Origin of the sequence: Ferrimicrobium sp. (genome assembly GCF_027319265.1) — a bacterium.
In the GTDB taxonomy this organism is placed as follows: domain Bacteria; phylum Actinomycetota; class Acidimicrobiia; order Acidimicrobiales; family Acidimicrobiaceae; genus Ferrimicrobium.
Genome location: NZ_DAHVNP010000014.1, coordinates 57672 through 115342 on the forward strand (window position 1 = coordinate 57672; position 57671 = coordinate 115342).

At 57.4% G+C, this 57671-nt stretch carries 52 protein-coding genes and 2 tRNA genes (2 of these 54 cut by a window edge); 15 read left to right on the forward strand and 39 right to left on the reverse strand.

Going from position 1 to position 57671, the window contains the following annotated elements:
• The 16 genes from rpmA to M7439_RS01540 all read right to left on the reverse strand — a co-directional run.
• Positions 1-77, reverse strand: the 5' portion of a protein-coding gene (rpmA, locus tag M7439_RS01465) for a 50S ribosomal protein L27 (RefSeq protein ID WP_298345745.1). The gene continues 190 nt to the left of window position 1, outside the view; 77 of the gene's 267 nt are visible here — the first part of the coding sequence; its start codon is at positions 75-77; its stop codon lies off the left edge, out of view.
• Positions 78-217: 140 nt separating this feature from the next.
• The gene (gene rplU / locus M7439_RS01470) at positions 218-529 is read right to left on the reverse strand and encodes a 50S ribosomal protein L21 (protein WP_298345742.1); all 312 of its coding nucleotides are present in this window, start codon (positions 527-529) and stop codon (positions 218-220) included.
• A gap of 19 nt (positions 530-548) precedes the next feature.
• The gene (locus tag M7439_RS01475) at positions 549-2108 is read right to left on the reverse strand and encodes an Rne/Rng family ribonuclease (RefSeq protein ID WP_298345739.1); all 1560 of its coding nucleotides are present in this window, start codon (positions 2106-2108) and stop codon (positions 549-551) included.
• A gap of 281 nt (positions 2109-2389) precedes the next feature.
• Positions 2390-4462 (reverse strand): penicillin-binding protein 2, encoded by a 2073-nt coding sequence (gene mrdA / locus M7439_RS01480; RefSeq protein ID WP_298345736.1) that lies wholly within the window; start codon positions 4460-4462, stop codon positions 2390-2392.
• A 2-nt stretch (positions 4463-4464) separates the two neighbouring features.
• Positions 4465-4980: a rod shape-determining protein MreD gene (gene mreD / locus M7439_RS01485; protein WP_298345733.1), complete on the reverse strand. Its 516-nt coding sequence runs from the start codon at positions 4978-4980 to the stop codon at positions 4465-4467.
• Entirely contained in the window at positions 4977-5810 is an 834-nt protein-coding gene (gene mreC, locus M7439_RS01490; RefSeq protein WP_298345730.1) for a rod shape-determining protein MreC, read from the reverse strand. Before mreC ends, mreD begins: the two co-directional genes overlap by 4 nt.
• Before the next feature lie 13 nt (positions 5811-5823).
• Entirely contained in the window at positions 5824-6855 is a 1032-nt protein-coding gene (locus M7439_RS01495) for a rod shape-determining protein (RefSeq protein ID WP_298334626.1), read from the reverse strand.
• Positions 6856-6881: 26 nt separating this feature from the next.
• Entirely contained in the window at positions 6882-7298 is a 417-nt protein-coding gene (gene ndk / locus M7439_RS01500) for a nucleoside-diphosphate kinase (protein WP_308464353.1), read from the reverse strand.
• 22 nt (positions 7299-7320) lie between these two features.
• Complete coding sequence (locus M7439_RS01505) at positions 7321-8604, reverse strand: folylpolyglutamate synthase/dihydrofolate synthase family protein (protein WP_298345724.1); 1284 nt, start codon at positions 8602-8604, stop codon at positions 7321-7323.
• On the reverse strand, positions 8605-9867 hold the full coding sequence (clpX, locus tag M7439_RS01510) for an ATP-dependent Clp protease ATP-binding subunit ClpX (RefSeq protein ID WP_298334620.1): 1263 nt from the start codon (positions 9865-9867) through the stop codon (positions 8605-8607).
• Between the two features lie 76 nt (positions 9868-9943).
• Entirely contained in the window at positions 9944-10552 is a 609-nt protein-coding gene (locus M7439_RS01515) for an ATP-dependent Clp protease proteolytic subunit (RefSeq protein WP_298345721.1), read from the reverse strand.
• An 80-nt stretch (positions 10553-10632) separates the two neighbouring features.
• Complete coding sequence (gene tig / locus M7439_RS01520) at positions 10633-12033, reverse strand: trigger factor (protein WP_298345718.1); 1401 nt, start codon at positions 12031-12033, stop codon at positions 10633-10635.
• A gap of 44 nt (positions 12034-12077) precedes the next feature.
• Positions 12078-12365, reverse strand: coding sequence for a metal-sensitive transcriptional regulator (locus tag M7439_RS01525; protein ID WP_298345715.1), 288 nt, complete (start codon positions 12363-12365; stop codon positions 12078-12080).
• A 415-nt stretch (positions 12366-12780) separates the two neighbouring features.
• Positions 12781-12854, reverse strand: a tRNA-Gly gene (locus tag M7439_RS01530).
• A gap of 22 nt (positions 12855-12876) precedes the next feature.
• Positions 12877-12950: transfer RNA gene (locus M7439_RS01535), tRNA-Pro, on the reverse strand.
• Positions 12951-12970: 20 nt separating this feature from the next.
• Positions 12971-13582 (reverse strand): DedA family protein, encoded by a 612-nt coding sequence (locus tag M7439_RS01540; RefSeq protein WP_298345712.1) that lies wholly within the window; start codon positions 13580-13582, stop codon positions 12971-12973.
• A 193-nt stretch (positions 13583-13775) separates the two neighbouring features.
• Between M7439_RS01540 and M7439_RS01545 the strand changes: the two genes are divergently transcribed.
• From M7439_RS01545 to M7439_RS01555, 3 genes are all read left to right on the forward strand, one after another.
• Positions 13776-14573 carry a PD-(D/E)XK nuclease family protein gene (locus tag M7439_RS01545; protein ID WP_308464350.1) on the forward strand — a complete coding sequence of 266 codons (798 nt, stop codon included), beginning with the start codon at positions 13776-13778 and terminating at the stop codon, positions 14571-14573.
• Positions 14570-15103: a phosphatase PAP2 family protein gene (locus M7439_RS01550; RefSeq protein WP_298345707.1), complete on the forward strand. Its 534-nt coding sequence runs from the start codon at positions 14570-14572 to the stop codon at positions 15101-15103. Before M7439_RS01545 ends, M7439_RS01550 begins: the two co-directional genes overlap by 4 nt.
• 107 nt (positions 15104-15210) lie before the next feature.
• Complete coding sequence (locus tag M7439_RS01555; RefSeq protein WP_298345704.1) at positions 15211-15807, forward strand: DsbA family protein; 597 nt, start codon at positions 15211-15213, stop codon at positions 15805-15807.
• 543 nt (positions 15808-16350) lie between these two features.
• Here M7439_RS01555 and M7439_RS01560 read toward each other — a convergent pair.
• Complete coding sequence (locus M7439_RS01560) at positions 16351-17388, reverse strand: hypothetical protein (protein ID WP_298345701.1); 1038 nt, start codon at positions 17386-17388, stop codon at positions 16351-16353.
• Positions 17389-17514: 126 nt separating this feature from the next.
• On the opposite strand from M7439_RS01560, the gene M7439_RS01565 reads away from it, so the two are divergent.
• Positions 17515-18558, forward strand: a complete 1044-nt coding sequence (locus M7439_RS01565; protein ID WP_298345698.1) for a GAF domain-containing sensor histidine kinase — start codon at positions 17515-17517, stop codon at positions 18556-18558.
• On the opposite strand, the gene zapE is transcribed toward M7439_RS01565, so the two are convergent.
• The 4 genes from zapE to M7439_RS01585 all read right to left on the reverse strand — a co-directional run bounded on the left by zapE (position 18517) and on the right by M7439_RS01585 (position 23056).
• The gene (zapE, locus tag M7439_RS01570; RefSeq protein ID WP_298345695.1) at positions 18517-19542 is read right to left on the reverse strand and encodes a cell division protein ZapE; all 1026 of its coding nucleotides are present in this window, start codon (positions 19540-19542) and stop codon (positions 18517-18519) included. The genes M7439_RS01565 and zapE overlap by 42 nt on opposite strands.
• Before the next feature lie 865 nt (positions 19543-20407).
• Positions 20408-21889 (reverse strand): ATP-binding protein, encoded by a 1482-nt coding sequence (locus tag M7439_RS01575; RefSeq protein ID WP_298345692.1) that lies wholly within the window; start codon positions 21887-21889, stop codon positions 20408-20410.
• 650 nt (positions 21890-22539) lie between these two features.
• Positions 22540-22860, reverse strand: a complete 321-nt coding sequence (locus M7439_RS01580) for an N-acetyltransferase (protein ID WP_298345687.1) — start codon at positions 22858-22860, stop codon at positions 22540-22542.
• Between the two features lie 52 nt (positions 22861-22912).
• Complete coding sequence (locus tag M7439_RS01585; RefSeq protein WP_298345682.1) at positions 22913-23056, reverse strand: hypothetical protein; 144 nt, start codon at positions 23054-23056, stop codon at positions 22913-22915.
• A 616-nt stretch (positions 23057-23672) separates the two neighbouring features.
• Here M7439_RS01585 and M7439_RS01590 point away from each other — a divergent pair.
• Both M7439_RS01590 and M7439_RS01595 read left to right on the forward strand, forming a co-directional pair.
• A complete protein-coding gene (locus M7439_RS01590) occupies positions 23673-24338 on the forward strand; it encodes a dihydrofolate reductase family protein (protein ID WP_298345681.1) in 666 nt (221 codons plus the stop codon).
• A gap of 9 nt (positions 24339-24347) precedes the next feature.
• Positions 24348-24863, forward strand: coding sequence for a hypothetical protein (locus M7439_RS01595; protein WP_298345678.1), 516 nt, complete (start codon positions 24348-24350; stop codon positions 24861-24863).
• Between the two features lie 69 nt (positions 24864-24932).
• Here M7439_RS01595 and M7439_RS01600 read toward each other — a convergent pair whose 3' ends face one another.
• Genes M7439_RS01600 through M7439_RS01625 form a run of 6 tightly spaced genes read right to left on the reverse strand, consistent with a single transcriptional unit; the run spans position 24933 to position 33310 of the window.
• Positions 24933-26300 (reverse strand): DUF5719 family protein, encoded by a 1368-nt coding sequence (locus M7439_RS01600; RefSeq protein ID WP_298345675.1) that lies wholly within the window; start codon positions 26298-26300, stop codon positions 24933-24935.
• A gap of 5 nt (positions 26301-26305) precedes the next feature.
• Positions 26306-29188: a glycosyltransferase gene (locus M7439_RS01605; RefSeq protein ID WP_298345672.1), complete on the reverse strand. Its 2883-nt coding sequence runs from the start codon at positions 29186-29188 to the stop codon at positions 26306-26308.
• Between the two features lie 13 nt (positions 29189-29201).
• A complete protein-coding gene (locus M7439_RS01610) occupies positions 29202-30113 on the reverse strand; it encodes a GDP-mannose 4,6-dehydratase (protein WP_298345670.1) in 912 nt (303 codons plus the stop codon).
• 7 nt (positions 30114-30120) lie between these two features.
• Positions 30121-31218 carry a glycosyltransferase family 1 protein gene (locus M7439_RS01615; protein WP_298345667.1) on the reverse strand — a complete coding sequence of 366 codons (1098 nt, stop codon included), beginning with the start codon at positions 31216-31218 and terminating at the stop codon, positions 30121-30123.
• On the reverse strand, positions 31215-32294 hold the full coding sequence (locus tag M7439_RS01620) for a glycosyltransferase family 1 protein (protein ID WP_298345664.1): 1080 nt from the start codon (positions 32292-32294) through the stop codon (positions 31215-31217). The genes M7439_RS01615 and M7439_RS01620 overlap by 4 nt, the downstream gene beginning before the upstream one ends.
• Positions 32291-33310, reverse strand: a complete 1020-nt coding sequence (locus M7439_RS01625) for a glycosyltransferase family 1 protein (protein WP_298345661.1) — start codon at positions 33308-33310, stop codon at positions 32291-32293. The genes M7439_RS01620 and M7439_RS01625 overlap by 4 nt, the downstream gene beginning before the upstream one ends.
• A gap of 310 nt (positions 33311-33620) precedes the next feature.
• On the opposite strand from M7439_RS01625, the gene cofD reads away from it, so the two are divergent.
• Both cofD and cofE read left to right on the forward strand, forming a co-directional pair.
• Complete coding sequence (cofD, locus tag M7439_RS01630) at positions 33621-34577, forward strand: 2-phospho-L-lactate transferase (RefSeq protein ID WP_298345658.1); 957 nt, start codon at positions 33621-33623, stop codon at positions 34575-34577.
• On the forward strand, positions 34574-35278 hold the full coding sequence (cofE, locus tag M7439_RS01635; protein WP_298345655.1) for a coenzyme F420-0:L-glutamate ligase: 705 nt from the start codon (positions 34574-34576) through the stop codon (positions 35276-35278). The genes cofD and cofE overlap by 4 nt, the downstream gene beginning before the upstream one ends.
• Here cofE and M7439_RS01640 read toward each other — a convergent pair.
• The 9 genes from M7439_RS01640 to M7439_RS01680 all read right to left on the reverse strand — a co-directional run bounded on the left by M7439_RS01640 (position 35275) and on the right by M7439_RS01680 (position 44274).
• Complete coding sequence (locus tag M7439_RS01640; protein ID WP_298345652.1) at positions 35275-36249, reverse strand: NAD-dependent epimerase/dehydratase family protein; 975 nt, start codon at positions 36247-36249, stop codon at positions 35275-35277. The genes cofE and M7439_RS01640 overlap by 4 nt on opposite strands.
• Positions 36250-37302 (reverse strand): NDP-sugar synthase, encoded by a 1053-nt coding sequence (locus M7439_RS01645; protein WP_298345649.1) that lies wholly within the window; start codon positions 37300-37302, stop codon positions 36250-36252.
• A gap of 11 nt (positions 37303-37313) precedes the next feature.
• Positions 37314-38030, reverse strand: a complete 717-nt coding sequence (locus M7439_RS01650) for a hypothetical protein (protein ID WP_298345647.1) — start codon at positions 38028-38030, stop codon at positions 37314-37316.
• Positions 38031-38198: 168 nt separating this feature from the next.
• Positions 38199-39050: a glycosyltransferase family 2 protein gene (locus M7439_RS01655; RefSeq protein ID WP_298345644.1), complete on the reverse strand. Its 852-nt coding sequence runs from the start codon at positions 39048-39050 to the stop codon at positions 38199-38201.
• On the reverse strand, positions 39047-39913 hold the full coding sequence (gene rfbD / locus M7439_RS01660; RefSeq protein WP_298345641.1) for a dTDP-4-dehydrorhamnose reductase: 867 nt from the start codon (positions 39911-39913) through the stop codon (positions 39047-39049). The genes M7439_RS01655 and rfbD overlap by 4 nt, the downstream gene beginning before the upstream one ends.
• Positions 39910-40923, reverse strand: coding sequence for a dTDP-glucose 4,6-dehydratase (gene rfbB / locus M7439_RS01665; protein WP_298349474.1), 1014 nt, complete (start codon positions 40921-40923; stop codon positions 39910-39912). The genes rfbD and rfbB overlap by 4 nt, the downstream gene beginning before the upstream one ends.
• A gap of 40 nt (positions 40924-40963) precedes the next feature.
• Complete coding sequence (locus M7439_RS01670; RefSeq protein ID WP_298345634.1) at positions 40964-42031, reverse strand: glucose-1-phosphate thymidylyltransferase; 1068 nt, start codon at positions 42029-42031, stop codon at positions 40964-40966.
• Between the two features lie 8 nt (positions 42032-42039).
• Positions 42040-43179 carry an acyl-CoA dehydrogenase family protein gene (locus M7439_RS01675; RefSeq protein ID WP_298345631.1) on the reverse strand — a complete coding sequence of 380 codons (1140 nt, stop codon included), beginning with the start codon at positions 43177-43179 and terminating at the stop codon, positions 42040-42042.
• Between the two features lie 327 nt (positions 43180-43506).
• Entirely contained in the window at positions 43507-44274 is a 768-nt protein-coding gene (locus M7439_RS01680) for a biotin--[acetyl-CoA-carboxylase] ligase (RefSeq protein ID WP_298345628.1), read from the reverse strand.
• Between the two features lie 103 nt (positions 44275-44377).
• Between M7439_RS01680 and M7439_RS01685 the strand changes: the two genes are divergently transcribed.
• The 6 genes from M7439_RS01685 (at position 44378) to M7439_RS01710 (ending at position 51435) form a co-directional block, all read left to right on the forward strand.
• Positions 44378-46147: a biotin carboxylase N-terminal domain-containing protein gene (locus M7439_RS01685; protein ID WP_298345625.1), complete on the forward strand. Its 1770-nt coding sequence runs from the start codon at positions 44378-44380 to the stop codon at positions 46145-46147.
• A 28-nt stretch (positions 46148-46175) separates the two neighbouring features.
• On the forward strand, positions 46176-47342 hold the full coding sequence (locus tag M7439_RS01690; RefSeq protein ID WP_298345622.1) for a M20 family metallopeptidase: 1167 nt from the start codon (positions 46176-46178) through the stop codon (positions 47340-47342).
• 36 nt (positions 47343-47378) lie between these two features.
• Positions 47379-47981 (forward strand): nitroreductase family protein, encoded by a 603-nt coding sequence (locus tag M7439_RS01695; RefSeq protein ID WP_298345619.1) that lies wholly within the window; start codon positions 47379-47381, stop codon positions 47979-47981.
• Between the two features lie 28 nt (positions 47982-48009).
• The gene (moeB, locus tag M7439_RS01700; protein ID WP_298345616.1) at positions 48010-49155 is read left to right on the forward strand and encodes a molybdopterin-synthase adenylyltransferase MoeB; all 1146 of its coding nucleotides are present in this window, start codon (positions 48010-48012) and stop codon (positions 49153-49155) included.
• Positions 49156-49228: 73 nt separating this feature from the next.
• Entirely contained in the window at positions 49229-50800 is a 1572-nt protein-coding gene (locus M7439_RS01705; RefSeq protein ID WP_298345614.1) for a methylmalonyl-CoA mutase, read from the forward strand.
• A gap of 53 nt (positions 50801-50853) precedes the next feature.
• The gene (locus M7439_RS01710; protein ID WP_298345611.1) at positions 50854-51435 is read left to right on the forward strand and encodes a hypothetical protein; all 582 of its coding nucleotides are present in this window, start codon (positions 50854-50856) and stop codon (positions 51433-51435) included.
• Here the strand turns inward: M7439_RS01710 and M7439_RS01715 are convergent.
• Together M7439_RS01715 and M7439_RS01720 are read right to left on the reverse strand one after the other, a co-directional pair.
• Positions 51404-52768 carry a leucyl aminopeptidase gene (locus M7439_RS01715; RefSeq protein WP_298345609.1) on the reverse strand — a complete coding sequence of 455 codons (1365 nt, stop codon included), beginning with the start codon at positions 52766-52768 and terminating at the stop codon, positions 51404-51406. The two genes, M7439_RS01710 and M7439_RS01715, sit on opposite strands and share 32 nt — an antisense overlap.
• A 50-nt stretch (positions 52769-52818) precedes the next feature.
• Positions 52819-53364 carry a cob(I)yrinic acid a,c-diamide adenosyltransferase gene (locus M7439_RS01720; RefSeq protein WP_298345606.1) on the reverse strand — a complete coding sequence of 182 codons (546 nt, stop codon included), beginning with the start codon at positions 53362-53364 and terminating at the stop codon, positions 52819-52821.
• Positions 53365-53412: 48 nt separating this feature from the next.
• Between M7439_RS01720 and metH the strand changes: the two genes are divergently transcribed.
• Entirely contained in the window at positions 53413-56874 is a 3462-nt protein-coding gene (metH, locus tag M7439_RS01725; RefSeq protein ID WP_298345603.1) for a methionine synthase, read from the forward strand.
• A gap of 114 nt (positions 56875-56988) precedes the next feature.
• Here metH and M7439_RS01730 read toward each other — a convergent pair whose 3' ends face one another.
• Positions 56989-57671, reverse strand: partial view of a Xaa-Pro peptidase family protein gene (locus M7439_RS01730; protein ID WP_298345600.1) — the 3' portion only. 442 nt of this gene lie beyond the right edge of the window; the window shows 683 of its 1125 coding nt (coding positions 443-1125); the start codon falls outside the window, past its right edge; the stop codon is at positions 56989-56991.

A 57671-nucleotide genomic window follows, 5' to 3' on the forward strand; every position in this document is an offset into this window, starting at 1 on the left:
TAGACCTTTATCCCCAATCGTTGGGCATTAGAGTCACGGCCGTTCTTAGTGGAACCACCACCCTTAGTCTTTGACATTATCTCCTCATTCTTTTTGTACTCACGCCTCTGTCACCCACATCAAAACCTTTACGGCCTGGCGACAGGACCTACTTTGGCGTCATGACCGCACGTCAGGGCGAACACTCCTCCGCAGTCGCTCAACTGAGCTCCGAGAGCTACCCGGCGACGATCGAGGTAATTCGCACTCGAGTGTACTTCTGGCGGTGACCAAAGTGCTTACGCTCGTTCGCCTTGGACTTGTAACGGAAACCAATAACCTTGGTCCCCTTTACCTCCTCGACGACCTCGCCGACTACCGATACACCGGCAAGCTCATCGGCACGAGCGAGCACTCGCTCATCGTCGACAAACAGTACTGGGCGCAGAGACACTTCGTCACCGGCAGGAACGTCAAGACGCTCCACCAGAACCGTCCGACCCTCAAAAACCTTGGCTTGCTTTGAGCCTACATCAACAACTGCATACATATCGGTACTAGTATACGTCCTACTGGGTGATCATCGGGTCGATGACATAGCCACTTCCGCCACAACTGGGGCAGACTTCTGACAGCGCCTCAACAAGTCCTTCCGCGATGCGGTGCCGGGTCATCTGCACGAGGCCCAGCTGCGACATCTCATACACATGGGTTTTGGTCTTATCGCGTGTCAGTGCGGCACGAAAAGCGCGCATGACATCCTCTCGGTTCTGGGCCTCGATCATATCGACGAAGTCGATAACGATGATACCCCCGATATCACGAAGCCTCAGTTGACGCGCAATCTCCTCCACCGCTTCGAGGTTGTTCTTATGGATCGTCTCCTCGAGCGAGACGGTACCAACGTTGCGAGAGGTGTTCACGTCGATCACCGTCAACGCCTCGGTTCGGTCGATCACAATCGACCCACCGGACGGGAGCCAGACCTTATGTTCAAGAACCTTCTGCAACTGCTCACGGACATGAAATTGATCAAAGATGGCCAACTTCTCTGTGGCAGGGTCGAAGTACTCCACCCGATCAGCCAACTCTGGAGAGATCGCCGCGACATATCCGGCAATCTCCTGGTAGAGGGCGAGGTCATCGATAGTGACCCCACGGAACTCCCGGTTGAACTCCTCCCGGATCACCCGTACTGCCGATGGTGGTTCACGGTAGAGGAGAGCGGGGGCATGTGCCGATTTAGTCATCTCCTCGATCTTTCTCCACGACTCCATCAAGCTATCGACATCGCGCTTGAGCTCTTCCTTCGTGGATCCCTCAGCAGCGGTACGCAGAATGACCCCAAAACCTTCAGGAGCAACATCATCGAGAATCCGTCGGAGACGACGACGCTCGTCATCAGGCAGCCGTTTCGAGATCCCAAAACTCCCACCGCCTGGCAGCAGAACGGCGAACCGTCCGGGTAGCGAGACCTCCTGGGTCAGGCGCGCACCTTTCTGTGCAATCGGATTCTTGACAACCTGGCAGATCACTACCTGCTTTGGTCGCAGCAGTTGTTCGATCCGGACGTTACGATCGAATGATTCGAGGTCTTCGCGATCATAACGAACGTCACCACGATAGAGGACCGCATTCTTATTGGTACCGATGTCAACAAAGGCAGCCTCCATGCCTGGAAGCACGTTCGCCACTCGCCCAAGATAGATATTCCCACTGATATTGGACTGCGAGTCGGAGGCCCGTGACACAAAGTGTTGAATCAGCGTTCGACCCTCAAGGATGGCTACCTGAGTAACATCCCCAGCGACATGAACCACCATCTGGTACCGGCCGACGGGACGTCCATGGCGCTCACGCGGCGCCCGCTGGGCAAACCGGCGCTTGATCTTAGCTCCCGCATCAATCGTTTCCGCTACTTGACCTTGGATCTCCATCTCGACTGGCGCTTGCGCCTTTGTGGGCCGTCGCCTCGACTGGGTGCGACGCGGAGGGTTGGTCGCCGTCGTATCTCCCGGCTGGCGAGTTCGCGAACTCGAACGCCGACCTGTCGACCTTTGGCTCTGAGCTGGCTTACTTTCGCTCGCCACTCCATCGGTACCGGACCCTACCGGGTTCGTTTCTTCCATTCAAAAACCTTTCAAAATCACTCATGCGAGCACTGCGGCACCCATCAAACGTTGGACGATGCCGGGAGTAACAACGCCGCACGGTAACGCGCGCATGATTCAAAGCAGAATGAGCAATGCCCCTATCCCGGCGGCATGCAACTCCGTCGAGGAGTGATAATCGGTCTGTGACGATCAACTCAGTGGGCACATACTGCAACATCTCACTCGCTAGTGTAGTAGCCCACTCAGAGGCGTCGATCGAAAGCCGACACCCCAATCCAGGGCTGCTCCCCTTGCGGCTATCCGTTCTTCTTTTTGGGTGGCGTCGTCACCGTGCTGGAGGTACCCGTGCTCGTCGTTGTTCCTGTCTTGGAACCGCTCGTCGACTTGACCGTTGTTGCCTGGTGATGCGCGGGTGCATTCAATGCAACCGTAGAGCCAGCGGCGAGGTGCTTGAGGCCATAGGTCGGAGCCCCAACCGGATGATCCTTCAAGTACTGAAAGATCTGACGGACGACCGGCGCAGAGCCCGTGTCACCGAAGCCGCCCTCCTTGATTACGACGACAACCACATACTTTGGGTTGGGTTCGGGACCAAAGGCAACAAACCAGGCATTTGGAACCTCGCCATGGACCGAGGCGGTGCCAGTCTTGCCCGCCAAGGTATAACTGCTCTCTGGCCAACCAAGGAAGATACCATGAGCCGTTCCTAATGGGTTGGAGATAACCCCCTCGAAACCAGCAAGGATGGCCGCACGAACCGACGGGCTCAAAGGAACGTGTGCCGCTACTTTGGGCGCAAATCGCTTGACAAGATTGCCGTTCCCGTTGACGATGCCTTCAGCGATCCTCGGCACGTACCGGGTCCCACCATTGGCAAAAGTCGCGTACGCGTTGGCCATCTGTAAAGGGGTGATCTCCGTCAAACCCTGGCCAAAGGACATCTCAAGTTGATCAGCAACATACCAGGTAGCATAGGGATACGCCTGAGGGTAGAGTTGGTGCAACTTCTTCCGGAGCGCCGGAGAGTCGACCATTCCAGCAGCCTCACCTGGCAATGCAACGCCCGTTGGCGATCCCCAGCCGTATTTGGCGGCCATGTGTTGGATAGGCGTGGCGCCGAACTTGGACTGTTCGGTATAGAAACGATAGCCCAAAGTATAGAAGAAAACGTCATCGGAGGCACTGATCGCCGTGCTGATATCGATGGGGCCGAGGGTTTCACCACCCGAGTTGTGCAGGCTGCAGAACGAGCCAGTACAGTTCGGTATCACAAACCGACCTGTATCGTCGATAATGGTAGTGGGTGTCAGCAAACCATCTTGGAGCGCAGCCGAGGAGGTCGCCAGCTTAAAGGTTGAACCTGGGGTGTAGACACCCGAGATCGCCCGATTCAATAACGGATCACGTGAGCTCGGTGCCGTAAGCTTTGCGTAGTTGGCATAGGAGATCCCACCAACCCACTGGCTCGGTTGGTAGGTCGGATACGAGGCCATCGCAAGCACTGACCCATCGTTCACGTTCTCCACCACGGCAGCACCGGTGACATCGTTGGAGTAGCGACCAAAATAACTGTTGTAGCTCCCCTGCAGTTGGTTGACCCGCTGCGCTAACAGCTTATCAACATATTGCTGCAATGGAAGAGAGATGGTTAACTGCAGATCTCCACCTGGCTTTGCACGAGTTCGTGACGCAACCCCTACCTCCTGACCATAGGAGTTGACGATGAGCTTCTCCTGGCCCGGGGTACCATGCAGGTACTGCTGATAACTCTCCTCCACACCGGCGAGCCCGATCTGGTCACCAGGTGCATAACCCTTCGATGCGAGCTTTGCCAGCTGCTGTGGACTGATCGCCCCAACGTAACCGAGCACATGCGCAGCTGTCGACCCATAGGGGTAGGTACGCTGGGTCTCGAAGTTGGTGGTCACCCCCGGAAACTCGCTGCTGTGCTCGGCCACATAGAGTGCGGTGGCCTGTGAAATATTTGACCCAATCGGTGTCGGTACATAGGTCGAGTACTGCGAATTACGCAAGTCAGCCGCGACTTGGGTAACAGGGATCCCCAACAACTTCGCCACCCTGCCCTCCACCTTTGGGTGCAGCGATGCTTCGTATTGCGACAACCCAAGGACATCAACCACGCGGTTGCCCGCCAACACGTTCTGTTCACGGGAGAGAATCAGGCCACGAGGCGCTGGAACCGCTACAGTCCGCGTCGAGTTCTGGGCGGCCGCCTGCTGAAATGAGGGTGCCTCGAGCACCTGTAGTGCATAGAGACGAGCGACCAGACCGCCAAGGAGTGCCAATCCTGTCAGCCCGAGCAGACGAGCCCGGAAACTCAACGAAACTTTCTTTGATCCTTGGGGCACGATTACCTCCGTTCGAGCATCGGGGTTCGTTCCTGCGCTCCAAAGACCAACCGGCAAAGACCAAGCGCTACAACTGCGAGAACTAGATTGATGCCTCCGACGATGATCAACTCGTCGAGTGTTCTCGCCCGCAACGGATTACCAAGGCCAAGCAGGTAGAGGACTAGGGAACTCAACCCTTCCCCAACGACGCTAGTAGCCCCAACTATGAGAATTTTAAGAGCAAGGGGACTCCCGGAATCCAACCGTTCTATCTCACCAGCAAGATATCCTACCACACAAAGTACGAGCGCTGAGATACCGAATGGAGTCGTGAGGAAGGAGTCGACCAACAGACCAGCGAAGAATCCGGTAAGCGCTCCGATCTCTCTGCCCCGGTACACCCCCACGGCAGCGACCATAAGCATCACAAAATCCGGGTGTACCCCTAAAATGGTGAAGCCACCCGCCCCTGAACGCTGTACCACCACCGCCGTGAAGATCAACAGAGGCAACCCAAGCGCCCGTACCCACCTCACGAGCCAGCTCCCGGGGTCCACTTCAACACCGCGACATACTGAAGAGTGGCATAGTCCACCAAAGGAACTGCACGGATACTCTCTTGAAGGTCACCCGAAGGATTCGAAACCTGGGTGACACGAACCGCCGGGATCCCTGGTGGGAACAACTCGCCCTGCAGGCCGGAGGTCACCAACACCGCGCCACGCCGGATATGGGTGCCAGGCACCACCAAATTGATCGTCAACGGCTCTCCAGTGCCTTGACCAACCGCGGCACCCACCTGGCCCGACTTAGGGATCCGGACGCCAACCGTTGAGGTTGGGTCCGTGACCATCAACACCGTCGCAGTTGAAGACGTCGTCTGCACCACCCGTCCTGCCAGTCCAGCACCGCCCACCACTGGATTGCCCACCACGACACCATTCGCGCTGCCACGGTCAATCACAAAGGTGAGCTGTAGATTGCTAGGGGTCATCTGGATGACCTCCGCGGGAGTGGAGGCAAGGGTCGTAGCAAACGGTAATCTCGTCAGCCGACTCAACTGCGTCAACGCGTGCAACGCTCCAAGATCCTCAAAGTGCGAGCGTTCTATCACCCCAAGCTTCGACTTGAGTTGGGCAATCTCACGCTGGTCGGAAGGGTAGTTCGTTATTCCGTGGTAGGCGTTCGCTAGCGGCCGAAAGACGGTGTCGAGCGCCGACTTCGTCGGATTGACCACATCAGCGACCACAACCTTGAGTGATCCAAAATGCATACGGGAAGCGTTGAAGTTGATCGTGATGAGCGAGACCGATAGCAGAATCAGAACAGCAAGTGTTGCCCTAGGTCGCTCGAGTAGTCGTGACAAGTCGTTGGGGGACCTAACGTGACGAGGTAATCAAGACCTGTTTGAGCGCCTCAAACTCCTCCAGGCACTGCCCCGACCCAAGAGCCACGCATTGGAGTGGATTTTTCGCCACGACGATGGGCATGCCCGTCTCCTCGTGGAGTCGTCGATCGAGTCCGGCCAATAACGCACCACCACCGGTTAGCACAATACCCTGATCCATGATATCAGCGGCTAATTCAGGAGGCGTATTGTCGAGCGTTACCTTCACGGCATCGACGATGGCGTTAATCGGCTCGGAGATGGCTGCGCGAATCTCCTCAGTCGTTACCGATATCGTCTTTGGCAAGCCCGTCACAAGATCCCGACCCTTGATTTCAGCGCGCAACTCCTCCTCAAGCGGGTAGGCCGAGGCGAGTGTCATCTTGATCGATTCAGAGGTCCGTTCACCAAGCGCGACCGAGTACTGCTTCTTGATGTAGGCAATAATCGCCTCATCCATCTCGTCGCCACCGACGCGAATAGAACGGGAGGTAACAATCCCACCGAGCGAGATCACAGCGACCTCAGTGGTACCACCACCGATATCGACGACCATATTGCCGGCCGGCTCATGCACAGGCAACCCAGCCCCTATCGCTGCAGCCATCGGCTCCTCGATGATGTACGCAGGTTTTCTTGCCCCCGCGTACTCAGCAGCCTCTTGGACCGCACGACGCTCGACACCAGTGATGCCGCTCGGAACGCAGATGACCATACGCGGCTTGCCCATCTTCGACTGGTTGACTTTATGAATAAAGTAGCGGAGCATCTTCTCGCAGATCTCAAAGTCAGCGATCACGCCATCCTTGAGTGGCCGAATCGCCTGGATATTCGATGGGGTGCGTCCAATCATCCGCTTGGCCTCAGCACCAACCGCCAGGGGACGACCATCCCGCACGTTGATGGCGACCACCGATGGCTCGTTGAGTACGATACCCTTGCCACGTACGTACACCAACGTGTTGGCGGTACCGAGATCGACGGCGATATCTCTACCGAAAAGACCGCTGCTACTCTTTGCCATTTGACCTCCTAAAGATGGCGTCTCGCCTACGTGAGGCGAAACTCTGGGAAAAATAAACCGATTTCGCGTTCTGCTGCCGCGGGTGAGTCCGAACCGTGGATCAAGTTCTCATCCATGAGCATAGCAAGATCACCACGGATTGTGCCCGGTGCTGCCTGAGCCGAGTTCGTCGCTCCCATCATCGTTCTCACCATCTCCACAACTTGAGGGGGACCTTCAACGATGCCTACGACAACTGGTCCCCTCGTGAGAAAAGCGATGAGATCCTCGTAAAACGGCTTCTCGCTGTGCTCGGCATAGTGTTGGGCGACCAATGGATTCGCCAATTGTCGCCGCTCAAGCGCGAGGAAGCGAAGCCCACGGCGCTCAAACCGACCGACGATCTCGCCGATCAATCCGCGCTCAACAGCGTCTGGTTTTAGGATGATGAGGGTAGTAGCCATACGAATGGTAAAGGCTACCGGCTCACGACTCATCAAGCAGCAGCTTGGGAATATCTTTGCACAAAACGGTCCCACAGGCACAGTGCGAACCAGTGATCAGCACCAATCCGACCTCGAGCGAACTGAGCAATTCTCCCACCGACCGGAGTTCAGCGGACCAATCGAGAATGCGTGCATCCGGATACACCTTTTCAGCGGCGGCACGCAAGATGGCCGGCGCCACCCCGCAATCGAGCAAACCAAGAGCGGCGACGCCTGGAAGCGCCAACGCCACCAAGAACTCATACGGATCCCGTCCATGGCTCATACCGAAGACAATCCCAATGGAATGCTCTGGACCAAAGGTCTCCAGCAACGTCGTCCCGAGGACCGCAGCAGCCTCACGGTTATGCGCCGTGTCTACCACGACAATCAGCTCTCCACGCAGGACCTCAAAACACCCCGGCAGGTGGAGCCGAGCGAGCCCGCTCTCGATCCGCTCACTCGTAAGACGGCGACCAAGAAGCGCCTCAACGGCGTGAACGGCCAGCATGACATTCCAGGCAACGGCCTCACCAAAGAGTGGAACAAAAAACGATCGGTCGCCCAACGGTGAATGCTCGACAAGCTCCTGCCCACCCACTCCAGGAAAGCGTTCAACATCGAGCTCATCCATCCAGATTGTAGGGTTCAGAGAGAGTCGATCCATGGCCAAGGCTCGCAACTCTTCGTCGAGAGGCCCCAAGCAGACCGTCGCCCCGTCGTGGACGATCCCCAACTTGTGTTCGAGTACGTCACCAAGTGTCGGACCAAGTTCCGTTAGATGATCGTGCCCAATCGAGGTGATGACGGCTACCTCTGCATCAATAATATTGGTTGCGTCGTCGCGACCACCGAGCCCCGTCTCGATCACAGCGATCTCGCAACCCTCAAGTGAAAACACTGAAAGCGCCGCAACAAAGAGTGCTTCAAAGTGCGTCAAGGGAGGCACTAACTGTTGTTGGGTCATCGCCGCCAACTGCCTGAGCTCCTGTTCAAGGCGCTCGCTCTCCACTGGAACGGCGTCAATCATCACTCGCTCTTCGAGACGACAAAGATGTGGGGAGCGAAACAGTCCCACGCGAAACCCCATATCCCCCAGCAGCACCGCCGCTGCGGCTGCGACGCTACCTTTCCCATTGGTACCAGCGATATGGATAAACCTGAGCCCGGAACTGATGCCTCCCAGCACCGATGCCGCTGCCCGAACGCGATCGAGCGGCGACAGTGTCACCGAACGATCGGCCTCAAAGTTCGGCAGACTCTCCAACCATTCGATACCCCGCAACTAGGAGGCTTGCCTGGTCGATGACCCATTCTGATCAGGTGCGGCCGGAATGAGCGTCGGTGCAACGTGCTCAAGCACCACCTGCTCGTCGACCACGCATTTAGTCACATCATCACGCGATGGCACCTCGTACATCACGTCGAGCAGAACCTCCTCGAGAATGGCTTTGAGGCCGCGAGCACCGGTCCCTCGCAACATGGCCTGATCGGCGATGGCATCCAGAGCACCATCGGTGATCTCCAACTCAACCCCGTCGAGTTCAAGCACCTTCTTGTACTGTTTGACCAACGCATTCTTGGGTTCAGTCAGAATCTCAATCAACGCCGGTCGGTCGAGGTTGTCGATGGTACCGATGATAGGCAGACGTCCAATGAACTCCGGAAGCAAGCCGAACTTCAATAGATCCTCGGGTTGCACCTCGCCAAGGACCTCAATCTCTCTCTTGGCATGGGTCATGGTTCCAGAGAATCCGATACCGCGTCGCCCAAGGCGACTTGCCACGATCTCTTCAAGACCAACGAAGGCACCACCACAGATGAAAAGTACGTTGGTGGTGTCGATCTGAATGAACTCTTGATGTGGATGCTTCCTGCCGCCCTGAGGGGGAACGGAAGCAACGGTACCCTCAAGTATCTTCAACAGCGCCTGCTGAACCCCTTCCCCTGAAACATCACGGGTGATCGATGGGTTCTCACTCTTGCGTGCTATCTTGTCGATCTCATCGATGTAGATGATCCCCATCTCAGCACGCTTCACATCAAAATCCGCTGCTTGGATGAGTTTGAGGAGAATGTTCTCCACATCCTCACCGACATAGCCTGCTTCGGTCAGTGCGGTAGCATCAGCGATGGCGAAGGGCACGTTCAACATTCGAGCGAGCGTCTGCGCAAGCAGTGTCTTGCCACAGCCAGTTGGGCCGAGCAACAGCACATTGGACTTCGCAAGTTCGACGTCATCTTTGATGCCGCTACGAATGCGCTTATAGTGGTTGTAGACCGCCACCGAAAGAATCTTTTTCGCGCCCTCTTGGCCGATCACATAGCCATTGAGGAACTCCATGATCTCCTTGGGCTTAGGGAGTTTGTCATCGCCTTGGGGCTCCGGTTTAGCGCCCAACTCCTCGGAGATGATGTCGTTGCACAGCTCGATGCACTTGTCACAGATGTAGACGCCTGGCCCTGCGATCAGTTTCCGTACCTGTTTTTGCGACATTCCACAGAAACTGCACTTCACCATCTCTTGGCCTTCACCAATCTTCGCCATGGCCAACCCTCTCCTTAGTTCTTACCGTAACCATATCGCAATCGCCGCAACGATCGCCGTGTTTGGGTAAGACTTCCTATTTCCCAATGGAATCTCGTGAGGAGAATACCTCATCGATGACCCCATACTCCAGTGCCTGCTCCGCTTCGAGAATAAAATCTCTATCGGTATCATGGGCGATCTTCTCAACTGTTTGACCGGTTGACTCCGAAAGCATCTGGTTCAGCAGATCACGCATCCGCAAAATCTCTTTCGCTTGGAGTTCGATGTCGGTTGCCTGGCCGCCAACACCGCCGTAGGGTTGATGCAAGAGAATCCGAGCGTGCGGAAGAGCATAGCGCTTACCTTTCGCGCCTGCGGAAAGAACCACCGCAGCCGCAGAAGCAGCCTGGCCAAAGCAGAGAGTAGACACGTCCGGACGAATGTAGCGCATGGTGTCGTAGATCGCGAACAAACCGGTAATCTCTCCACCCGGGGAGTTGATGTATAGGTTGATATCTCGGTCAGGATCTTCGTACTCGAGGTACAGCAACTGCGAGCAGACCAGGTTCGCGACGGCATCGTCAATCGGTGTCCCCAAGACGATAATCCGCTCCCGAAGGAGTCGGGAGTACAGATCGTAGGCTCGTTCACCCCTTGAGGATGTCTCAATCACGGTAGGAACCAAATAGTTATACGCTTGCATGCAACCTCTCGATCTCCATTATCTGCCCGTTGGTTCGCACCGCGAGGAGCAGTTCTTCCATTCTAATGGTGCCGTGGTGTTTATTCCTCTGAAGAGCCGACAGGTTCAGCAAGCTCCTCCGCCCCGGCGTCATCTTGCGCTTGCGCTCCATCTCCAGCTTCGAGGAGTTGATCCAACTCAAGCTGCGATAATGTCACTGGGTTCCCGTCACTGTCCTTGATGCTCACGATATTGGCCAGCCGCCGGTAGGCCTTCTGTTTGATAAGCGACGTACGGACCTGAAACTCCTGCAGCGGAGAGATGCCGCCACGCCGAGGCTCCAGTGCTCCCGAGGTATTGAGTTTCTCGATCTCCTCCTCCACCTCTTGTGCATCGACACTGACCGCCTCATCGACGGCTATCGCCCTCAACGCGAGGTCCCAGAGAACTGATTGGGCAGCCTTCGAACTGAGTTGTCCAGCTAGAGCGTTTTCGTCCTGTTGGCTCATCTCCAGGTAACGTCGCAAGGAGATCCCAGAGCCGTCGAGGGCATGCCCAAACTCATGCAACTCCTGCTGGTAGGCGGAGTTGAGGAGCACCTCTGGAATGGTTTTTGGCTCGGTCAACTCGAGCACCTTCTGATAGAGCTGTTGCTCGAAGAGCGAACGAGCCTCTGCGATACGCCGCGAAGCCATACTCGTGCGCACATCCTCGCGCAGCTCATCAACCGTGGTGAACTCGGATACCTGAGCGACAAAATCTGCATCGAGATCAGGTAGTACCAGCTCGCGAATAGCGAGCACCTCAAGGATCGTCTTCTGCGTCGGGGCTTCGTCATCGGCATCGCCATCAACCGGCGCTTCAACCGCCACCTTATCGCCAACACTGGCACCGAGGAGCGCTGTCTCAAACTCAGGAGCAACCTCGCCTTTCCCGAGACGAGCAGTGAGGTACGGTGTCACCACATCCTCCGTGTCACCCTCAACGGCAATCACATTGAAGGTCACTTGGTCGCCTTCTGCCACCGGACGATCCACCTCTTGGAGAGTGGCCATCTGCTCGCGAATGCTATCGATCACCGCATCGACATCGGCCTCGGTCAGCTCGACTCGCGGCAGCTCGATCTCGATCGAGCCAATACCCTCTACGCGCACCACCGGTCGCAGTGCCACGTCGAGCTCCACCTTCACATCGCCCTCTTGAGCCCCATCGACAATTCGGAGGCTGGGCGACTCGATAACGTCGAGACCATTGTCAACAATGACCTCCTCGTAGCTCTCCTGTACCGCATCCTCGACCGCTTCGCGGCGAACGGCCTCTTGACCCAGCCGTGCCACGAGCACCGAAGCAGGAACGTGACCCTTCCTAAAGCCAGGGATCCTGACCTGGGAGCGAAGTTTTCGCACCGCCTGATCAAGGTACGGTCGTAACTCCTCGTCGCGGAGTTCGATCGTAACAACAGCAGAATTGGACTCTTGATGAAGTTCAGCAGATGAGCGCATAGCAACCAAAGCATACAAGGTCTACGCGCGAGGTCATGAAGATCCTAACGAAGTCGCCCCAACAAGCGACGAAGTTCCTCAAGCGAAGTACCCTCTTCCATCGCCAATTCCGGATTCTCGATGCAGTACACGAGGTGTGCCGTCAAGTAGTTGATAGCAGCTCGATCCAGCGCTTTGGTCACCGCGGCAAACTGCATTGAGAGCTCCTTGCAATCACGACCCTCGGCGACCATGCGACGAATCCCTCGCACCTGTCCCTCGATCCTCGAGAGTCGGCGATCGAGATCCGCCTCCTCCTGGCGTAGATCGGTTTGACCTTGCTCGGGGGTCATGGTTCGCCCAGACCTCTCTGATGTGCCTCGACCATCGAACTCACCTTCTCCTTATGGAAGCCGTCAGGACAAACCGATCGGCTCTTACCACACGACACAGCTAGCGACAACTCCCTGGTTATCAAGTGTAGCCGCGGCAAACAATAATACCATAGGGGGTTGTCGATAGGCCTCGCGACCAGAGCACCACAAGCGTGGTAGGTAATCAAGCATTACCCGCAACGTTCCTACCCAAGGAGTGATCGCCCACGCAGCGAAGCCAAGATCGTTCGTGGACAAGACCACCGCAAGGAGTACCAAGTTAGGCGCCATCCAGGACCACCTCACTCACCGCACAGACCCGACTAGATGACCGCTAAGGCGACGGAACTCCATGGCTGCACGGAACTCCATGGCTGCATCGCCGACAGGGAGGTGGAGCGGGTGACGGGAATCGAACCCGCATGGCCAGCTTGGAAGGCTGGAGCTCTACCATTGAGCTACACCCGCGTTGGAACACAACAATGCACCGTCGGGAAGGCGGGATTTGAACCCGCGGCCCCCTGCTCCCAAAGCAGGTGCGCTACCAAGCTGCGCCACTTCCCGCAAGGGCAGAGTTTAGCTGATTATTCTCCCAGTGCCTCTAAATTAGCGCGTCGTCGATAGCGGAACCAGACAAAACCCACGACTAACAACACCAGCAACGCACCGAGTACGTAGCCCAAGTCCTGGATCACCTTCACTAATACCGTGTAGTTCGCGCCCAACCAATACCCCGCCAGCGTCAATAACGCCACAAAGGGGATACTCCCGATCAACGTGTAGAGCGAAAACTTACCCACAGGCATCTCTGCAACACCGGCTGGAAGACTGATGACCGACCGAACCACCGGCAACAACCGGGAGATGATCACCGCCGCCTCACCGTGACGCTGAAACCACCGCTCGGCCCTATCGAGGTCCCGCGGCTTGACAAAGATGAAACGCCCAAAACGTTCGACTAGCGATCTTCCGCCCGTCCGGCCGATCGCCCAAAGAATAACACTGCCGATCAGGTTGCCCAGGATTCCTACCAAGATCGCGCCGATAAGGCTCAGTTTGCCAGACGCGGCCAGTACGCCGGCGAGCGTCATAACCAGTTCCGAGGGGACGGGGATCAACGCCGACTCCAAGGTCATCAACACCAAGATAGCGAGCAATCCATACGTCACTACGTACGTGTCAATAAAGGAGTTCATCGTCCCAATGATACCTACGTGCGATGGGAGATATCTCGATCTCCAGGAATTCTTACCACTACTCCAAGCAGGCTCCCAGCCCAATGCAGCTGCCGCAACTAGACGCCTGACCTTTCGGATGATGACAGAGGATCGGCCGACAGATCTTCGATGCTGGTAGCCTGGACGCATGGGGCTACCACTACCTTGCTCGTTGACGCCTACCAAGGTCACTGCCTTCAAGGATTGCGCCTATGCCTTTCGGCTCTCTATCATCGACAAGATACCCCAACCCCTCTCCATCTGGACCGTCAAAGGCGTCCTCGCTCACCGGGCGCTCGAACGCTTCTACTTCTCGCTACCAGCTGCCGAGCGCACCCCACAACGGGCACGCTCGATCGTGCAGGACGAGCTGGCCAATAGTCGCAAGGCCGGGTACTCCGCGAACTTCCTAGAAGAGCTCCCCGAAGGCGCACAAGTCCGCCTCGGCCAAGAGGTGGAACAACTGGTCCTCAACGTCTTCACGCTTGAGGATCCGACCACTACCAACGTTCTCGGCACCGAGATCATGTTCGAATCGTCGGTGGGCGACGTCCTCGCTCGCGGCGTAATCGATCGTCTCGACCGTGACGCCAACGGAGACCTCATTGTCGTCGACTATAAGACCGGTCGTCCACCCTCGCACACTCACGAGCAAGATAAGCTCGCTGGCGTGCTGTTCTATGCGCTTCTCGTCGAACGGGTCCTTGGAGTGAAGCCAAAGAGCGTCAAGCTGATGTATCTTCGAGATCGCATGGTCATCGAGACTGAGGCGACACCACATCGGCTGCATGCCGTCGAGGGCAAAACGGCCGCGATTTGGTCGGCGGTTCGTATGGCCTGCGAGACCGGGAACTTCCGCCCGCGACCATCAAGGCTTTGCCATTTTTGCGCCTACCAATGTCAGTGCCCATCCTTTATGGCTCCCCACGTGCAACGACAGCCAACTGATCCAAGGGCGCCAGAGGTTTGAAACAACTTGATCGCTTTGATGCCGCTGTTGATCGCCTCTTCCAACTGCTGAGGGGACGGAGACACCTAGATCGCCTCTTCTATACCCTCTCAGCACTCGCCGACCACTCGCTACTGTGGGAACTCCTCGCGGCATCCCTTGCGATTTCCCCGCGAAGACGCGGGAACGCTCTACGCGCCGGGGCAGCATTGGGTGTAGAGTCGCTGTTGATCAACGTCGTAGTCAAGTCTTTGTTCTCCCGAGAACGTCCGATCGACGACACCTACGAACATCCCCACCATCTCCGATACCCGCTGACATCAAGCTTCCCGAGTGGTCACTCAACCGCGGCCTTTGCTGCGGCTTCCTTGCTTCCGAGCCATCGGTTGGGCCGTTGGATCCTTTTCCCACTAGCTGCGCTGATCGCGCTCTCACGCATTCACGTGCGCATCCATCATGCCTCCGACGTTATCGGCGGCGCATTGATTGGTCTCGCTTACGCACACGTAGTCAAAGTTCTTGTGCCGCTCCCACCTCAGCCGAGGGAGTAACACACCCTAGCATGCCCCATCTCGTTCGCAGAACTTGGGTGTTTTTGAGTTATCGTCCTACCACCCGGTAGACTGATTGTAAAAGCAATCAAAAGGAGACGTAACCGATGCACTTCGCCATCAACTGGGACTACCGTTGCCCATTCGCTCGTAACATGCATGAACACCTCATTACCGCGATGCAAGATGGTGCGGACTACCAAGTAGACTTCGTGCCGTTCTCCCTCAGTCAGGTGCACATCGAAGATGGAGAGCCAGACGTTTGGTCAGACCCCGAACGTTACAACGAGCTCCTCGCAGTGATGACTGGCATGACCGTGCAACGCCACTTCCCAGAGAACTTCCCTGGCGTCCACCTTGCCCTCTTTGCCGCCCGCCACGACCGCGCTCTCGACCTTAGCGATTGGTCAGTACTCGCATCGATTCTTGAGAGCCATGAGGTGACGCCCGAAGAGGTGCGCAAGCTCATTGATTCAGAACACATCCTCGAGGACTTCAGACGCCAACATCTCGCCTCGGTTGAAGAACACCACGTCTTTGGGGTCCCAACATTCATCGTGAACGGCCAAGCTGCATTCGTGCGGGTTATGCATCGACCAAACGGTGATGCAAAGGTAGCTCGCGCGACCATCGACCGTGTCCTCGACACCATGACAAACTACCCCGAATTTAACGAGTTCAAGTACACCTCCATCCCCCGCTAGGGGCTCCGTCACTCACGGCTATATCCCGCAACTAAGCGACAACCGTTGGGATCGCACTGGCCGGAGCGTCCTGTCGCCGGGGACCAAAGCTTCCCTGCTGTCTTACACTCTCGATCGAGATGGTCCTGGCTGGACTGCACAGGACTGTTCACCTCCGCATGAACGCATCTCTCGTGATCGGTACTCTATCGGCATCAACGCTGCAGGTCCCCGCTTGGCGACCGCCTGCATGCTTCGAGCCATTACCCTCTTGGTGCGCCGAGCCCGGACGATCTGCATCGTTACGGGCAAGATCCACCTGCGCGGCGATCCTCGCTCATCACAGTTGACCGCGACACGCTACCCGAGGGGGCACGGTGTGCCAGCTACGGTGAGCCTCACGCCCGACCCAACATGAGGACGATGCACTGATCGATGTGCTCAGCACCTACCGCGCACTCAGAGTCACGACCGATTATGCCCCTATGCGTACACAAACGTTCCTTGGCACATTCACCGAGCAGTCATCACCGAGCAAGCTCAACCGAAACGGTCATGGGCTGTTCAACCAGTTATGGTCGTACCGAAGTTGCTTCGAAGCGTCTGCGCCCACTCCTCAGGCGAATAGTCAATCATTGTCTCAAGGCAAAGACGTTCGAAATAGGTGACATCACTCCGATAGTAAGGCTCCATTGGTGCTCTTGCGACGATGCGAAACAGCAAGCTCGCACCAAAATCCCCACTATCGGGGGTGGCGCCAATGAGAGAGAAATTGAAGGACTGAATGCCCATTTGCTCGTAGGTGGCGAGTACAAGTGCGAGACCCGATGCCAATTGATAGATATCGGGATCGCTTAGATCAACGAGATCACCAAGCCCAGGGGCCAGCGCCCAAACCTCATAGAATCCGGAGGGCGCGAAGGGAACCAGCCAGACGAATGGATCCATATGCGCCACCATGCGCTGGCTCTGTGCATCCTCGAGTGCTATCAGTTCTTCAAAATAGGGTTGACCATAGCTATCAAAATGCTCCTTTGATGCTAACAACAACCGTGACTGTGCACCAAGCGGGACAGAATCATGCGAGGATTGGATGTGTGGATGGATGAGTGAACTTCCCGAAGGCGGCAGATAGTTCGCATTGACTGAGGAGTAAATCAACTCCGGACGTTGAGATCGCACTGCTTTGGCATGTTGTTCGATCGCCAAGAGCACATCGTAGACAACCTCGCGGGTCATGGCCGTCAGTGGGAGGAAGTGGCGGCTTACATCGTAGACACCGACTGCAGACACGGAGGAATAAGCGATCACATTAGGAACCACCCAGGCGTTCCCAACGATGATGCGGCCATTTCTTGCAATCTCCTCGGGGAAGGGCGCGGTTGCATCGCCGATGGTATCTGCACAAAATGGACAGAAGCCGTCTCGTTCGACAACGGAACCGAGTTCCACAGCACCTGGAGTTAACTTTGCACCCTCGATCAGCCGAGCGCCATGACCGAAGAGCGGGTCCACCCGGTGGATGAGCTTCGCCGTTCTGAAACCACCATGCTCGAAGTCTGGAACCTCCGCTTGAAGCTCACGCTCCTGGAACAAAATCATCGATCGCTCTCCTCGAACCAGAACCCATGTACGAGGACTAACCTAGTCGAGGTGGACCGACTGGTAGACGAACCGCGTTTGAAAGACATCTTTGCCGCTTTAGTCGACGTCGTAAGCAAGCTCGACATGGATGAGACATTGGTGCTCCTCGCCGGTCACGCTCGCACGCTCACCCGTGCTCGATATGCAGCAATCGGCGTAGTTGATCCCGCACAACCAGACCGGCTGCTCGACTTTGTGACATCGGGCATCAGCTCCGAGGAGCGAAAGCGTATCGGCAATCTCCCCTCCGGTGGTGGACTTCTGGGCGCGGTTATCGACTCTCACGCTCCCGTCATCTCTGACTCTATCGCCAACGATCCACGAGCCGCTGGTTTCCCCCCAAACCACCCGTTCATGCAACACTTCCTAGGCGTTCCGATTATCACTGGTGAGAAGGTCTTTGGCAACATCTACGTAACCGACCGCCTCGACGATCAACCGTTTGATCAGGTAGATCTCGCCATCCTTGAGACTCTCGCCACCGGTGCGGCTGCAGTGATCGGCAACTTGCTGTTGCGACAGGCGCTCGCCCTCGCGCAAATCGAGGACGACCGGGCACGCATCGCCCGAGACCTCCACGATGACATTGTCCAACGCCTCTTCGCAGTGGGCCTCCAGCTGCAGGCCGCGTTGCCCTCGCTACAGGGGACTGATGGATTCCTTTTCGTCCGCCAAGCGATCGACGATCTCGATGCCGCAATCGGTGAAATCCGGACGACAATCTTTCAACTCGAACCCGCACAGGAGGGGTCATCGCGTTCAGAAGTACTCGACCTTGTCTCGCGGCTCTGCACCATTGCTGACCTGAAATACCACGTCGTCTTTACCGGCCCAATCGATACCGTTCTCACCAACAGCAAGCAGACCCTTCTCCTCACGGTCCTGCGAGAACTCATCACCAACGCCATCAAACACGCTCATGCTCATGAACTCCGCATTGAAATTGGGGTCGCTACAGTCCTCAGCATCGTCGTCATCGACGACGGCGTCGGAATCAGCGACCATCCTCACCTTGGCCATGGCATCGCGAACCTCCAAGCCAAGGCAGCAACCAGGGGTGGAACCTTTGCGATTGAGGCCAGTCCCTTAGGCGGATCGCGAGCCACCTTCACGATCCCTCTGCATTGACAAAGGTTCGATACTCCCGAGCTCATAGAGGCGTGAGAGGCAGCGACCGTACTTCTGCCTGAACCCCCCGGCCAAGAAACTCGCCGGGAACAGATCTCGAAGAGCACCCTCTCGCAACCGCACAACGACCCCTTGATCATAGAGAACGTCAACAAGGCTACACAAGTGCAACGCATCGCTTTGGAGCTCAATGGGAACGACATCGTGTATCTCAACCGCATCGAGCCTCTGAACGACTCCACGATAACGAATTGGATGAACGCTGCGGAGCTGGTCCAGCAGTTCGCTTAGCCCGACGTGCACCGTACTCTCCGGCAACGATCCAACCCCACTCATTTCGCGATCGAGCGCAAAGCCCCTCCGTCGGAAATCCCCGCCCTCAATCGATAGCACCTTGAACGCTCCCGCCAACCCCTGTATCTCACGCAGAAAGTCATCCGCGCCGAAACGCCCCTCTCCAAGTCGATCGGGCAAGGTGTTCGATGTCACTACGAGGTTGGTTCCGGTCATAAGTAGCTCATCAGCAAGTCTGCTGATGAGGACCGTGTCCCCCGGATCGTCTAGCTCAAACTCATCGATCGCCAGCAGGCTCGTCCCTCGAAGGAGTTGAAGCGCACCAGCGAAAGAAAGCGCTCCAACAAGACTCGTCAGCCCGGAGAAGGAGGTATAGAACTTCGACCCCGACCAGGCATGAAACGTTGCAGCCAAAAGGTGGGTCTTGCCCACTCCAAACCCACCATCGAGATACCAGCCCACCGGCTGATACACCGTCGATCGTCGCCACAATCGATGACTGTGGGCCTGCGCCGCGCTCTCGACCGTAAACGCGTGGAGCACCTCCTTGGCTCGCTGTTGCGAAGGAAACCGGAGGTCTGGGTGGTAGGAATCAAAAGTCGCATCTGTGAACCCGCGAGGAGGAACCATGGCAGCAATTAACTCTTCATGACTCGGGGCGAGGGCCGGATAGCCAAGCAACATCTCCATCGCTACCACGTTAGAGGCGAGCGGCCTCCTTGACCTCTGTCGAGAGACATTCCGTCCCGAGTGTCGCCCGAGGCGCAACCGATCACAATCCCGACAGAACGACCCGACAGAACGACCCGACAGAACGGCCCGACAGAAAGGGGCTGTTGGCGCGGCAACAGGAGGGTCCCAAGTGGCCAAATCGATACGAGATGGGTAGCCCTCGGATGATCAACAAGGCGGTACTGGTGTCGGGTTTCTCCCTACACACGCTTCGTCGATGGAATCGACGATCCGATCGAGCTGTCGTCGCTGCTTGCCTTTGGGCTCCCCTGATCCCCACCGAGTTCTTGGGTCTGACATCACCGCGTTACCGCCTTGCCCCGACAGAGGGGACCAAGCTGTACCAACGTGTCCTGCGAGCAGGCCCCCGAGTTCCTTGGGCTCTTGAGGTTCAGCTGCCTCAAGCAATTCCTTAACGCTCCACCACTGGCAACCAAGAAGAGCCGCCCGTTCCTCGTCGGTCAGGCAAGTCGGTCGAACGCGGGCATCTCCCACGCGAGCCAGACACAACGGCTCAGCTCCCACCAGTCAAGTCGCCTTCCACACGCTGTTACCCCTCACTCGTGCAACTTGCCCGGCAACGCTACCCGTGGACAGACCAGCCTCTTCCCACCGCTCTCGGCGTACCGCGTCCATCTCCGACTCACCCTCTTTAACCTCCCAATGGTCGGGTCCCAGAACGTTCTGTTGTTGAGCGGATCACGCCGGTGGAGCGACAGAAGCCGTTCGGCACCGTCAATTTAAGTAATGTGCACTGGGACCCTCGCCAGCACCGAAAAAACACTCATCAACCATGCTCGAGCCCCCTTGTCGCATCAGAACCTCATGAGCGAGGGGGATAGGCCGTCCACCGGCCCACCCTCATTCTGCCGCTCGGCGGCACTGGACCGAGGGAAGCGGATGGGCTCGTGGAAGAATCGACGCCCACTCCGAGCAGTGTCCGAGTCACCGCTTGTCCGCTGTCAAGCAGGTCATCAAGAGCTCGGGAGACGTGCGCCGCGGTTACGAGAGGCGCCTGTTCGCCCAAGGACTCGAGTACTGAGCGACGGAGCAACTCCTTGAGGAAAGATGCCGTCACGCCATCTGTGCGGTCGACGACGACGCCCAGTTCCTCATCGTTGAGCTGCAACGAGACACCACGGGCATAGAACTCGAACAGTCTGCGTCGGGCAGCGGCGTCAGGCAAGGGAACTTCGACGGCAACATCGACGCGCCCCGGCCGTGCAGCTAGTGCAGGCTCGAGCAAATCAGCTCGGTTTGTAGTCAACACGAAGAGCAAATCGGCATCAGCAGCGGCGCCATCCATGGCGTCAAGCAGATCAAACAGTACCGGGCTTGACCCATTGCCAAACGAGCGATCCTCTGCGACCAAGTCGACATCTTCGAGAACGATGACCGCTGGGGCAAGATCGCGTGCCATCGCGGTAACCGAACCAACCGCATGCAAAGAGCGGCCAGTGAGCACAAGCCGCGTGTACTGTGGCATGTGCGCGACCAGATACCGCATGGTGTGTGTCTTGCCGGTTCCCGGCGGTCCATAGAGCAACAGACCTCTCTTGAGGTGCTGACCCGATGTGAGCAGGGCCTCGCGATGCTCCGCAACCCCGAAAGCATGGCGCTCGATACGACCCAGCACTTGGTCGGGAAGTACGACACCGTCGCGCTCGATAGGCGCAACGCTCATGAACCGCAGGTCAAAACCGCCGTGCGGGAATGCCACTACCTCGAGCAGCTGGCTGCGGTAGACGTTCAGCGCACCACGTAGCCCATCTATCTCGGCGACCACCGCTTGGGCGGCCGACACTGGCAGTCCAAGAACTTCAATACGAAGGCCGCGTTCGTGTTCACGCGGCGCCGAGACCAGTAGCACGTAGGGGCCAGCCGGATCGCTCACGAGTAGCAGGGCGAGCTGCAGACACGCGAGAGTCGAGCCGGGTCCGTTTGGAAGGTCGACCAAGGGCGGGGCGCACAGTTGAATGGGCGGCAGCGCTCCGCCTGAGGCAAGTTGTTGCAGCGTCACACCGCCGAAGTGGGGTGGCAGCGCGATCCCATGGACCACAACGTTCCTCCCCTCCTCGGCCATCCACACGTTTAGGGCCGTCTGCAAGTTGACATGCTCAAACGACGACCACTCCCTGGTGACAACCGACTCGCGGGCTCGTGTTGCTCCCAGAAACTCAGCGATAAGGCTCACGACCTCGTTGCGCTCAACCTGCGTGTCGGTCTGAACCCACCGCATAAACGACCGGAACTCTGCGGCAAACTCGCGCCCGACCGCCTCGCTCGCGTGACTCTCATCACCCATCTCACGACCCTCCCTCTCGGCACACCACCCATGGCTAGCAACTACCCCGAACTCGGGGGGACGCTCTTGGCCATCTGACAGCACCGTCTTCGCTGTGCTCGAACCCTCTATGAGCGCCGAGCCTTCTCACCCTATCGGATCTCTCCTTTGATCGGGCGACCGCGAGGTGTCGTCGCCTGCCGCCCAAGAGGAGCAACATCGCAACACCACCTCATACGGTCTCGGATCTTGCGCGTTCAGGAAAGCGGCTCTGCCCCACCAAAGGGATTTTTCTGCTAGTTTTCTCTTGGTACTCGACGTAGGGCAGGAAAGCTGCCACAGCGCGGTCCCACCATACCAAGCGCTCCCGTAACCGTAGACCCCGGCCTTGCGCAACACGCGGACGCTAGTCAAGTAGCATCCCACATGGCAGAGAACAACCGCCACAGCCGCAAAGATTCTGAGCGCACTCAACCGAGGAAGGCGCTCCGATCGTCCTCTTACCCTCGATCCGACGTCGCAGGGAACGTCGGTTGTCGGTAGCGTCGTCATCCTCGCTAGGGCGCTACTGTGCCTTTCTCCCGGTCAGCTGGGATGATGCTTGGACCGTCCGGCATCCGTGGCTCGAGCACGAGGAGCCCTGTGTCGTACCAAACCAGAGCCATGACTGTCTAGTGGGCCAGTGGCCCCACATACTGTACCTCTTGAATGGACACCCCTTCCGCTGGGCCCCAGGTCGGCCGCAGTTCCACCTGACGCCCCACTCCGTTGGCGGTCCATCCCTGGGAGAGATAGACGGTCTCTGCCCGGACGTTATCCGCCAACACCCACAGCTGTACCACCTTATAACCCTTTTGCCAGAGGGATTGACACGCCACGTCCATCAAGGCCTTGCTCGCTCCACGACGCCAGTGGTCAGGATGTACATAGATGGCATAGATTTCTCCCGCCGAGATGTCCTCGCAATCGGGTCCACCCCGAGACGCGTCCATCGTCCACTACGATCACCGTTGCGGGGCCGTGACTTGAACGTGAACCAAATTTCTAGCTCTCCGCCCGTTCGCTCACGTCAAGTCCATCAAGGACACTGTCGGGCATCAAACCCCGGCAAGCAGCTCCCCGTGTGGCGACATGTAGCAGCGCGACCTCGTCGGCATCACCTTCTTTGGCCTCTCTCAGCTCTCGCACTGCCCGCTCCCCACTTCAATCCGAAGTCCCTCCAAACCTGCGCGAGGTGGATGGTAATTTCACAATCAGCGAGACCATACGGACACCGAGTAGGGCTCGACCAACGCTCTGGCACCGGCCATGCACCCGACCCATGCAAGCCCCACAACGCACCAATACCCATTTCGGCACTGTCGTCCCTCCGCCACGTACCCACGTACCACGCCGCCAGCCTTAACCAAAAACATACTCGAACGCAAGTAGTTGACTTACGCAGGGGTATCATCTTGCGGTCAATAACCTCCACCGCTAGACTCAGCTACTCAAGCGACACTGGACCCTTGAGGAGGAAATACACGCAGGCTTGGACTCATCGACGATTTAGATTCTGGTGCGAACGCCAACAACAGGGACCCCCCAAAAAGCCAATCAATGAGACCACCGTCGAAGATAGGAGACGACTCATCCCCAACCGATCTCGAATCGCGATCACTATCGTTCTTGATCTCATGGACACCAAGGTGAAGGCGAAGAACCCTGCACCACCGTACATCGTGATGAGCGGAGTCATCGTCTCCCCTCCGAACTAGCTCCAGCGCAACTACTATCCATTGCTCAACGAATGAGGAGTCCTGTTATGTATCTCACCGAGGGAGAGACGCTCAGTTATGAGCAACTACTTACGCTGTATCCAGTAACCGAGGCAACGGTCCTTCGTGCGAATATGGTAACCTCGCTCGATGGCAAGATTGCTATTGATGGTAGGTCAAAGGGCCTCTCCACCAGTCTCGATCGCAAGATTTTCCATCTCCTGCGTGCAACGGCGCAGGTCATCTTGGTGGGATCAGGTACTGCACGGACAGAGAACTACAAACCACCCACGCTCACACCCGAGTTAGCTCACGTGCGTCAACAGGCTGGGTTGCATCAGCCCCTACGCATCATCGTTGCCACCAGGCATCAGCCACCAGCAGCGATCAGTGCTACCAGCAACGCCGACTCCCCGGCTATCCTCCCCCGTCACCTGCCCGAGCAACTCAACCGGGTCGAACTAGGACGGCTCCTTGAAATCGACGAAAATCAACCAGGCGGTATCCTCTGTGAAGGAGGTCCAACGCTGCTCGGCAATCTCCTCACCCAAGGTTTGGTTGATCAACTCTGCGTGACAATACGGCACATGCTCGTCGGAGAACCCTCTCCCCAGCTCGTCCCCACGCAACTGCCGACAACCTCCGACTTTGACTTGGCGGCCAGCATCACCACTCAGCAGGCCACCTTTCTACGACTTACGTACTTGGGCTAGAATACAAGCATGCAGCTCGGTCGCATCGTGCGAGATTATCAGCGCGCCTACGATGAGGCGCTCGTCTTCCTGCACGAGAGTGCCGATGAAGTCCAGGCCGACCAACAGGTACTCGCATGGATCGATGGGCCAACCCTCATGGATCTCTCTACCCACCTGTCCGAGGTTCTGGGATTGGTCACCATCGAACAACGTGACTACCTCGGTACTCCCTACGTACTGAATCCGAATCGCCGAAGTGCAACGCTCCAGGTGGCCAGGAGGCTGTCGCTACACGCGCTTTGTGAAACGATTTTACGCTGCTGGGGTGCAACCGGACCGATCTCCACGGAGGCACCGGACACGCCAGAGCGACTGATCAGCGTGGCCGAACAAGGGGGGACCTACCCGATCCCGAGCGCTATGGCCACCGCATTACTATCCGCGAACCCCCAGTTGCGTGCTGACCCTCGTCCTATCATCGCTGCGATCGCCGAATCGGGCTACGAACGCCTATGGGCCATTGGCTTTTCTCAACTCCAGTAACCTGGCGCCATGGCAACACTCACCCCGATCGAATCGACCAACGCCAGGCGCAGAGATGCAGGTGGTGGGTCAGGTCGCAGGAAGTGCAGCGCAACCTTCCACTGCTGGCAATGTTCCGACCGTCATCGGTTGGCTTAGGCGTACTTCATAAAGTGATGGGGTCGTTGCAGTCAGACCGATAGGCTCAAGCGATGGGCGCAAGATGTTCGTTGCAGTCGAACCCTGGGCAACCCCTCCTACGAGGCTTCCACCGATGATCGAGGCCAGACTCGCCCGACTAAAGACCACCTCGGGAACGTGGGTGCTGGGATTTGCCGCGCAACTGACCCACCATCGTGAAGAGTGAAACAGTGTCGGTGCTAGCTCGTAAAAGGGCGCGACTGGATTCGTGGTCTGAACCGCGCCGAACCCATAGAGCGCAGTACGACCGGTCACTTTGATGGCGACCGCTCGGGACCCGGTGGTGCTTGCAATCGAGGTAAGGTCGACGACCAACGGAGCACCAGCCGGAACCGTGACCCGTTCCACGGTACGCATTTGACCCATATCCGCTACCTGTGGGGTTCCGTCGAAACCAGCCATCGAGATCGTCACAGGATCCGCCGTTGTCGAGGTGTTCACGAGATCGAGCGACAGCGTCTTGGTCCCAACCAATGGAACGTACGGGAAGTACAGTCGTCCCGAGGGAGCAGCATCACCGAGCGACTCCTGGGTGTTCGGGAGCGCGATGCTCGAGGCGACGACGACGCTTCCCGACCGGGCTGAGATCCCCGCAGCAATAGCAGAGGTATTCGGCGCAAACCGCTCCGCGTTGATTGCCAGAACTGCACCGGGGCGTACGATGAGGCCTTCGACAGAGGGAACTGAAACTTCACCCTGCGCGGAGTAGTAGTTCAAATCGATCACTGCTTGCACTTTAAAAGGGTTGTACACAGAGATTGTCGAGTGGCTACCTGTTGTCGTCGAGAGACCCTCAACGGTCCAGCTATTGCTCGGAGATGAGCTGCACGGGGAGAGCTGTGGAGTCGCAGTTGGGGTCGTCTGCGTCTCGATAAAGGCCACTACCCCACCAGAAGAGACGATGACTCGTCCGTGGCCAGGAGGCACCAATAGTCGAAGTGACGAGTGTGCTAAGAGAAGACCATGATTGATACGTTTGCCCACCTCTGAACTGATGAGGAGTCGTCGATCAAATCGAGTTGGATTCTCCAAGATGATCCCATCAGAACGAATCGCGCCAAGCGTCGATGGGATCACACAGTACCAACTCACCGATGTTGCATCCGGTACTGCAGTCGGGATCGCCAGACTACCGATGCCAAAAGGTACATTCGCCACCGCGAACCGAGCCCGTTGCGCCGAATACGCATTGGTTAAGAGCACCACGCCAACGAGCGCCACTACGAGAGCCACCAGTATGGCTTTCTTGCGTTGCATCGCCATCATACTCTGACTGGCTCCGCTGGCTCTGGAGTGAGCTGTGATCCAGTCCTTCGTGCAGCGCCAAAGGTCCTACTCCGCAGCCATGAGCGTCGACCAAAAAGACCAAGTAACAAAATCAGTGTCGTCAAGAGCTGGATGGAGATGCCAACGATCAGCCAAGGATTCGTCGAAGAAGCACTGTTGGACGGAGACACCAATCGCGCCGTCAAGCGATAGACGGAGATCCCGCCCTGAGAAAAGAGCTGGACCATATCGAGTTGCCGACCAAAGGCAGTTGTGAAGGCATCAGCCGCTAAGGTCCGCGGCGCGCCAACGACGACCACCTCTCCGACCCCATCAGTGGCAAGTTGATCGCCAAGACGCACCGTCTGCCCGGCGAGGGCCAGGCTGACGAGATGATCGAGCGTAGCTTGCCCATGGGTGATTGCGGGAGCCCCAGCGGTCAATACCGTCGGAGCCACGCCCTCGGTCAGGCCTACGTAGACACCGTTGGTCAACTTCTCCCCCGTCACGATACGCGGACCTGTACCTAACTCAACCCAGAGCACGGAGCCCGGATCGCGGACCAGGCCCTCGACCAGAGGGAGCGTGTCACGCGCGTTGGTTGTCGGACCTGGCTGACCTGCGAGTGCGCCGAGGGTGGACCCCAACACGGTCACCAGTAGCACCACGGCAACGACTCCAGCCATCACATGATGGAGTCCAAGGCCGAAGGAGCGAAGCCTCTGTAGCATGAGACGTACGGCTCCTGGCACCGCAACCGAGGCGATCAGTGTCGCCAAAATCGTCGGGTAGACCGGGGCAATAGGTGAGCCACCGAGTATCCCCCGGCCAGCTAAGACGGAAAAAATAAGATAGCCAACGGCCGCGATGGTTGCCACCATGAGTGCTCCACCTTGCCCTTCGCTAAACCCAACCACGACCACGACAAGGGTAAGGAGCATGGCGCCAAGCAACCAGGCGGAGAGACCTTGAACAACCGATGCACCAAAAAGTGCGCTGATCATCGAGCTTGCGGGGTTGACAAAACCGGTGAACACATAGTCGGCGCCTGGGTGAACCACGATGAGAGCGCCAATCCAGGGAAGGTTCGCCAGGACACCAAAGGCAACAGCGTAGGCAACAACGACGGCCAACCTCCGTGCCCGCTCGACGCCAGCGGTCGCGACATAGGCCACTAGCTGTACGAGAGCGGCAAGAAGCCAGACGAAGGCGAGTTGCGGACTAAGAGCGAGGGCGAGCGCAAAGAGTGCTGCCACCCGTAGATTCGACCTGCGCATCACCCTTCGAGAGCGACGCTGAGCCGCAATAGCGTCGATGGTAGCCCCCAACAACAGCGGCGCGATAGCATAAGCAAAAATGATGTAGATGGACCCACGAACCAGAGCGATCGCCACGATAGGCGACAGGGCATAAAGGACACCCGAGGCTCGAGCGAACCCATCAGGAAGACGTCGTCTGGCCACCCGATACGCGCCGACGGGTCCCACGATTAGGGAGGCGACCACCAGCAACCAGACGCCAAGCGCCGTATGACCGATCAACACAAGACCCAGCAGACCTATCAGCAGGTCCGAGGCTGGCAACACAGCAACTCCGAGTAGGTGGCTCGCTCCATGGCCAGAGAAGTACGCCCCAAGGAGCTGGAATGGGGAAGAGTAGAGCGTGAACGAACCCACTAGTGGTGTCGGCGCAAAGAGGGTAGAGCGTGCCAAGACAAGACTTACCAGGATCGCGACCCACAGCGCCCATCTACCTAGTGTGCTACGCCCCTCGCTGGGTGACTCTGCATCTGGTGAAGTACTCGACTCCGCTAACGGTTCCGTAGCCGACTTGGTCCTCGCCTGTGAGAAGAAGCTTCTCAACGTCAACCATGAACCCGAAAACTTCAATAATCGTCCATCAAGACCATCCGCGACCATGCGTTCGCGCTGCTGACGCAGTCCCTCCCGTTCGCGGAGGACGCCAAAGGACCGAAGGCAACCCCAAGCTACTCGTGGGCGCGCGGTAAGCGTGAGAAAAAAGGCCTCCAGGAGTCGTTCCAGATAGAACACCACAAGCGCGAACACACGTGTCCATCCCTGTTCTAGCTTGGCGATACAGCGAGCTTGGTGGCGACGCTTCAGTTCGATGCGCTCAGCGTGCGGCAACGCCACCCGCTCCTCAAGGACGACTCCACGCTGGACGGCCCTAAGACGCGGCGATCGGCGTCCCGCCGTAGAGACTGATCGATGGCGCACTCGAGCGTGAGGCGCTGTCGATATTCGTGCCCCCGCCATGCGAACACGACAGGAGAGGTCTACCTCCTGATAGACACTCCCAAAATCTTCATCAAATCCCGCAAGCGCCATGAAAAGATCGGCACGGATGAGCATGGCGCAACCAGCGGCGACCGCGACCTCATTGATCTCGTCATACTGACCCTGATCGAGATCTCCCACCTCAACACGGGGCGCGGTCCCCATCAGAAAATCGAGATCCCTACCGAGTTCAAGAATCTGGCGAGGAGAATCATAGGCGACAATCTTGGGAGTGACTAAGCCAGAGTTCGTCGCGTACGCAACCTCCATCATCGCAGCGAGCGAATTTGGCGCTAATGCTACATCATCGTGGCAGAGGAGTAGGAACTGCGCCTCTGGTGCCATCTCGACACTCGCGTTCGCCGCTGCGGCGAAGCCGGGGTTGCCGGCCACTTCGCATAGGCGTGCCATCGGCAACAAGCGATGTGTCAACTCATCAACTCGGCTCGACTCATCGACGTTGGCCACAACCACATCGAGGTCGGGGTAACTCAGCGAGGAGACGCTCGCCAGGCATTCTTCGAAGTAATCACCTGGATCGTGAGCGACGACGATCACTGCCACTTTAGGGGGTGCTTGCATCAGAAGCTACACGCTAGTCGCCAGGTTGAGGGTAACGACCACTGTCGACACCCCCGACAACCCCTGCAACTGTCTGGGGAAGGGAAAACTCACGGGAGAAGCCAGTCACCTCCATCAGTCGTCGCGGATCTCCCACGACGACCTCGACATCATTAGGTCGTAAGAGCGCGGGATCAACCTCCAGATCGACCTGGTAATTCAGGACGGCAGCGAGGGCACCCACGATCATACGAACACTCACCGACGCACCCGAGCAGACGTTATAAGCCTGACCCGGCACGCCGTGGATAGCAAGGAGACGATAGGCTCGCACCACATCTCGGACATCCATAAAGTCACGACGGGCATCGACATTGCCTACGCGAAGGCTCGTCTTGCCCAACGCCTTTGCCTCCATCATGCGGATTGCAAGCGCCGGCACGAGATAGTCGGGAGACTGCCCTGGACCGGTATGGTTGAAGGGGCGAGCCACCACCGTCGGCAGACCGCGACCATACCAGCCCTGCAAGGTGGCGAATTCAGCCGCCGCCTTCGATGCTGCATACGGAGAGACGGGGTGCAGCGACTGAACCTCCTTGATAGGGAGATCATCTTGCGCAACCCTTCCGTACACCTCTGAAGAAGAGACGTGCAGGAGGCGTGGGAGGCGTGGGAGCTGAGCGAGCGCAGCTACCAAATTTGCTGTTCCCACGACGTTGTTATAAAAATACAACTGAGGATCTGACCACGATGCTCCTACGTGCGAGAGAGCGGCCAGATGGTAACAGACATCGATCTCAACACCAGTCAGCGCCGTCTGGAGCGCCTCTCGATCACACAGGTTCAAGCCCTCACGAAGCTCGATCACCTCGTCTCCTTCACCAGAAAGGTGCTGACATAGCCACCCTCCTACAAAGCCATGGCTACCAGTGACGAGCGCTCGCATCGTGCTTTCAAGCCTCGAGCAGGCGACAATAGAGCGAGGTCGTTTCCCGCGCAGCGCGCTCCCATGTGAAGCTTCGTGCCCAATTCACCTGCCGTTCTATCTCATCTGGTGTACGCGAAGTCAGCGCCGCCATTTCAATACCGTGCGCGATCGCATCGACATCGTCAGGGTCGGCCAGCCACGCATACTCTCCCGCCACCTCAGCCATCGCCGACTTGTTACTGGTAACGACATTGAGACCGGAGGCTAACGCCTCTAAAACTGGGAGACCAAAACCCTCAGCATTGGAGACATAGATCATCGCCCGCGCTCGCCGCAGTGCTCGTCGCAGCTCCTTTTCATCAAGGTAGCCCTCGATACTCACGCACGACCGATTCCGCATCGCGTCTAGGGCCGCATCGAAATCACTGGTCTTCCAACCTCGCTTACCGATGATGCGGAGCCGCCAATTCGGATATTGATCGGCGACCTTGTCAAAGGCTTGGAGTACCCGAGCAAGATTCTTCCGTGGCTCTATGGTCCCGAGCGAGCAGAGTTCTACTGCGTCATCCTCATCGCCACCGTGCTCTGGAATGAGCAGCGGATCAACCCCATGATAGATCACATGGATAGGAGGGGTTGTGGGGAAATGGTTACGTAAACGATCAGCGGTCGCTTGCGACGGAACGATCAAAGCATCAGAGCGCTTCACCGCCAGCCGGATGGCCCGCTGGAAGTAACGCACTTTGGCCGGCTCGTGCCACTCAGGGTTGTCAAAGAAGGTGAGGTCATGAATCGTTGAGATCACTCGCAGCTTGTGACGGGCGGCTGGAACTTGATAGTGAAGGCCGTGAAAGACACGGGCACCACCTTTGATCGCGATAGAGCCAAGACTCCGCTCCTGGTAGAGCAGCCGAAGAGGACGACTATTTGGAGCAGCAATGAGGTTTTCGTAGTTTCCTCTTGGAGGGAGAGCAAAGAGACGCAGCGACGCACGAGTCGTCAGGAGTGAGATGGGAGGGCGATCCTCAAGTTGGTACATAGCAGCGACGAGTTCCTTCGCATAACGTCCCACTCCCGTGGGGTCACCAGAGATAGACGTCGCATCGATAGCCACTGGGTTCACGCTGTTAGCTCCTCCCATAATCGAAGATGTTGCTGGGCGGCCACCAACCAGGATAGCCCCTCAACTGCGAGTAACCCATGAGTAACAAGTTGGGAACGCAATGGATCATCACTCGTGATCTGCTCCATAGCCTGTGCGATGGCATCGACATCATGGGACTCAACACCCAGGCCCCCAAAGTGGGCAGCGGGAATATTCTCTGCGGTGACGACTGGAACCGCCGCGGCCAACGCCTCGATGACTGGGAGACCAAAACCCTCCTGCAGCGGCACGTAGACCAAGGCGAGAGCGCGAGCAAGCAGCCCCGCAACTACTCCACTTGAGACGCTACCAACGATGAACGCTCCTCGAGGCGGCACGATCTCTGGACCCCAACCCTTCGGGCCGACGATGACTAGCGGAACCGGATCGAATGCCGTTGACCGATACTGTTGATAGGCCTTGAGGATACGCGGCAGATTCTTCCGTGGCTCAACCGTGCCGAGCACCATCAGGTAACGTCCCGCAATGCCAAGATCGTCCAGCAATTTTGCTGTCGCTACGGTGTCGGCAGGTGGAACATGATCAACTCCGGGAGGTATGACCACGATGCGCTCCGCCGCAACACCAGCCTCTACGAGCAGTTTGACTGTCTCCGTAGCTAACGTCACCACCCGTGCGTCGCTCGCAACCACCTGAGCGAAGCGCCTTTCATGCCAGGCCCTTGCTCGCGGAGGAAACGTCTCCTTCTCTGAACGAAACAGTAGATCATAGACCGACACCACCTGAGGCATGTCCATTCTCAGCAAGGGCCCACCAAGGGAAAATGCGTGATAGAAGGACCAGTTTCCCCGTGGGACACCCCAACCAAAGTCCCAGAGACGCTGCTGGAGGCGATAATCAAAGGGTGTCTGGACACGGGTACCAAGCCACGAGGATGGACCAATGTCGACAGAGGTGCGCGAGGTAAGCAGCGCAAGCTGCCGATCCATTCCGAGTTGGCCTAAGCCCTGGAGTACCCCCGTAATATAGACCCCAATACCGCCCGATACGGGTCTGGCAAGCTGATCCACCAGCAACAGTCCTGAACTCGTCATCGTAGGACCCTTGCGTACAATGCTGCCATCTGCTCCCCACTTCGATCCCAAGAAAAGCGTGCTGCTCGGCTGTGTCCCCGCTCAATCAACGATTCACGGAGCTCTTTGTCCTCGATCACCCTGATGAGGGCAGATGCCAGTTCATCGGCAGAACGCGGCGCAACCGTGATCGCCCCATCACCAACGACCTCTGTGATGGCGCCAGCAGTCGTTGTGACCACAGGAGTACCCACGCTCATCGCCTCCAGTGGCGGCAACCCAAAACCCTCATACAGGCTTGGGTACGCAAAGACTTGGGCATTGCGGAGCAACCATGAACGCGCATCCTCCGAAACATAACCCGGCAACAAGATCCGTTCGGCCAAGACTGACGCCCCCAGATTGGCGAGCAACTCATCCAAGCCCCAGCCAGACTGCCCCGTCAGCACGAGGCGAAGATCCGGGTAGCGCGGAGCAAGCTCGGCGAAGGCCTGAACGAGATATCTTAAGCCTTTTCGCGGCTCAAGCGTCGATAAAGCGAGGATGTACGGGTGTCCCGCCAACTCCGTGGCGATGGGTGGAATCGATGGTTGTGCGCGAAGTGGTGTCACGCCATGCCCGATCGCAACAACGCGATCGGGCGCAATACCGAAGTAATCCAGTACCTGTCCACGCACGAACTCGGAGGGCGTGTGCACAAACGATCCTGACTCGACCGCGTGGCGCACCAACGTCGGAAACACGAGCACCTCTGGGCGACAGAGATGTGGATAGAGAAGTGGAGCCAAATCATGGACGGTCACGATCGTTGCTTTGCCCCGTACAGGAGGGACCACAAAGTTGGTTCCATGGATGACATCAAACCCACGAAAGAGGCCCCGAAGGTCTGGCCGATACCACCGCTGCCACGAAGCGAGCAGCGGTCGTGCGGGGAGCGCAAGGTTCAAGTAGGCAACCCCGGTCGGCAAGGCCTGCCGAAGTTGGCCGTGCCGACGGAGCGAGACCATAAAACCTGCTGCTTCGACGTGAGACCCCACTGACTCCGCCATGTGATAAGCGAACTCTCCGATACCACTACGCTGTCCTACGATCGCTGTGAGCTCAATTGCTACTCGGACGACCTACCTCCACGTCTTCACGGACCGGCTCCCAAACACAGAGGAGCGCTGTCACGAACCCATCCCTATCGAACAACAACGCTAGTAGCGATTGACCCAGGCGGTTCCCTTCATCGTCGATCGCGCAGCGAGGTGCCCAATTACCCCTTGGTCGATCGATAGAATGGGCGTCGAGTGACCAAGTGGTGTACGTTGAGGCTTGGGCAAAGCGTTAAGGAGATCGAGAGTTTTGATTGCGGTACTCGCCGGTGGAGTTGGAGCTGCCAAGTTTTTACGAGGTCTCACCAATGCCGGGCTCCAAGAGGAGATTGTCGCGATCGTCAACACTGGTGACGACTGGGTGCACTATGGTCTCCACATCTCCCCGGACCTCGACACCATCGTCTACACACTGGCTAATCTCGTGAATCCGGAGACTGGTTGGGGTCTCCAAGATGAGAGCTTTCACGCCCGGGCCTCGCTGCAGCGCCTCGGAGATGATCCGTGGTTTACCCTTGGAGACCGCGACATTGGTCTCCACATGTTTCGAACACAGCGACTCGCTGAGGGCGCCAGTCTCACCCAAGTCACCGCGGAGATCGTCCAGCATTTGAACGTCGACCTCACCGTCTTACCGATGACGAACGACGAGGTCGCCACCAAGGTCCTCGCTCAGCTCCCATCGAAAGAGAATCAAGGCGATCAGATTGTCGAACTCGATTTCCAGGAGTATTTTGTTCGCTACCATCACCAGCCGCGGGTGTTGCGGGTGCGATACGACCATATCAACACCGCAAAGCCGAGTTCGGACGTCACACGCGCTCTTGACACAGCACGTCGGATCATCATTGCTCCATCAAATCCCATACTCTCTATCGGGCCAATCCTCGCGTTAAGGGGTATCAGTGACCAGCTGCAGCGACGGGCCAGCGAGGGAGCTGTCGTCGCAATCTCTCCGATTATTGCCGGCGAAGCAGTCAAGGGGCCACTTGCAGAAATACTCGACTCACTCATGACCCAGCACGATGCACGGACCGTTGCACAGCTCTACCAGGAGGTCGCAAGTGTTTTCATCGTCGACACGGCCGATGCACACCTCGTCGAATCGATCCGCGCCGGCGGTCTGGCCTGCCTGAGCACCCAAACGCTTATGACTGATCTCGACGCTGCCGTCAACCTAGCCCAATTCGCGGTTGGAGCTCGATGAATCAGCTCAGGCTCCAGCTCTTTACCAATCCGCTCGACGAGGAGATCGTGGAGGGAACTGATCTCGCAGCTCTGATCGTCCGAGACTTTGAACTCGCCGATGGCGATATCATAGTGGTCACCCAAAAGGTGATTTCAAAGGCCGAAGGGCAGGTCGTCAGCGTCGATGACGACGATCAGGAGAGCTTTGACGCGCTCGTGCGCTCTGAATCCCGTCGCATCCTCCGTCGTCGAGGGACACTCGCGATCACCGAGACGCACCACGGATTCGTCTGCGCTAATGCGGGTATCGATCGATCAAATACCGACCCAGGTACGGTCACGCTCCTGCCTGTCGACCCTGATCGAAGCGCACTCCGCCTGTTGCATCAGTTGCAGTATCGCACAGGACTTCAGCTTGGAGTGGTCATCACTGACACCTTCGGCCGTACATGGCGATCAGGAGTAACCGACGTCGCTATCGGTGTCGCAGGCCTCCAACCCATCGCCGACCTACGCGGGACCCGGGACCACAACGGTATGACCCTACAGGCAACTGAAATCTGCATCGCCGACGAGATTGCCGGTGCTGCTGACCTCATTAAGCGCAAGGACGGTCGTACCCCATTTGTTCTTGTTAGAGGAGTGGACCGAAGCCACCTGGGGCATGGGAGCATCGGTGCCGACGTCGTCCGTGGGTACGACTTCGATCTCTTCCGTTAGCCGAAGCTGGTCCGAGTGACAGTGGCCTCATACCACTCAAAAACCCGTTCAAGACCTCGTTCGAGCGTTGTGCTCGCGTGCCACCTCAAATACCAACCAGCACGCCTGGCATCAAGACTTGAGCGCAAAATCTCGCCGGGAATGGCCTGGCTATAGATCGGCTGCCGGTACTCACCCCCTGCAATCCGATACATCTCCTTATGGAGCGTGTTGATCGAGGTTTCGATTCCTGTTGCAATATTGAGCGTAAGACCACCTCCCTGCTCAAGGGATCGATAAAACGCATCAACGACATCCTCGACGTAGACGAAATCACGAGTCTGGCTTCCATCTCCAAGGATACTGGCCTGTTCGCCTGCGATGATGGCCTGAGCGAACTTCGCCACCACCCCTCCCTCAGCCAACATGCCTTGCCTCGGCCCATAGACGTTCGCCAACACGAGAGCCGTGTATTCGAGGTCGAAGCTCGCCCGGAAGAGCCGCAGATAGGCGAGGACCGCATCCTTGGACAGACCATAGAAGGAGTCCGGATTATGGGGCATATCCTCGCGCACAGGCAGATCCTTTGGTGCTATCGCACCGTAGATACCGGCACTCGTGGCAAAGATCACCTTTGAAACGCCGGTGCGTCGTGCAGCTTCGAGGACCCGGAGAGAACCAACGACGTTAGTCGTCAAATCCCCAACAGGGTCCAACATGGATTCACGCACGTTGACCTGCGCGGCGAGATGGATCACCGCCCCAGGTTGGCGCCGCATCATCAGCGCCTCCAGATCACCATCGACAATATCTAGCTTGTGGAAATGTAAACCACGATCACCCTTACCTCGCGCCGTGCGCAGATTGGCAAGGGAGCCCGTCGAAAGATTATCGACCACATCGACTTCGTAACCAGCATCGATCAACCGCTCCACGAGATGAGAACCGATAAAACCGGCTCCGCCGGTCACCAAGACAGGAGACGATACCATCTATGATTGTCCCACGCCCACCAAGCTGTCGCCTGGATGAAGATCCGTACTCTCAGCGACAATAGCTAGCTCATCGAGGTGGACATCCTCAGGAACCACCGTATGCGCACCAACGATAGATCCTCGGATAACGGAACCCGGACCCACTCGCGCGCCCTCAAGGACAACTGAGTCTATAACCGTGGCCCCATCTGCAATCTCTACCCCGTCCTCAATCACAGATCCAACGACTCGTGAAACCGAACTCAGTTGGACCGAAGAACCAAAGTAGCAATGCCCAACAGCGTCTTCCGGCTGATTCGGAGCAGGATACCAGGCTCGCGGAGGAACGAGCTCACCCATCCGAGCACCAAAGAGAATGTCTCGAATTGCCCGATAATAGTTTTTTGGCGTACCCGCATCAAGCCAGTAACACTCATACGCACGGGCAAAGAGAGTGCCCTGTTTTACCAGTTGCGGGAACAACTCTCTCTCGATCGACATTTTGCCGCCTTGAGGGATAAGCTCAAGGGCACTCGGCTCCAAAATGTAGATCCCCGCATTGATATCATGTGAGGGAGCGGATTCGATCGACGGCTTCTCCACAAAACGAAGGGCGCGCCCATGCTCATCCTTCACCACCACCCCAAACTGGCTAGGGTTGTCCACTCGCACCAGTCCAATTGTCGCACGGCTTCGCCGATCGAGATGGAAATCTATCAAATCCTTTACGTCCAAGTCGGTCAAGATATCGCCGTTGACCACGAGAAATGTCTCATCAATGCCAGCACTCTCTGCAGCAAACCGGATCGCCCCTGCCGTATCAAGTGGCTCCTCTTCGATCGCATAGGTTAGGCGAACCCCCGCCGCTTCCCCAGTCGGATAGGCCAGGCGGAAGGCGTCTGGTTGATATCCCAGCGACAACACCACCTCATCGACACCGAAACCACGAAGACGATGCAGGACCCGCTCCAGCATTGGGAAACCAATCACTCGAAGCATCTGCTTAGGAGTATGAAACGTCAGCGGTCGAAGGCGAGTGCCCTCCCCACCGACGAGAACGACTGCTCGCATCTCCCCTCCTGCTACTTAGTACTGCTCGTGGACTTCGACGTACTCGTGGACTTCGACGTGCTCGTGGACTTCGACGTAGTCGCACTCGACCCAACCGATGCAAGGTTCGCTGCTGTCGGAGGTTGAGGAGGAGTCGTACCCTTGGGCAGCACGCCAAGCGTGATCACTTGATCGTTTGCGAGACGCACCTGCGCAAGACTCCGATAGACCACTGGCTTTGTAGCCAGTAGTGACGACCAGACATAGATACCAAACGTGGCAGACTTACCACTGCAACCCGCAGTAGCGCTCACCGATTTGCCCCCGGGCAGGGTGAAGCCATCCTTTGTTACCGTCAACCCACTAATTGCCTTGGGAAGTAACGCCAACGTGGCATTTGCTCCCTCTTCAGACTTCGACTTTGGTGCAACCGTGAGGACGCCATCTCCAAGTGACGTGATGCCGCTTTTCACATCGGTCGTCTTGGCCAGTACCGGCAAATACTTGCCGCAGGCATCGAATCCGATAGCCGTGTGCCATGTCGTCCCAATCACAGGCTGATCAGCAGCGGTTGCTGCTGACGTCGGGTGATCGATCTCGTACTTTGAATAGCCGATCACTGCGACACCAGCGACCACAATAACTGTCAATGCGGAATAAAACCCCACTGGAACCTGCCGTCGAACTTTTGCTCCACGGCCTGAAGCTTGTGCTCTTGCGACTCTTCGAGCGCTCTCTTTGCTTGCCATAACAGGTTAAGGCTACCGCCTTTGTGGCCCGTCCAGGACCGAAGGTGGCGAGACTTGCCCGAGAAACCCGTGAACTGCCCACAGCTCGAGTTCATCGCATCCGCTCGGCCAAAGCCAAGGATACCGTTGCACGGGTTAGACGACTCGTGGCTGGGCTGTTTACATTCCTCAGTTGCGCACGGTACCCGTGATGATCGTCCGTATCACGCTCATGGCACAACGTAGTCCAACGCCTATCTCCACCGCGAACAACAACAGGGTTGAGCGCTGCTCCAAGGAGGCATATGTCGCCATCGACCGATGATGCTCAACGACGGCTCCTAACCGCCGCTGGCTACTCGAGGTACCGCCCACGTGGGTCACCACCGCACGAGGTTCATAGACAATCTGGTAGCCAAAGAGTGCCATTCGGCGACAGAGGTCGACATCTTCCAAGTACAGATGGTATTTCGGATCGAAACCACCGACCCGACGGATCACATCAGTGCGACATAACAGGCAAGCTCCTGAAATCCAGGGTACGGTCACGGCTGTGCTTGGATTGAGATCGCTCATACGATACGAACGTGTAGCAGAACTCTCCGGGGCGAGCCAGCCAATCGCACCATGGCGGATCGATTGCCAGAGTGATGGGAAACGTCGAAATGAGGGGTAACGGCCACCATCACTATCTAAAACCTTCGGCCCCACAGCGCCCACGGCGCCGCTCGATGCCGCAGTGGCGACAAGCGCATCGACCGCTCCAGTGTGTAGGACCACATCTGGATTCATGATCAACACCATCGACTCCTCGATCATTGCGAGACCTCGATTGACAGCCAATCCATAACCAAGATTCTGACCAAATGCGACCCTGTGAACAACGCAGTTCGCAAAGGTTGAGGTCCATTCACCAGGTTCCGTTGCGCCGTTATCGATCAGGACGATGGTGGCAACGCCTTGGGCTGCGAGCTCCTCGACAAGAAGATCGGTCGAGCCTGAACGATAGAGAACGATGATGGCAGCAACGGTGGTCTTCACTGAAGATCAAGCTCTCGGACGACTCGTTCAACCGCATCATGCCAATCATCGGTTGCACGCCCAATCGCAGCGCTGTAGGTCGCCGTTGAAAGCACTGAGTAACCAGGGCGAGGGGCGGGATATCGGTCAACAATAGAGGCGGCGCTGATCTCCACCACCTGGTCAAGATCCCGTCCGAGCGAGGTGAGGATCCAGCGCACCACCTCATACCACGATGCAGTACCACCGTTGACGACATGAAAGTGACCGGTGCACGCACTCAGCATCAATTGAATGCTTGCCTCGCTTAAATCGTCTGCGACCGTCGGAGATCCGACTTGATCGCCGACAAATCGGAGGACAGAGCCCTCCTTGGCAAGTCGGACAACGGTAGATGCAATGTTGCCGGCCGATGCGCTCATCAGCCAGGCGGTCCGAATATTGAGATCGATCCCAACACGGAGCTCGCACTCACCGCCGAGCTTACTGCGGCCATAGACGCCTAGGGGGTCGACACGATCCCACTCGCGGTAGGGTTCAACCGACTGGCCATTGAAGACATAATCGGTTGAGAAGTTGCAAACCCGAGCACCCACGGCATCGGCGGCCTCTACCTGCCAGCGAAGCGCCAATGCATTGACACCAAAAGCGAGATCGGGCTCTCGTTCACATCGATCGACAGCAGTGAAAGCGGCGGCATTCACCACCCAATCAGGTCGGAGTGACCGGATGACCTCATTGACGTTAGCTCGCTGGCGTACATCGATGTCGGCGGAGGTAAACGCGAAGACTTCTACAGGAAGGTCGAGTTCGCGAAGCCTTCTCGCAAGCCGCTGGCCCAATTGTCCATTACTTCCAAAGACGACAAAGCGGAGCTGACTCACGATCGAGACTGCCAGGCTGCCGACTCCTGGACTGGAGCACGACCCATCAACGGACGCCACCAGCCCTCATTGCCACGGTACCATTGGATCGTTTCGCTGATCCCTTGGTCGAAGGGGATGGATGGTGTGAAGCCAAGCTCATTACGGATCTTGGAAGAGTCCAACAGATAACGGCGGTCATGCGACGGGCGATCAGGAACCGTCGTCTTGAGTGTATCGGGTTTACCTAGTTCAACAAGAATCCGATCAGCGATCTCCTCGATCGAATATTCGTCACCTGTACCAACATGATAGGTCTCCCCCGAGTGCCCCTTATGAATCACCAAATCGATAGCTCTCGCGTGATCGAGCACGTGGATCCACTCTCGCCGGTTGTCCTTGGAAGCATAGAGGGGCAATGGCTGGTCCTGCAAGGCTAGCGCAGTAAAGAGGGGGATCAATTTTTCAGGGAATTGGTAGGGTCCATAGTTATTGGCGCAGTTGGTGATGCTGATCGGCAAGCCATAGGTCAGCGCATAGGCCCGAACCGCGTGATCTGCCGCGGCCTTCGATGCGTTGTACGGGGTGCGCGGACGATAGGGCGACTCCTCCGTAAATGCATCCTGGGCATCAAGATCAAGATCCCCATACACCTCGCAGGTCGAAACATGATGAAACCGTGTCAGCCCCCCATAAGCCCGAGCAGCCTCAAGGAGACCAACCGTCCCGGTGACATTCGTGCGAAAGAAGCGCTCGGGATCGATGATAGCCAGAGAGTTATGCGACTCGGCGGCAAAGTTCACTACGACATCGACGGCGTAGCGATCAAGCACCTCCACGACGTGGTCGGTGTTACCGATATCACCATGAACAAAGCTGATGCGATCATCCAGATCCCCCAGTGACTCGCGACAGCCCGCATAGGTGAGCGCATCGAGCACGACAACATCATCGTCTGGATGGGCCGTCGACCAGTACCGTGTGAAATTCGAGCCGATAAATCCTGCGCCGCCGGTGACCAGTAGTTTCACTGCCCTCGCCTTTCATGGTGGGAAACGTTGCGAGCACAGACTATAGCAACTCCACCCGAGCGTGATCGCCTACGATGAGCTTGGTGGCGCTGGGCCGTTCGCTGCGATGACAAATCTTGGCAAACTTCCCGATCACCGAACCTTCGATTGCGCCGACAGTGTCAACCGTAGAGTCGCTGAGAATAATGGAGTTCATCACTTCAGAAGAGAGAATCGCACATCGATCCCCGATCGACGAAAAGGGACCGACGTAACTGGACTGCAGAACAACATCGCGCCCAATGATGGCGGGGCCACGAACGATCGAGTCGACGACCTTCGCCCCTGCCTCAACGACCACCGGGCCCTCGATCTTGGAGTCGATCACCTCACCCATGATTGACGGTCGAATCGCCATCAGCGCAATCCTGTTACCGTCGAGTAGCGCCTCAGGATCCCCCAAGTCCTTCCAGTATCCCTCCACCATCGATGAGTTCACCCCGAGACCATGATCGATCAGCCAGCTAATGGCGTCAGTGATCTCAAGTTCACCCCTCGCAGAGGGTGCGATCTGGGCGACTGCCTCATGAATACGAGCATCGAAGAGGTAGACCCCAACGAGGGCAAGGTCGGAGGGAGGATGATCAGGTTTCTCCACGAGGCGCAGTACCGAACCGTCATTGGCGACCTCAGCTACACCAAACTTCCGAGGATCTGGAACGCGCGCCAGCAAGATCCTCGCCGCCGTTGCGACGTCTCGAAGGGTGAACCCGTGCACAATGTCGGTGATACCGCCGACAAGAAAATTGTCGCCAAGGTACATGACAAAATCCTCATCGCCGAGGAAATCCTTGGCGATGAGAACTGCGTGAGCAAGCCCACGCGGCGCATCCTGTGGGAGGTAAGTCGCCTTCAAACCAAAAGCCGAGCCGTCTCCAACAGCGGCCTTTACCTCGCTAGCCGTGTGTCCCACGACAATCCCTACATCGGTAATGCCGCACTCAGCTATCGCTTCGAGGCCGTAGAAGAGGATGGGTTTGTTCGCGATCGGCACCAGCTGCTTGGAGGCGGTATGTGTCAGCGGACGGAGTCGAGTCCCGGATCCTCCGGCGAGGATAAGCGCCTTCATCTCGTCCCCTAAGAGGTTGGTAGACCGAGCGAACGGGCGATCACAAGACGCTGCACCTCAGATGTTCCTTCGCCAATCTCGAGTATCTTGGCGTCACGATAGTAGCGCGCCACAGGAGACTCCTCGATGAATCCTGCCCCTCCAAAGATTTGGGTCGCCTCTCTGGCTACCGACACCGCAGCCTCGGTAGCATAGAGCTTCGCGATCGCCGCCTCTCGCTTGAAGGGCCGCCCGTGATCCTTCAGCCAAGCCGCACGGTAGACCAACAGCCTCGAGGCTTCGACAGCGACCTCCATGTCAGCGCACTTAAAAGAGATCGCCTGATACCGCGAGATTGGCCCTCCAAAGGCATTGCGATTCGCTGCATAGGCAAGCGACTCTCGAAGACAGGCCTCAGCTAGTCCCAGTGCGAGTGCTGCGATTGAGATCCGCCCATCATCGAGAATGGCAAGGAATTGCGCAAACCCACGACCTACCTCGCCAAGTAAGGACTCTGGGCCAACCTCCACATCGGCCAAACTCAACGGATGTGTGTCTGATGCGTGCCAACCGAGCTTCCTATAGGCAGGCTCAACGGTAAAGCCCGGCGTCCCTGCAGGAATGATAAATGCCGAGACCCCGTCCTCTCCTCGAGCAGTAACGGTCACCAATGACGTGATAGGGGTGCCTGAGTTGGTGATATAGGCTTTGGCCCCATTGAGTAGGAATCGCTCGCCCTGGCGCTCGACCCTTGTGCGGGTGGCTCCCGCATCGGATCCCCCGTCAGGCTCCGTCAGGCCAAAACCACCGAGCGTTTTCCCAGCACAAAGATCGGGCAGCCATCGCTGCTTTTGTTCCTCATTGCCAAACTCGTAGATCGGATTCGCACCGAGTCCCACACCAGCAGAGAGGGTGATAGCCAGCGATGAGTCGCCTTTGGCGAGCTCTTCGACCGCGATGCACAATGAGGTGAAGTCGCCTCCTCCCCCTCCGTAACTCTCGGGAAAGATCATCCCGAACAGTCCAAGCTCCCCGAGCTGGAGCACCTGCGCAAGAGGGAACTCACTACGTTCGTCCCAGCCGAGAGCATTTGGCAACACCTCAGCATCCACAAAATCAGCCACCACCTTACGCAGTGCTTGATGTTCCTCACCGAACTCGACTGACATATCGACCTCCTCGTCCAATCCTCGTCGACCTCAACGCCGCTTTTCTACCAGGTAACCGCATCAACGCGCATGAGCCCTCACCAAGACACTACGCCCGACGACGACTCTTCCGTCCAGGGCGATCATCGCGACCACCTCGACCCAGTAGTACCGTGGGACCGCTCCCCAAACACTCTGTATCTGCCATCATTGTTGTATATAGAGCCACGACTAGGGCTATCCCGGTGCACTCGAGCACCCAAACTATCCAATGCCGCGGTCCCCTCTACAGCAAGCCATGCCGACCTCGAGACGGATCTACTACGCGAGCACAACCCCGATGAGACACTATCGATCATTCACCACTCCAAGATGTTCGATATCACCAACATGAACGGCAACCTGACCGGACGCAGTTCTGACAAGCAAACAACCCTCTTGATCGACATCTTCGGCTAATCCTACCACCATCTCCTCTGGGTACTGAATTTGCACCCGACGACCCAGCGTTGACAAGCAGCATCGGTAGGTTTGGAGGAGGAGCTCGGTGTGGCCATGCAGGAGCTGTGACAGTTGGTCATCAAGTTCCTCCAGGAACCGCATAAGGAGGGAATCGCGCAGCGAGAAGAAATCCTCCGCCGGTTCACCTTCAATCGCTTCATTGAGACAGCAAAGGTTGCGAGCATCCTCTAGGGTTGGGGTGGCCGTGAGGTTCACACCAAGACCAATGACCACCTGATGAGACGAGCCATCGAAGATGCCATCGATCAACATCCCTCCGAGCTTGGCTTCCCCTACCATCAGATCATTGGGCCACTTCAAGGTCACCCCCGCTACCCCGAGGCCCCGAATCGCAAAGACGATCGCATTACCGACGGCCATCGGAAGGAGATTGACCTCAGCACGCCGAGGCAACCGTACCAATACCGAGCAGGCAAGGGTACTCCTCGGAAGATCATGAAAAGCACGACCTCGTCTGCCGCGGCCGGCCCGTTGATGATCTGCCACGACGACCAGACGTTGGGTACTGACCCGTGCAAAGAGGTTTGAAAGCGTGCGATTCGTAGAGTCGGTCTCATCAAGTAGGATTATGCGCCATGGGGCGGTGCTGATCATTACTCAGCACCTTAGAGGACAGGATCGAGCCAAGCTTCCTCGACAGGGATAGCCTCGGAGAGCGGCGCCGGTGACGGCGAAGCAAGCAAGAAAGGTGACGTAGGTGTTTGAGCGGTTACTCATAGCGAACCGAGGAGAGATCGCGGTTCGCGTAATCCGGACAGCCAAGGAGATGGGAATCAAGACGATCGCTGTCTATTCTGACGCCGACCGAGATGCGATGCACGTCCGTTACGCCGACGAAGCCTACAATCTGCCCGGCACAACCGTTCGAGACAGCTACCTGAACACCGAACGCATCTTGGAGATTATTCAACGTTCGGGCGCCCAAGCCGTGCATCCTGGCTATGGCTTTTTCAGTGAAAACACCGACTTCGCCAGGGCGATCGAAAGCACCGGCGTTGTGTTCGTTGGTCCACCACCAGAAGCCATCGAGATCATGGGGGACAAGATCTCTTCTCGTATTGCCGCGACGGCAGCCGGTGTCGCTGGTGTACCTGGCACCACGGAGGTCCTCAAAAGCGCCGATGAGATCGTCGCCTTTGGTGAGAACCACGGTTGGCCTTTAGCGATCAAGGCAGCCTATGGCGGAGGTGGCCGAGGCATGCGAGTCGTCAACTCTGCCTCCGAGGCGGCCGAGGCTTTGGCCTCGGCTCAACGAGAAGCACTCGGTGCCTTTGGGCGTGATGAGTGTTACGTCGAACGGTACCTCACTTGGCCCCGCCATGTGGAGATGCAGATCATTGGGGATGCCTATGATACGACTCTCTGGCTCGGCGAGCGCGATTGTTCGTGCCAACGGCGGCATCAGAAGCTGATCGAAGAGTCGCCTGCTCCAGATTTTCCTGATGACATGCGATCCAAGATGGGCGAGGCGGCCGTGAAGGTCGCTCGCGCATGCGGCTATCGCAACGCTGGAACGGTCGAGTTTCTTTACCAAGACGGCGCATTTTACTTTCTTGAGATGAATACGCGTCTCCAGGTTGAGCACCCCATCACCGAAGCGGTCACTGGTCTCGACCTGGTGGAGCTCCAGCTTCGTATCGCAGCAGGCGAACGTCTTCCGCTCTCCCAAGACCAGATCAGCCACAACGGCCATGCCATTGAGATCCGTTTGAACGCTGAAGACCCATCAGGAGGTCGTTTCGTCCCCTCTCCGGGCCCCATCACGCGCTTCGAGCGCCCCGATGGTCCTGGCATTCGCACCGACGCTGGTTATGAGGCAGGAGACGCAGTGAGCCAGTACTACGACAATCTCATCGCGAAATTGGTGGTTTGGGCCCCTGATCGCGAGCGGGCAATCGCTAAGGCCATCCGCGCTCTCCGTGAGACCAAGCTCGAAGGAGTCACGACTACCATCCCCGCTGATCTCGCCATTCTCGAGCACCCAGACTTCCACACGGCGCAACATTCCACCAAGTGGGTTGAGGATCGGTTGGACTTGAGTGCGCTGACAGCTCCACCCATTACCGCCACGTCCGAGGAGACCACCACGCCGACCGAGGTCGTAGCCGAGGTCAATGGCAAACGGGTTGCCGTCAAGCTCTTCCTTTCTGAACTGGTTGCGCCGACCCCAACGAACGTGCCATCTCCGCGCCGTGACACCCCTGCCCCACGAGCAGCCCGCACGCAGGGACCTGCGTCGAAGGTAGGGGGTGGATCTGGAGCCGTCACTGTACCTATGCAAGGCACCGTCGTGAAGATAGCGGTTCAAATAGGCCAAGAGATCAATGTCGGGGACACAGTGATCGTGCTCGAGGCGATGAAGATGGAGAACTCAATCCTCGCTGAGCGCGCAGGAACCGTCAGCGAGATCAGGGTAAAGCCTGGCGACACCGTGGGTACTGGTGACGTGGTCGCCACCATCGCTTAATCATCACTCCGGTCGCGGAAGGAGCACCATGTCACACGGAGACAACGAACGCAAGGCAATTCGATCAGCAGCAGAACGCAACTACGGTCGAGCTTATGACCTCTCACATCGTATTCATGCAAACCCTGAATTGGCATTTCACGAAGAGAAGGCCGCCACCTGGCTCACCAACGAGCTCAGTACATCTGGGTTCACGGCCACAAAAGGTATCGGTGGTCTCGACACCGCCGTCATCGCTGAGGCCGGAAGTGGCGACCTTATCGTGACCATCTGCGCCGAGTACGATGCACTTCCCCATATCGGACACGCCTGTGGTCACAACATTATCGCAGCCAGTGCCTTCCTCGCCGCCACCTCACTCGTGGACCTCGTCGATGATCTCGGAATCACGCTGCGCGTCATTGGAACTCCTGCCGAGGAGGGCGGCGGCGGTAAGATCATCCTCCTCGATCAGGGGATCTTCACCGGTACGCACCTAGCTATGATGTTGCATCCGGCACCGATGGAGGCTGACCGAATGCATGTGCAAGCAGCGCGCCACTTCCGCGTCACCTACCAGGGGCGAGACTCCCACGCTGCGGCCGCACCTCAGCTTGGCATCAACGCACTTGATGCGATGACAATCGCCCAGACCTCTATCGGGCTTCTACGTCAACACATCCTGGCCGATGACCGCATCCACGGCATCATCACGAAGGGGGGAGATGCCCCAAACATCATTCCGTCCCTTGTTGAGGGGGAATTTCTGACGCGCTCTGCAACACTGGAGGAGCTTGCGCATCTCGCTCCTCGTGTCGATCGCTGCTTCGAGGCTGGAGCCTTGGCTACTGGTGCCACCTGCACCATCACCGACCGCGGACCCACCTACTCCCATCTGGTAACCGACGAGGAGTTGGCCACTATCTACGTGGAGGAAGCCACCCAAGTCGGCCGTACCTTTCAGACCGACCAACAGCCACTATCGGCCTCCACCGACATGGGTAATATCTCACTTGAAGTCGCTACCATTCATCCTCTGATCAACATCAACTCATGGCCGGCCGTCAACCACCAACCCGAGTTCACTGAGGCGGCGAAGTCGCCGGAGGCAGATAGGGCAATGTTTGAAGGAGGCATGGCGCTGGCTATGACCGCGATGACCGCCGCGCTCACCCACAGCACCAGAGAACGACTCCTCGCTCACCCTTGCCGGTAGGCGACGCCAAGTGTGCTCCTCGAGAGGCCTTTAAGAATGGAGTTCGACGCAGTACTACGACGGCGACGGATGCACCGTTCCTTCACTGAAGAACCCGTCCATATCGAGGAGGTCAACGCTCTTTGCGAGGCGGCGCTTCGTGCACCTTCGGCTGGCTTCACCCAGGGTACCGAGTTGGTGATCGTACGAGACCCGCAACGCATTCGCACCATCCTGGAACTGATCACCACGCAAGACTGGTTGACGAACGCTGTTAACCACCAAGGACTGCGTCACAGCCAAGTGTTGATCTTCCCAATCATCAACCAACAGGCGTATCTCGCACGATACGCAGAACCCGACAAAGCGCAATCCGGCATGGCGACCGAGGATGGTTGGCCTCAGCCTTATTGGCTGGTCGATGCAAGTTTTGCCACCATGCAACTGCTCCTAAAGGTCGTGGATCTTGGTCTCGGCGCAAGTTTCATGGGCATCTACTACGGCGCTGAGGAGCTGCGCACATTGCTAGCTCTGCCTGACGGGCACCATCCGCTCGGCATTCTCTGCATTGGACACCCCAGCAACTCCCGTCTCACGGGCTCACCGAGTCGTCGTCAGCGCCGGGCCGCGGAAACGCTAATGCATTTCGAGCAGTGGTAACATGATCGAGGGAGGCAATGTACGCTCTATGTCTAACTTACGAGAGCTACTGGCGAATGCACGAGCGCAGATCGACGAAGTTGAGCCCGTAACACTGCAGACGAAGCTCGGTGATGATTGGGTTCTTCTCGATGTACGTGAACCCGAGGAGTTCAGCCAGGGCACCATCCCCGGGAGTATTCTGCTACCCCGTGGCAACCTAGAACTGCAGATCGAAACGGTCATTCCAGACAAGAGGACCCCAATCGTGGTGTACTGCGCCGCGGGCGTGCGCAGTATCCTCGCTGCGTATACCTTGGGGCAACTCGGTTATACGAACGTCGCTTCACTCTCCGGGGGTTTTGAAGCATGGAAAGACCAGGGAGGACTCTGGCAGGTGCCACAACGGCTCGGTGATGCGCAGCGCCGTCGTTACCATCGCCACCTCCTGCTACCAGAGGTCGGTGAAGAGGGCCAACGGAAGTTGCTCGACTCCAAGGTCCTGCTGTTAGGAGCTGGAGGCCTCGGGTCGCCGATCATCTTGTACCTCGCCGCAGCGGGGGTGGGAACCCTTGGCATTCTCGACATGGACGAGGTCGATCTGTCAAACCTCCAGCGTCAAATTATTCATACCACAGATTCGATTGGAAAACGTAAGGTCGACTCCGCCAGTGCGGCTGTCCGTGCCTTGAACCCTGATATCGACGTCATTACCTATGACTGTCGTCTCGATGCAACAAATATCGCCTCCATCATCGCTGACTACGATCTGATCGTCGATGGTACCGATAACTTTGCAACACGCTACCTGATCAACGATGCAGCGATCGTTGCGCGGCTTCCAGTGGTGCACGGCTCCATCTATCGCTTCGAGGGTCAGGTCACTGTTTTTGCGCCACCAAAAGGACCGTGTTATCGATGCTTCCAACCGACCCCCCCTCCGAGTGAACTCGCACCTTCATGCTCTGAAGCGGGCGTCTTGGGCGTCCTGCCGGGCATTATCGGGTCTCTCCAGGCCACAGAGACGCTCAAGCTCCTCCTCGGGATCGGTGACACGCTCGTTGGGCGCTTGCTCACCTACGACGCGTTGACCCAATCGTTACACACCTACCGTCTTGGGCGTAATCCCAACTGTCCAAGCTGCGGAGACCGACCATCCGGCCTGGTCAATCACCAGAACATGGAGGCAGTGTAGCATCGAGACTCCCAACCATCAAACTCTTCACTCACCAAACTCGATCTCAGACGATGCAAGTAGGATGGCAAGGGTGACCACAAGACAGACCGACTCTGAGATACCCATCGAACCCTTCTATTCTCCCGCGAACACCTCGGTGAACTATGCGAGTGATCTTGGTGATCCAGGTACCTTTCCGTTTACCCGTGGAATTTATCCCGAGATGTATCGCCAGCGCAACTGGACCATGCGACAGTATGCCGGTTTTGGGACCGCTGAGGCCACCAACGAACGCTTTCGATTCCTGCTCGCCAACGGCCAAACAGGGTTGTCTTGCGCCTTCGATCTGCCGACACAGATGGGCTATGACGCCGATCACCCCCGAGCCGATGGAGAGGTGGGTCGAGTCGGCGTGGCAATCTCCTCCATTGAGGACATGCATCGACTTTTGCAGGGCATTCCACTCGACAAAGTCACGACCTCCATGACCATCAACGCCACCGCTTCCACCCTGCTGCTCCTCTACCAGCTAGTCGCAGAGGAGAACAACGTCGATCCCTCGGCCATTGGGGGAACGATCCAAAATGATATTCTGAAAGAATATGCCGCTCGCGGTACCTACATCTATCCTCCTCGCCCAAGCATGCGCATCATCACTGACATCTTCGCGTACTGCCAACGGGAACTTCCCCACTTCAATACCATCTCCATCTCGGGCTATCACATCCGTGAAGCGGGCTCCACCGCAGCACAAGAGCTTGCCTTCACCATTGCCAACGGCATCGCCTACGTCGAAGCCGCTCTGGCCGCTGGACTGGCAGTCGATGATTTTGCGCCGCGACTCAGCTTCTTCTGGAACGCCCATAACAATCTCTTCGAGGAGGTTGCCAAGTTTCGGGCTGCTCGACGGCTCTGGGCCCATATCATGCAAGAACGCTTCCATGCTCAAGATCCACGATCCCTGCTCATGCGTTTCCATACCCAGACCGGCGGCTCAACCCTGACAGCACAGCAACCAGAGGTGAACCTCGTGCGAGTCTCAGTCCAAGCGTTAGCGGCCGCCCTCGGGGGCACACAGTCGCTGCACACTAACGGTTATGACGAGGCCCTCGGTTTGCCAACCGAAAAGGCGGCCAAACTCGCGCTCAGGACACAGCAAGTGATCGCCTATGAGACGGGGGTAACCGACACGGTCGATCCACTCGCAGGTTCCTATTACGTCGAGTCGCTCACCAGTTCGCTCGAAGCAAAGGCACGCGAATACCTCGAGGAGATCGATGGACGTGGAGGTGCGGTCGCAGCCATCGAAAACGGGTACATCCAACAGGAGATCGAACGTGCCGCCTATGCCTACACCAAGGCCGTTGATGCTGGCGAAAAAGTGATCGTTGGAGTGAACCGCTTCGTCGATAAGCAGGAGTCGAGTCCAGAGGTCTTCCCGATTGATCCAGCGCTACAGAGACAGCAGATACAGGAGATCCGCGAGTTGCGCCGCCGCCGTGATCAAGGGACCGTCGATCGGGCACTCACCGAACTCAAAGTGGCCGCTCGTGGAACCGACAACGTCTGTTACCCGATGAAGCGTGCCTTAGCGGCGCGCGCTACCTTGGGCGAGGTCGCCGATACGTTGCGCGACGTATTCGGAACGTTTTCTCCTATTTGATTTTGATATATTCTATGCTATACTGATGTAAGAGAAGACCAAGGAGGGTCGTTATGGGTCAGGAAGGTCCACGTCCAGAATTCCTCACTGTGTGCCGTTGGGAGGTCCCACACCGTCAAGAGCAGTGGTGGCCGATCACATCAGAGTACGTGCAGCTGCTCTGGCTGCCGATACTTGGTCCATCCTGCATTGTGCTCTTGCAGCGCCTAGACCTGCTGATCGGGGAGGCGAAACAGGTCAGAACCTCCACCGAGGAGCTCGCTCGATCGCTCGGGCTCGGCCATACCCCACACCGAGGTTCGCTGCTGGACCGCAGTATCGATCGTTGCTGCGATTTCCGCGTGCTCCGTGAACTCATTCCAGGGCTCATCGAGGTGCCGCGCGAGCTACCTCCTCTGAGCAGCCGACAGCTCAAACGACTGCCAGAGAGCCTCCAAGTCGTCGCACATGCGCAGCCTGAACTCCAACGTTATCGCAACGAGACCGAACGAAGAGGTCGACTACATCAACTCACCGCCACACTAGCCAACCTAGGTGCAACGGACGACGAGATCAGCGACCAACTCCTTCGGCTCGGTTACCCGCCTGAACGTTCCACGGCCTCTAGTCGTGCGTACCCTGTAACCAGCGGATAAAGGTCACTACACCAAATCCTGTCGCTCCTGCTCGTATCCAGCCGTGATCGGTCTCGGCTCGCGAGGGTCCGGCGATATCGAGGTGTGCCCACCGTGCGTCTGGCACGAAACGCTGAAGAAGAAGAGCCGCTGCGATGGCACCACCACCGCGCTTGCCAATGTTCTTCATATCCGCCACCTCCGAGGCGATCAACTTCTCGTAGCTCGAAGGGAGAGGCAGTCGCCAGTTGGGCTCAACGGCCTCTTCTCCAGCGGTATGAAGTGCATCGAGAAGCAACTCGTCGTTGCCCATCAGTCCTGCGACCTCTTCACCTAATGCGACGACACAAGCGCCGGTGAGTGTCGCGATATCGACGATCTCATCGTTGCCGTCCTCCAGGGCAAGTGTCAGACCATCAGCCAAGACAAGGCGTCCCTCTGCATCGGTGTTCAAAACTTCAATCGTACGTCCCGAACGCGTAACCAAGACATCGCCCGGCTTTTGGGCACTGCCAGAGGGCATATTCTCAGTCATCATGAGATAACCATTGACCTCATGCGACACACCGAGCGCACCCAAAGTCGACATCGCGGCGAGCACCGCGGCGGCGCCACCCATGTCCGTCTTCATGGTCATCATCCCCTCACCAGATTTGAGTGAGAGGCCCCCTGAGTCAAAGGTGATGCCCTTCCCTACGAGTCCGATCTTCTTTCCAGCCGTCTGCTGAGGGCGATAGGTCAGTTTGATGGCACGCGGAGGCTCCACCGACCCACGAGCCACCCCAAGGAGGCCGCCCAATCGCTCCTCCTCACAGGTCTGCTCGTCCCATACGCGAATCTCAAGGCCAGAGCGAGCCGCAACATCGCTCGCCATGCGTGCAAACGCTGTCGGGGTCAAGCGCGATGGTGGTTCGTTCACTAGATCGCGAGCCAACGCCACCGCCTCAGCGATCACTGACGCCCGCTCCACTGCAGCGCCCTCAGCTTCGTGGCCAAGCACGACAACCTGAGTACAGACAGAGGATTCGGTATCCTCACGGGTTCGATAGGTATCGAAACGATACCCAGCCAGCAACATGCCGATGGTAAGTTCTTCAATTTGGGTCTCGTTCAAAGCGGGCAGGGTCAGCGCTACCTCAGGAAAATGAGCGCGTGACGCCTCGTCGACCACCGCCGCCCCCAGAGCACGAAGCTGTTCGGCGGTCGCCTCAGCGACGACGCCGAAGTGATACTGCAGTGCACCATCTACAACAGTTGGCTGCATCCGAGTTGTGTGCTCACCCTCGACAATACGAACGTCGACAGCACCAGCACTTGCCTTTTGCGCAATCGAAACCGATGTCTTTAAACTCACTCCATCCTCCTTGGGATCCACGTTCTTGAACAAGTCTGTCCTCTTGCACCCTAGGCGTTCTGAGCTCCTCGCGCGGTCAGCGACACGCCCTCACTCCATCGAGCCAACGTCCAGACAAGATCAGAGAGCCTGTTCAGGTACATCTGCACCAGAGAGTCTGGAGCCTCCTCAACGAAGGCGACGCTGTGTCGTTCTGCCCGACGGACAACCGTGCGTGCAACATCCAAAAACGCCGCAGTCACCTCCTCACCCGGGACGACAAACTCCTTTGGTGGTTGAAAACGCAGAGAAATCTGGTCAATGAGTTCCTCTAAGTGTGTCACCATGTCACGAGTCACCAGTGTTGTACCCGGTTTGAGATGATCGCGTTTGCTAGCCTGAGTCGCTACCTCCGCCATCAGTATCCAAAGATCGAGTTCGAGGTCCCGGCAGATTGACGCGAGTTCCCCGGTGGCATGGGCCCGAACAAGACCGAGATGGGCCTGAGCTTCATCAACTGCACCATTGAGCTCGACCTGGGGTGAATTTTTCGGGACCCTCCCGCCATAGAGCAACCCAGTGGTTCCTTTGTCCCCTGTCTTGGTGTAGATCTTCACATCATTCCCTTCGAAAAACGCAGCTCAGCACCTACTAGCCTATTAGACATGCTCGACTACGCCCGGCTAGTTCAAGAACAGATCGTCATCTTTGACGGCGCGACTGGCACCAACCTACAGCTCCGCGAACTCACTGCCGACGACTTCGGCGGCGAGCATCTCGAGGGCTGCAACGAGGTGCTCGTGCGCACAAAACCAGAGGTCATCGAGCAGCTTCATGCCTCATTTCTTGAGGTCGGCGTGGACGTGATTGAGACCGACAGCTTTGGATCCCTGTCGCCAGTCTTAGCTGAATACGGGCTCGCATCACAGGCCCGTGAACTGAATGAAACCGCAGCTCGGTTAGCCGTCCGAGTGGCCAGAGACTTCTCAACACCCAACCATCCACGCTACGTTGCTGGCAGCATGGGCCCAGGAACCAAACTTCCGACGCTCGGACAGATTGAGTTCGAGACACTCGTCGATGCCTACCATACCCAGGCGGCAGGTTTGATCGCCGGCGGCGTTGACCTCTTACTTATTGAGACCGTCTATGACATACTCTCGGCAAAGGCTGCAATGATCGGTGCTCGCCTGGCAATGCAGAGTGAGGGTCGTACGCTGCCGATACAGCTCCAAGTAACGATCGAGCTCACCGGCCGCATGCTTCCTGGAACTGAGATCGGTGCTGCCCTCTCTTCGCTCAGCGCCATGCAACCGACCGTCTTTGGCATCAACTGCGCCACCGGTCCTACAGAGATGAGTGAGCATCTCCGATATTTGGCGGAGCGCAGCCCTTTACCGATCTCCTGTCTACCCAATGCTGGACTCCCATCGGTCAAAGACGGCAAGATGCACTACGATCTCACGCCGGACCAGCTGGCCACCTCCCTGCGTCGCTTCGTACACGATTTTGGCGTTACTGTCATCGGCGGATGCTGTGGCACCACACCTGACCACCTCAAGGCGGTGGTGGAGGCCTGCCGAGATCTCACACCAGAACCACGCCAACCAAGCCTGGAACCCGAGGTTGCGTCGTTGTACTCCCCTGTCTCCTTGCGTCAGGACACCTCCCTACTGAACGTCGGCGAACGAACGAATGCCAACGGCTCGAAACGCTTTCGTGAGGCTCTTCTTGCAGCTGATTACGATACCTGTGTGGCGATGGCCCAAGAACAGGTTCGCGACGGTGCCCACCTTATCGACCTCTGCGTTGACTATACCGGTGAAGACGGTGTGCACAACATGGGGGAGCTGAGTGCACGCCTCGCCACTGCAGCAACTCTACCTATCATGCTTGACTCCACCGAGGCAGAGGTAATCGAAGTCGCGTTGACCCATCTCGGTGGAAGAACGATTCTGAACTCCGTCAACCTCGAAGAAGGCGATGCCCCTGGATCGCGTCTCGACAAATTTCTCACCCTCGCGCAGCGCTTCGGAGCCGCAGTAGTGGCGACCTGCATTGACGAGGAGGGGCAAGCACGAACACCTGAGTGGAAACTCAAAGCCGCCACCTCTATCGCCAATATCGCGATAGATCGGTATGGGCTCCAACCTGCCGATCTCATCTTCGACCCACTCGTGCTCCCCATTACGACTGGGATGGAAGAGTCCCGCCAAGATGCCAAAGCCACCATCGAAGGTATCCGGCTCATCCATGAGGCCTTCCCTGAATCGCACATCATCATCGGCTTATCCAACGTATCGTTTGGCCTGAAAGCTGCGGCCCGAGAAGTACTGAACTCCGTTTTTCTCGAAGAATGTCGGCTCAATGGACTCAGTATGGCAATTTTACACCCTTCAAAGATCATCCCTCTGGCAAAGATTCCCGAAGAGATCACAACAGTCTGCCTTGACCTCATCTATGACCGTCGCCGAGATGGCTATGATCCGCTGTCGCGACTCATTGACCTATTTGAATCCGCAGAAAGCCTCAAGGAAACTGGACCTCCGTTAGAGTCGCTCCCCGTCGATGAGCGCCTCTACCGCCGCATCGTTGACGGGAATCGAGTCGGTCTTGAAACCGACCTCCGGCAAGCACTCGACGGGGGATCGGCACCACTTGCGATCGTCAACGACATCCTTCTCGCGGCCATGGCCGAGGTCGGCGACCTCTTCGGTTCAGGGCAGATGCAGCTACCTTTTGTCCTCGCTTCGGCTGAGACCATGAAACAGGCAGTCGCTTATCTTGAGCCCTTTATGGATCGCGCGGACTCCACCAATCGCGGGACCATTGTACTTGCCACCGTCAAGGGCGACGTGCACGATATCGGCAAGAATCTCGTGGATATCATCCTGACAAACAATGGTTTCCATGTTCACAATCTCGGTATCAAAGTTGCGGTCAATGAACTCATCGAAAAAGCCGTCGAGACGAAGGCGGATGCGATAGGCATGAGTGGATTGCTGGTCAAATCAACGCTCGTCATGCGGGATAATCTTCTCGAACTCAATGCACGGGGTCTGGACCATATCCCAGTCATTCTTGGAGGAGCCGCCCTCACACGATCATTTGTGGAACGCGATCTGCGCGAGATCTACAAGGGAAGAGTCTTCTACGGTAAAGATGCCTTCGAAGGACTTACTGTGCTCGACAAGCTCGTCAAAATCTCCCATGGTGACCTCACTGACGACCAATTCGGTCGCAAGATCAAAGCTTCCTCCGTTAAGCGCATGCGAACCGAAGCGAGCGTTCGTTCCGAAGAACGTACCATTCGCTCCGAAGAGGTACCATTCGATAATCCGGTCTATACCCCTCCGTTTCTCGGCACAAGGGTGGTGAAAGGCGTCCCTCTCGAGGAGATCGCCGCCTATCTCAATGAAACAGCGCTCTTTCGTCATCAGTGGGGCTATCGACCCCAAAATGGAGAATCTGACGCTGAGTTCAAAGAACGGATTCGCCAGCAACTCGCGCTAGAACTCGATCACGCAAAAACGGACCAGATCTTGATTCCCCAGCTCGTCTATGGATACTTCCCCTGCAACTCTGAGGGCAATGACCTGATCATATGGGACCCTTCGGCGCGTGATCGTGAATTGACCCGTTTCCAATTCCCGCGGCAGCCAAATGCACCACATCTATGCATCGCCGATTTCTACCGACCCCGTACAACGCAAGAAGTTGACTACGTCGCCTTTCACGTAGTGACCATGGGTAAACGTGTCAGTGAGGTGGCCCAAGAATACTTCCGCGACAATCGCTACCAAGATTACCTGCATCTCCATGGGCTCGGCGTTGAAATGACCGAAGCTCTCGCGGAGTTGTGGCATGCACGGGTGCGACGCGAATGGGGATTCAGCAGCGAAGACGGACCAACACTAACCGGTCTCTTCAAACAGGCCTACCGCGGTGGGCGCTACTCCTGGGGCTACCCGGCGTGCCCCAATCTCGAAGACAACGAGAAGTTAGTGCAGCTCTTAGAAGCCTCACGGATCGGGGTGACGGTGTCCGAGAACTTCCAACTCGATCCCGAACAGACAACCACCGCCATCATCGCACATCACCCCATGGCGAAATACTTCATCGCATAAGGGATCACACGACAGGACAACAGCATCAATTCTTGCATCAGGTCGCCCCTTGCTCACATCAACCCGAGTACTGGGCCTCACGGCGGCCCCAGAAAGACAACGGAGCAGAGTTGTCTAAAGCACGGCCAATTCCCGAGGCGACTCGTTCAATGCGCGAACACCCTTTTCCTCCAAGATGACGATGTCCTCGATCCGAGCACCATAACGACCTGGAAGATAGATGCCTGGTTCAATTGAGAAAGCGGTGCCCGCTTCCAGGGGCAACACGTTTTCGCTCGACAGGTAGGGATCCTCATGTTCATCGAGTCCAATTCCATGCCCAAGCCGATGAACAAAATACTCTCCATAACCGCCCTCTGCAATCACATTGCGAGCCACGAGATCGGCTTCCCTGCCGGACATGCCCACCCGGATGCTCTCACGGGCCACTGTTTGCGCATGGTACAGCACTTCGTAGAGTTCCCCAAAACCTTCGGGAACTTCACCAACTGCAAATGTCCGTGTGGTATCGGAACAATAACCAGGCTCGCCATCAATCGAGTATGTCCCGCCAAAGTCGAGGACTAACGCATCTCCTGGCATGATAACCCGAGTGGTAGGATCATGGTGTGGCGAAGCAGAATTTGGCCCACTTCCGACAATGGTAAAGTTGACGCTGGTGTGACCCTCTTCTAGCAGAGCCTCACCGATGTCCTTCGCCACCTCGCTCTCTCGGCGATTCGCTACCTTGATCTCGCCCCGAATCAGCCGCTCCGTCACCCGGTCCGCTGCATGAGCCGCAAGCTCGAGCAACTCGA

Coding starts and splice junctions, on each gene's coding strand:
- rplU (WP_298345742.1), bottom strand. CDS start 529: ATGTATGCAGTTGTTGATGTAGGCTCAAAGCAAGCCAAGGTTTTTGAG.
- M7439_RS01475 (WP_298345739.1), bottom strand. CDS start 2,108: ATGGAAGAAACGAACCCGGTAGGGTCCGGTACCGATGGAGTGGCGAGC.
- M7439_RS01495 (WP_298334626.1), bottom strand. CDS start 6,855: ATGGCAAAGAGTAGCAGCGGTCTTTTCGGTAGAGATATCGCCGTCGAT.
- ndk (WP_308464353.1), bottom strand. CDS start 7,298: ATGGCTACTACCCTCATCATCCTAAAACCAGACGCTGTTGAGCGCGGA.
- clpX (WP_298334620.1), bottom strand. CDS start 9,867: ATGGCGAAGATTGGTGAAGGCCAAGAGATGGTGAAGTGCAGTTTCTGT.
- M7439_RS01515 (WP_298345721.1), bottom strand. CDS start 10,552: ATGCAAGCGTATAACTATTTGGTTCCTACCGTGATTGAGACATCCTCA.
- tig (WP_298345718.1), bottom strand. CDS start 12,033: ATGCGCTCATCTGCTGAACTTCATCAAGAGTCCAATTCTGCTGTTGTT.
- M7439_RS01525 (WP_298345715.1), bottom strand. CDS start 12,365: ATGACCCCCGAGCAAGGTCAAACCGATCTACGCCAGGAGGAGGCGGAT.
- M7439_RS01540 (WP_298345712.1), bottom strand. CDS start 13,582: ATGAACTCCTTTATTGACACGTACGTAGTGACGTATGGATTGCTCGCT.
- M7439_RS01555 (WP_298345704.1), top strand. CDS start 15,211: ATGCACTTCGCCATCAACTGGGACTACCGTTGCCCATTCGCTCGTAAC.
- M7439_RS01560 (WP_298345701.1), bottom strand. CDS start 17,388: ATGATTTTGTTCCAGGAGCGTGAGCTTCAAGCGGAGGTTCCAGACTTC.
- M7439_RS01565 (WP_298345698.1), top strand. CDS start 17,515: ATGGATGAGACATTGGTGCTCCTCGCCGGTCACGCTCGCACGCTCACC.
- zapE (WP_298345695.1), bottom strand. CDS start 19,542: ATGGAGATGTTGCTTGGCTATCCGGCCCTCGCCCCGAGTCATGAAGAG.
- M7439_RS01575 (WP_298345692.1), bottom strand. CDS start 21,889: ATGGGTGATGAGAGTCACGCGAGCGAGGCGGTCGGGCGCGAGTTTGCC.
- M7439_RS01580 (WP_298345687.1), bottom strand. CDS start 22,860: ATGGACGCGTCTCGGGGTGGACCCGATTGCGAGGACATCTCGGCGGGA.
- M7439_RS01590 (WP_298345681.1), top strand. CDS start 23,673: ATGTATCTCACCGAGGGAGAGACGCTCAGTTATGAGCAACTACTTACG.
- M7439_RS01595 (WP_298345678.1), top strand. CDS start 24,348: ATGCAGCTCGGTCGCATCGTGCGAGATTATCAGCGCGCCTACGATGAG.
- M7439_RS01600 (WP_298345675.1), bottom strand. CDS start 26,300: ATGCAACGCAAGAAAGCCATACTGGTGGCTCTCGTAGTGGCGCTCGTT.
- M7439_RS01605 (WP_298345672.1), bottom strand. CDS start 29,188: ATGCAAGCACCCCCTAAAGTGGCAGTGATCGTCGTCGCTCACGATCCA.
- M7439_RS01610 (WP_298345670.1), bottom strand. CDS start 30,113: ATGCGAGCGCTCGTCACTGGTAGCCATGGCTTTGTAGGAGGGTGGCTA.
- M7439_RS01620 (WP_298345664.1), bottom strand. CDS start 32,294: ATGACGAGTTCAGGACTGTTGCTGGTGGATCAGCTTGCCAGACCCGTA.
- cofE (WP_298345655.1), top strand. CDS start 34,574: ATGAATCAGCTCAGGCTCCAGCTCTTTACCAATCCGCTCGACGAGGAG.
- M7439_RS01640 (WP_298345652.1), bottom strand. CDS start 36,249: ATGGTATCGTCTCCTGTCTTGGTGACCGGCGGAGCCGGTTTTATCGGT.
- M7439_RS01645 (WP_298345649.1), bottom strand. CDS start 37,302: ATGCGAGCAGTCGTTCTCGTCGGTGGGGAGGGCACTCGCCTTCGACCG.
- M7439_RS01650 (WP_298345647.1), bottom strand. CDS start 38,030: ATGGCAAGCAAAGAGAGCGCTCGAAGAGTCGCAAGAGCACAAGCTTCA.
- M7439_RS01670 (WP_298345634.1), bottom strand. CDS start 42,031: ATGAAGGCGCTTATCCTCGCCGGAGGATCCGGGACTCGACTCCGTCCG.
- M7439_RS01675 (WP_298345631.1), bottom strand. CDS start 43,179: ATGTCAGTCGAGTTCGGTGAGGAACATCAAGCACTGCGTAAGGTGGTG.
- M7439_RS01680 (WP_298345628.1), bottom strand. CDS start 44,274: ATGATCAGCACCGCCCCATGGCGCATAATCCTACTTGATGAGACCGAC.
- M7439_RS01690 (WP_298345622.1), top strand. CDS start 46,176: ATGTCACACGGAGACAACGAACGCAAGGCAATTCGATCAGCAGCAGAA.
- M7439_RS01695 (WP_298345619.1), top strand. CDS start 47,379: ATGGAGTTCGACGCAGTACTACGACGGCGACGGATGCACCGTTCCTTC.
- moeB (WP_298345616.1), top strand. CDS start 48,010: ATGTCTAACTTACGAGAGCTACTGGCGAATGCACGAGCGCAGATCGAC.
- M7439_RS01710 (WP_298345611.1), top strand. CDS start 50,854: ATGGGTCAGGAAGGTCCACGTCCAGAATTCCTCACTGTGTGCCGTTGG.
- metH (WP_298345603.1), top strand. CDS start 53,413: ATGCTCGACTACGCCCGGCTAGTTCAAGAACAGATCGTCATCTTTGAC.